The organism is Pseudomonas sp. EggHat1 (genome assembly GCF_014892995.1).
In the GTDB taxonomy this organism is placed as follows: domain Bacteria; phylum Pseudomonadota; class Gammaproteobacteria; order Pseudomonadales; family Pseudomonadaceae; genus Aquipseudomonas; species Aquipseudomonas chaetocerotis.
Genome location: NZ_JACKQK010000004.1, coordinates 281,669 through 336,370, shown reverse-complemented (window position 1 = coordinate 336,370; position 54,702 = coordinate 281,669). Strand labels below are relative to the sequence as shown.

General features: G+C 63.2%; 57 protein-coding genes (2 of these 57 only partly in view). 35 read left to right on the top strand and 22 right to left on the bottom strand.

Annotation, left to right across the window (positions count from 1 at the left end; genetic code table 11):
- From INS93_RS24880 to INS93_RS09905, 3 genes are all read left to right on the top strand, one after another.
- Positions 1 to 218, top strand: the end of a protein-coding gene (locus tag INS93_RS24880; protein ID WP_192981362.1) for an OmpA family protein. It extends 517 nt beyond the left edge of the window; the window shows 218 of its 735 coding nt (coding positions 518–735); the start codon falls outside the window, past its left edge; it ends in the stop codon at positions 216 to 218.
- Between the two features lie 158 nt (positions 219 to 376).
- Positions 377 to 679, top strand: a complete 303-nt coding sequence (locus INS93_RS09910; protein WP_192981359.1) for a DUF1145 domain-containing protein — start codon at positions 377 to 379, stop codon at positions 677 to 679.
- On the top strand, positions 672 to 1,433 hold the full coding sequence (locus INS93_RS09905; protein ID WP_192981356.1) for a collagen-like protein: 762 nt from the start codon (positions 672 to 674) through the stop codon (positions 1,431 to 1,433). The genes INS93_RS09910 and INS93_RS09905 overlap by 8 nt, the downstream gene beginning before the upstream one ends.
- 51 nt (positions 1,434 to 1,484) lie before the next feature.
- Here INS93_RS09905 and INS93_RS09900 read toward each other — a convergent pair whose 3' ends face one another.
- Complete coding sequence (locus INS93_RS09900) at positions 1,485 to 1,949, bottom strand: CopD family protein (protein ID WP_160020533.1); 465 nt, start codon at positions 1,947 to 1,949, stop codon at positions 1,485 to 1,487.
- A gap of 140 nt (positions 1,950 to 2,089) precedes the next feature.
- Here INS93_RS09900 and dinG point away from each other — a divergent pair, with 140 nt between their 5' ends.
- Positions 2,090 to 4,234: an ATP-dependent DNA helicase DinG gene (gene dinG, locus INS93_RS09895; protein ID WP_192981354.1), complete on the top strand. Its 2,145-nt coding sequence runs from the start codon at positions 2,090 to 2,092 to the stop codon at positions 4,232 to 4,234.
- Positions 4,235 to 4,240: 6 nt separating this feature from the next.
- Here the strand turns inward: dinG and mnhG are convergent, their stop codons facing one another.
- The 6 genes from mnhG to mbhE are packed head-to-tail and all read right to left on the bottom strand — an operon-like array spanning position 4,241 to position 10,001.
- Positions 4,241 to 4,582 carry a monovalent cation/H(+) antiporter subunit G gene (mnhG, locus tag INS93_RS09890; protein WP_004423812.1) on the bottom strand — a complete coding sequence of 114 codons (342 nt, stop codon included), beginning with the start codon at positions 4,580 to 4,582 and terminating at the stop codon, positions 4,241 to 4,243.
- Complete coding sequence (locus INS93_RS09885) at positions 4,579 to 4,890, bottom strand: monovalent cation/H+ antiporter complex subunit F (protein ID WP_160020531.1); 312 nt, start codon at positions 4,888 to 4,890, stop codon at positions 4,579 to 4,581. The genes mnhG and INS93_RS09885 overlap by 4 nt, the downstream gene beginning before the upstream one ends.
- Complete coding sequence (locus tag INS93_RS09880) at positions 4,887 to 5,384, bottom strand: Na+/H+ antiporter subunit E (protein ID WP_192981351.1); 498 nt, start codon at positions 5,382 to 5,384, stop codon at positions 4,887 to 4,889. The genes INS93_RS09885 and INS93_RS09880 overlap by 4 nt, the downstream gene beginning before the upstream one ends.
- On the bottom strand, positions 5,384 to 6,880 hold the full coding sequence (locus INS93_RS09875) for a proton-conducting transporter membrane subunit (protein ID WP_192981348.1): 1,497 nt from the start codon (positions 6,878 to 6,880) through the stop codon (positions 5,384 to 5,386). The genes INS93_RS09880 and INS93_RS09875 overlap by 1 nt, the downstream gene beginning before the upstream one ends.
- Positions 6,877 to 7,281 (bottom strand): sodium:proton antiporter, encoded by a 405-nt coding sequence (locus INS93_RS09870; RefSeq protein WP_021488444.1) that lies wholly within the window; start codon positions 7,279 to 7,281, stop codon positions 6,877 to 6,879. The genes INS93_RS09875 and INS93_RS09870 overlap by 4 nt, the downstream gene beginning before the upstream one ends.
- Complete coding sequence (gene mbhE, locus INS93_RS09865) at positions 7,281 to 10,001, bottom strand: hydrogen gas-evolving membrane-bound hydrogenase subunit E (RefSeq protein WP_192981345.1); 2,721 nt, start codon at positions 9,999 to 10,001, stop codon at positions 7,281 to 7,283. Before mbhE ends, INS93_RS09870 begins: the two co-directional genes overlap by 1 nt.
- Before the next feature lie 238 nt (positions 10,002 to 10,239).
- On the opposite strand from mbhE, the gene INS93_RS09860 reads away from it, so the two are divergent.
- The 3 genes from INS93_RS09860 to pdxH all read left to right on the top strand — a co-directional run bounded on the left by INS93_RS09860 (position 10,240) and on the right by pdxH (position 12,994).
- Entirely contained in the window at positions 10,240 to 11,385 is a 1,146-nt protein-coding gene (locus tag INS93_RS09860; protein ID WP_192981342.1) for a serine hydrolase domain-containing protein, read from the top strand.
- A gap of 226 nt (positions 11,386 to 11,611) precedes the next feature.
- A complete protein-coding gene (locus tag INS93_RS09855) occupies positions 11,612 to 12,265 on the top strand; it encodes an OmpA family protein (protein ID WP_192981339.1) in 654 nt (217 codons plus the stop codon).
- Positions 12,266 to 12,346: 81 nt separating this feature from the next.
- Positions 12,347 to 12,994: a pyridoxamine 5'-phosphate oxidase gene (pdxH, locus tag INS93_RS09850; RefSeq protein ID WP_192981336.1), complete on the top strand. Its 648-nt coding sequence runs from the start codon at positions 12,347 to 12,349 to the stop codon at positions 12,992 to 12,994.
- Between the two features lie 55 nt (positions 12,995 to 13,049).
- Here pdxH and INS93_RS09845 read toward each other — a convergent pair whose 3' ends face one another.
- Entirely contained in the window at positions 13,050 to 13,634 is a 585-nt protein-coding gene (locus INS93_RS09845; RefSeq protein ID WP_192981334.1) for a TetR/AcrR family transcriptional regulator, read from the bottom strand.
- A 191-nt stretch (positions 13,635 to 13,825) separates the two neighbouring features.
- Here INS93_RS09845 and INS93_RS09840 point away from each other — a divergent pair, with 191 nt between their 5' ends.
- From INS93_RS09840 to INS93_RS09760, 17 genes are all read left to right on the top strand, one after another.
- A complete protein-coding gene (locus tag INS93_RS09840) occupies positions 13,826 to 15,094 on the top strand; it encodes an NADH:flavin oxidoreductase/NADH oxidase family protein (protein WP_192981331.1) in 1,269 nt (422 codons plus the stop codon).
- A 78-nt stretch (positions 15,095 to 15,172) separates the two neighbouring features.
- A complete protein-coding gene (locus INS93_RS09835) occupies positions 15,173 to 15,988 on the top strand; it encodes an oxidoreductase (RefSeq protein WP_192981329.1) in 816 nt (271 codons plus the stop codon).
- A gap of 72 nt (positions 15,989 to 16,060) precedes the next feature.
- Positions 16,061 to 16,687 (top strand): 2-hydroxychromene-2-carboxylate isomerase, encoded by a 627-nt coding sequence (locus tag INS93_RS09830; protein ID WP_160020521.1) that lies wholly within the window; start codon positions 16,061 to 16,063, stop codon positions 16,685 to 16,687.
- Positions 16,688 to 16,692: 5 nt separating this feature from the next.
- Complete coding sequence (locus INS93_RS09825; RefSeq protein WP_160020520.1) at positions 16,693 to 17,394, top strand: SDR family NAD(P)-dependent oxidoreductase; 702 nt, start codon at positions 16,693 to 16,695, stop codon at positions 17,392 to 17,394.
- Between the two features lie 221 nt (positions 17,395 to 17,615).
- A complete protein-coding gene (locus tag INS93_RS09820) occupies positions 17,616 to 18,134 on the top strand; it encodes a ProQ/FINO family protein (protein WP_192981328.1) in 519 nt (172 codons plus the stop codon).
- A gap of 109 nt (positions 18,135 to 18,243) precedes the next feature.
- Positions 18,244 to 19,374, top strand: a complete 1,131-nt coding sequence (locus INS93_RS09815; RefSeq protein WP_192981326.1) for a sugar diacid recognition domain-containing protein — start codon at positions 18,244 to 18,246, stop codon at positions 19,372 to 19,374.
- A gap of 185 nt (positions 19,375 to 19,559) precedes the next feature.
- Complete coding sequence (locus INS93_RS09810) at positions 19,560 to 20,927, top strand: GntP family permease (RefSeq protein ID WP_192981324.1); 1,368 nt, start codon at positions 19,560 to 19,562, stop codon at positions 20,925 to 20,927.
- Between the two features lie 55 nt (positions 20,928 to 20,982).
- Entirely contained in the window at positions 20,983 to 22,116 is a 1,134-nt protein-coding gene (locus INS93_RS09805; RefSeq protein WP_192981322.1) for a glycerate kinase, read from the top strand.
- Positions 22,117 to 22,230: 114 nt separating this feature from the next.
- On the top strand, positions 22,231 to 22,692 hold the full coding sequence (locus tag INS93_RS09800) for a membrane protein (RefSeq protein ID WP_017677796.1): 462 nt from the start codon (positions 22,231 to 22,233) through the stop codon (positions 22,690 to 22,692).
- Positions 22,693 to 23,051: 359 nt separating this feature from the next.
- Entirely contained in the window at positions 23,052 to 25,844 is a 2,793-nt protein-coding gene (locus tag INS93_RS09795) for a monovalent cation/H+ antiporter subunit A (RefSeq protein ID WP_192981320.1), read from the top strand.
- A gap of 1 nt (position 25,845) precedes the next feature.
- The gene (locus INS93_RS09790) at positions 25,846 to 26,175 is read left to right on the top strand and encodes a Na+/H+ antiporter subunit C (RefSeq protein ID WP_074860431.1); all 330 of its coding nucleotides are present in this window, start codon (positions 25,846 to 25,848) and stop codon (positions 26,173 to 26,175) included.
- Positions 26,172 to 27,683: a monovalent cation/H+ antiporter subunit D gene (locus INS93_RS09785; RefSeq protein ID WP_192981318.1), complete on the top strand. Its 1,512-nt coding sequence runs from the start codon at positions 26,172 to 26,174 to the stop codon at positions 27,681 to 27,683. The genes INS93_RS09790 and INS93_RS09785 overlap by 4 nt, the downstream gene beginning before the upstream one ends.
- The gene (locus INS93_RS09780; RefSeq protein ID WP_160020513.1) at positions 27,680 to 28,177 is read left to right on the top strand and encodes a Na+/H+ antiporter subunit E; all 498 of its coding nucleotides are present in this window, start codon (positions 27,680 to 27,682) and stop codon (positions 28,175 to 28,177) included. The genes INS93_RS09785 and INS93_RS09780 overlap by 4 nt, the downstream gene beginning before the upstream one ends.
- Positions 28,162 to 28,431 carry a K+/H+ antiporter subunit F gene (locus INS93_RS09775; protein ID WP_013714638.1) on the top strand — a complete coding sequence of 90 codons (270 nt, stop codon included), beginning with the start codon at positions 28,162 to 28,164 and terminating at the stop codon, positions 28,429 to 28,431. Before INS93_RS09780 ends, INS93_RS09775 begins: the two co-directional genes overlap by 16 nt.
- Positions 28,432 to 28,443: 12 nt before the next feature.
- On the top strand, positions 28,444 to 28,782 hold the full coding sequence (locus tag INS93_RS09770) for a Na+/H+ antiporter subunit G (protein ID WP_192981316.1): 339 nt from the start codon (positions 28,444 to 28,446) through the stop codon (positions 28,780 to 28,782).
- Between the two features lie 106 nt (positions 28,783 to 28,888).
- Entirely contained in the window at positions 28,889 to 29,401 is a 513-nt protein-coding gene (locus tag INS93_RS09765) for a GNAT family N-acetyltransferase (RefSeq protein WP_192981314.1), read from the top strand.
- Positions 29,398 to 29,799, top strand: a complete 402-nt coding sequence (locus INS93_RS09760) for a hypothetical protein (RefSeq protein WP_192981312.1) — start codon at positions 29,398 to 29,400, stop codon at positions 29,797 to 29,799. The genes INS93_RS09765 and INS93_RS09760 overlap by 4 nt, the downstream gene beginning before the upstream one ends.
- Positions 29,800 to 29,955: 156 nt before the next feature.
- Here INS93_RS09760 and INS93_RS09755 read toward each other — a convergent pair whose 3' ends face one another.
- From INS93_RS09755 to INS93_RS09740, 4 genes are all read right to left on the bottom strand, one after another.
- Positions 29,956 to 31,569 (bottom strand): NAD(P)/FAD-dependent oxidoreductase, encoded by a 1,614-nt coding sequence (locus tag INS93_RS09755; protein WP_192981310.1) that lies wholly within the window; start codon positions 31,567 to 31,569, stop codon positions 29,956 to 29,958.
- A 164-nt stretch (positions 31,570 to 31,733) separates the two neighbouring features.
- Complete coding sequence (locus INS93_RS09750) at positions 31,734 to 32,930, bottom strand: MFS transporter (protein WP_226945410.1); 1,197 nt, start codon at positions 32,928 to 32,930, stop codon at positions 31,734 to 31,736.
- A gap of 32 nt (positions 32,931 to 32,962) precedes the next feature.
- Entirely contained in the window at positions 32,963 to 33,565 is a 603-nt protein-coding gene (locus INS93_RS09745; protein WP_192981460.1) for an NADPH-dependent F420 reductase, read from the bottom strand.
- Between the two features lie 78 nt (positions 33,566 to 33,643).
- Complete coding sequence (locus INS93_RS09740; RefSeq protein ID WP_192981309.1) at positions 33,644 to 34,408, bottom strand: 3-oxoacyl-ACP reductase family protein; 765 nt, start codon at positions 34,406 to 34,408, stop codon at positions 33,644 to 33,646.
- A gap of 116 nt (positions 34,409 to 34,524) precedes the next feature.
- Here INS93_RS09740 and INS93_RS09735 point away from each other — a divergent pair, with 116 nt between their 5' ends.
- Positions 34,525 to 35,454, top strand: coding sequence for a LysR family transcriptional regulator (locus tag INS93_RS09735; protein ID WP_192981307.1), 930 nt, complete (start codon positions 34,525 to 34,527; stop codon positions 35,452 to 35,454).
- Positions 35,455 to 35,513: 59 nt separating this feature from the next.
- Here INS93_RS09735 and INS93_RS09730 read toward each other — a convergent pair whose 3' ends face one another.
- Entirely contained in the window at positions 35,514 to 36,185 is a 672-nt protein-coding gene (locus tag INS93_RS09730; RefSeq protein ID WP_192981306.1) for a COG3650 family protein, read from the bottom strand.
- 351 nt (positions 36,186 to 36,536) lie between these two features.
- Between INS93_RS09730 and INS93_RS09725 the strand changes: the two genes are divergently transcribed.
- Entirely contained in the window at positions 36,537 to 37,418 is an 882-nt protein-coding gene (locus tag INS93_RS09725; protein WP_192981304.1) for a pseudouridine synthase, read from the top strand.
- Positions 37,419 to 37,580: 162 nt separating this feature from the next.
- Here INS93_RS09725 and INS93_RS09720 read toward each other — a convergent pair whose 3' ends face one another.
- The 5 genes from INS93_RS09720 to INS93_RS09700 form a co-directional block, all read right to left on the bottom strand.
- Positions 37,581 to 38,603: an AbrB family transcriptional regulator gene (locus INS93_RS09720; protein WP_192981302.1), complete on the bottom strand. Its 1,023-nt coding sequence runs from the start codon at positions 38,601 to 38,603 to the stop codon at positions 37,581 to 37,583.
- Positions 38,587 to 40,107: a tripartite tricarboxylate transporter permease gene (locus tag INS93_RS09715; RefSeq protein WP_192981301.1), complete on the bottom strand. Its 1,521-nt coding sequence runs from the start codon at positions 40,105 to 40,107 to the stop codon at positions 38,587 to 38,589. The genes INS93_RS09720 and INS93_RS09715 overlap by 17 nt, the downstream gene beginning before the upstream one ends.
- A 1-nt stretch (position 40,108) precedes the next feature.
- On the bottom strand, positions 40,109 to 40,552 hold the full coding sequence (locus tag INS93_RS09710) for a tripartite tricarboxylate transporter TctB family protein (protein ID WP_192981299.1): 444 nt from the start codon (positions 40,550 to 40,552) through the stop codon (positions 40,109 to 40,111).
- Positions 40,553 to 40,643: 91 nt separating this feature from the next.
- On the bottom strand, positions 40,644 to 41,624 hold the full coding sequence (locus tag INS93_RS09705) for a Bug family tripartite tricarboxylate transporter substrate binding protein (protein ID WP_192981297.1): 981 nt from the start codon (positions 41,622 to 41,624) through the stop codon (positions 40,644 to 40,646).
- 29 nt (positions 41,625 to 41,653) lie between these two features.
- Positions 41,654 to 42,919 (bottom strand): OprD family porin, encoded by a 1,266-nt coding sequence (locus INS93_RS09700; protein WP_226945451.1) that lies wholly within the window; start codon positions 42,917 to 42,919, stop codon positions 41,654 to 41,656.
- 268 nt (positions 42,920 to 43,187) lie between these two features.
- On the opposite strand from INS93_RS09700, the gene INS93_RS09695 reads away from it, so the two are divergent.
- The gene (locus tag INS93_RS09695) at positions 43,188 to 43,859 is read left to right on the top strand and encodes a response regulator (RefSeq protein WP_160020500.1); all 672 of its coding nucleotides are present in this window, start codon (positions 43,188 to 43,190) and stop codon (positions 43,857 to 43,859) included.
- On the top strand, positions 43,856 to 45,253 hold the full coding sequence (locus tag INS93_RS09690) for a sensor histidine kinase (protein WP_192981293.1): 1,398 nt from the start codon (positions 43,856 to 43,858) through the stop codon (positions 45,251 to 45,253). Before INS93_RS09695 ends, INS93_RS09690 begins: the two co-directional genes overlap by 4 nt.
- Here the strand turns inward: INS93_RS09690 and INS93_RS09685 are convergent.
- The 3 genes from INS93_RS09685 to INS93_RS09675 form a co-directional block, all read right to left on the bottom strand.
- Positions 45,236 to 45,991 (bottom strand): substrate-binding periplasmic protein, encoded by a 756-nt coding sequence (locus INS93_RS09685; RefSeq protein ID WP_192981292.1) that lies wholly within the window; start codon positions 45,989 to 45,991, stop codon positions 45,236 to 45,238. The genes INS93_RS09690 and INS93_RS09685 overlap by 18 nt on opposite strands.
- A gap of 139 nt (positions 45,992 to 46,130) precedes the next feature.
- Positions 46,131 to 46,967, bottom strand: a complete 837-nt coding sequence (locus INS93_RS09680; protein WP_074675378.1) for an HDOD domain-containing protein — start codon at positions 46,965 to 46,967, stop codon at positions 46,131 to 46,133.
- A 46-nt stretch (positions 46,968 to 47,013) separates the two neighbouring features.
- Complete coding sequence (locus INS93_RS09675; protein WP_192981291.1) at positions 47,014 to 47,955, bottom strand: YgfZ/GcvT domain-containing protein; 942 nt, start codon at positions 47,953 to 47,955, stop codon at positions 47,014 to 47,016.
- 145 nt (positions 47,956 to 48,100) lie between these two features.
- On the opposite strand from INS93_RS09675, the gene INS93_RS09670 reads away from it, so the two are divergent.
- Entirely contained in the window at positions 48,101 to 48,355 is a 255-nt protein-coding gene (locus INS93_RS09670) for a succinate dehydrogenase assembly factor 2 (protein WP_160020496.1), read from the top strand.
- A complete protein-coding gene (locus INS93_RS09665) occupies positions 48,339 to 48,806 on the top strand; it encodes a protein YgfX (RefSeq protein ID WP_192981290.1) in 468 nt (155 codons plus the stop codon). The genes INS93_RS09670 and INS93_RS09665 overlap by 17 nt, the downstream gene beginning before the upstream one ends.
- On the opposite strand, the gene nadB is transcribed toward INS93_RS09665, so the two are convergent.
- Complete coding sequence (gene nadB / locus INS93_RS09660) at positions 48,760 to 50,391, bottom strand: L-aspartate oxidase (RefSeq protein ID WP_192981289.1); 1,632 nt, start codon at positions 50,389 to 50,391, stop codon at positions 48,760 to 48,762. The two genes, INS93_RS09665 and nadB, sit on opposite strands and share 47 nt — an antisense overlap.
- Positions 50,392 to 50,757: 366 nt before the next feature.
- Between nadB and rpoE the strand changes: the two genes are divergently transcribed.
- The 5 genes in view from rpoE to INS93_RS09635 are tightly spaced (at most 35 nt apart) and all read left to right on the top strand, a layout consistent with a single transcriptional unit that may run on beyond the window.
- The gene (rpoE, locus tag INS93_RS09655) at positions 50,758 to 51,339 is read left to right on the top strand and encodes an RNA polymerase sigma factor RpoE (RefSeq protein WP_017677768.1); all 582 of its coding nucleotides are present in this window, start codon (positions 50,758 to 50,760) and stop codon (positions 51,337 to 51,339) included.
- Positions 51,340 to 51,369: 30 nt separating this feature from the next.
- Positions 51,370 to 51,942 carry a sigma-E factor negative regulatory protein gene (locus tag INS93_RS09650; RefSeq protein WP_160020493.1) on the top strand — a complete coding sequence of 191 codons (573 nt, stop codon included), beginning with the start codon at positions 51,370 to 51,372 and terminating at the stop codon, positions 51,940 to 51,942.
- A gap of 15 nt (positions 51,943 to 51,957) precedes the next feature.
- Entirely contained in the window at positions 51,958 to 52,905 is a 948-nt protein-coding gene (locus tag INS93_RS09645; RefSeq protein WP_160020492.1) for a MucB/RseB C-terminal domain-containing protein, read from the top strand.
- Positions 52,902 to 53,357, top strand: a complete 456-nt coding sequence (locus tag INS93_RS09640) for a SoxR reducing system RseC family protein (protein ID WP_192981288.1) — start codon at positions 52,902 to 52,904, stop codon at positions 53,355 to 53,357. The genes INS93_RS09645 and INS93_RS09640 overlap by 4 nt, the downstream gene beginning before the upstream one ends.
- A 35-nt stretch (positions 53,358 to 53,392) precedes the next feature.
- Positions 53,393 to 54,702: the 5' portion of a DegQ family serine endoprotease gene (locus tag INS93_RS09635; protein ID WP_192981287.1), read on the top strand. Its footprint extends 115 nt past the window's final position; the window shows 1,310 of its 1,425 coding nt (coding positions 1–1,310); the start codon lies at positions 53,393 to 53,395; its stop codon lies off the right edge, out of view.

The window sequence follows — 54,702 nt, the reverse complement described above, 5'->3', positions numbered from 1 at the left end:
AGGTCGTCGGACATACCGATAGTGTCGGTTCTGATACCTATAACCAGGCATTGTCCGAACGCCGTGCACGCAGTGTTGCCGACTTCCTCGTCGCCCAAGGTGTGCCAGCCGGCAAGCTCAGCACGGAAGGCCGTGGTGAGAGCCAGCCGGTGGCGGACAATGGCAGCGATGCTGGCCGCGCACAGAACCGCCGCGTCGAGTTGTACGTTTCCCGTTGAAGCGAAGGGGCGCCCCACAGGTCATCGCAGACCTGGGGGCGTCGCTTCTGCGGCGGGCGACAGGTGAAGTCATGGAAAATAATCCCGCGCTCTGGTGGTCAGCGCCGCGACCGGTTAACGTGCTGCGCTATTAGAAAAACCAGAGCAAGAGGGCGGGGATGAAAGCATTATTGTGGGTGGGCAAGGCGCTGGCCTTGGCCTTCTGGTTGGTATTCGGGGCGGCGCTTGCCAAGCGTTTTGGTGCACCGTTCGAGCAACTCGTCTATCTGCTCGGGGCCTTTCTTGCGCTGCTGCATGGGGCGCAGTTGTGGCTGTTCTCTGGTCTTCTGTCCGGTCGCGCCAGCCCGTGGCTGGATCGTGTACAGATCCTGCTATTCGGCATTTTTCACCTCTACCCGCTGACGGCCGAGCGGGCGGGCGAGAGCCTGGTTGCAGCGCATGAGGAGGCTGCTCATGCGTAGTCTCGCTTTGTTGTTCTGCCTGTTCGCAGGTACGTCGTTGGCCGCTACGCAGGTCAAGGTGTCGCCCAATACCTTGATGCGTCTGCCGGTCGCCAGTAGCAGTCTGCAGCTCGAGCGGCTGGAGGTGGCGGACCAGGCGACTCTGATGATCCCGGCCACGGTGACCGAGTTGCGTATTGGCGAGTTGCTGATGGGCCGCGACGCGCGTATTGGCGTAGCGCCCAGCGATCAGCCGCTGCGTCTGCTAGTCGAGGATGCTGATATCGGTCCGGGCGCCTGGATCAGCGCCAAAGGTGCGGCCGGTACTTACACTCGGCCGGCTACTGCTGGGCGGGAAATCAATCTCAAGCTGCACAAGCTGACATTCGAATCGCTGACCCTCGATGTACGGGGTGGGCAAGGCAGGCCGGGTTATGCCGGGCTCGATGGTGCGCATGGCAAGCCAGGTGGTTGCACCTGGGGCCAGGCCAGTGCCGGCCATGATGGCCAGGACGGTACCGATGGCCATGAAGGCGCAGCAGGTGGCAAGGTGGTCCTTGAAGTGCCGCACCATGTCGAGGTCGAACGCATGCAGGTGTTGCTCGACGGCGGCGCGGGTGGTGCAGCCGGCTCGGCGGGGCGCCCCGGCCGTGGCGGTGCCGCCAAGGGCTGCTTGCTCTACGGCGTGGAGGGTGCGGCCGATGGCAAACCCGGTCAGCCCGGGCGCGAAGGTGCAGCGGGTCGCAGCGGTGCCGTGCAGGTGTTTCGTTTCTAGATAACCGTCGCTGCCTTCGTTTTCATGTGCAAACCAAGGCAGCCGCATCAATCAGAATGACGGACGCATGGCGGCCAGTGTCATCAGTGCCAGGCCGATCAGCAGGTTGCTGCCCACGACCTTGCGAATCCGCCCCAGCACTTCGCCGCCTGCAGGCCAGTTCTCGGCCTCCACGGCGCGCCGTAGTTGCGGCAACTGCAGTGCCTGAATACGCAGGAACAGGGCGAGCATCACCAGATACAGCCCCATCATGATGTGCACGTAGCGCGGCGCGGCGTCGAAACCGCTGTAGCTCATGTGCAGCATGCCCAGCCCGCTCAGTGGCAGGGCCGCTACCGCCAGCCAGACCCAGACGAAAAATCGCCTGAACACACTCAGCCACAAGCGCAGGCGCGCTGGCGGTTCCAGTATTTCGACCGCTGCCGGGCGCAGGATCATCCAGGCGAAGAACATGCCGCCAACCCAGACGACGGCGGCCAACAGGTGAAGTGCGTAGAGCGGTGCGTAGGGGGTCATGCGGTATCTCCGGAGGGGTCGTCTGGCAGCTCGGTTCATTCGATAGACACGCGAGTCAGCGCCAGATCGACAGGCGCGCTATGATAGCGGCCGCTCCGCGAATACTGAAAATTTATCCAGCCTTTTTCGTTTCAGAATCCATGCTCAGTACCGAACTCAAGTCCCAGATCCAGGGCGCCTATTCGCGCTTTCTCGAAGCCAAGTCGCTCAAGCCGCGCTATGGCCAGCGGCTGATGATCGCCGAGATCGCCAAGGTGCTCGGCACCATCAAGACCGATGACGAAGGCAAGCGTCTGGGCGAGCCGGCCGTGGTAGCGGTCGAGGCGGGCACCGGTACCGGCAAGACCGTGGCCTACAGTTTGGCCACCATTCCCACGGCCAAGGCCGCCGGCAAGCGTCTGGTGATCGCCACTGCCACCGTGGCGCTGCAGGAACAGATCGTGCACAAGGATCTGCCGGATCTGTTGCGCAACAGCGGCCTGAATTTCAGCTTCGCCCTGGCCAAGGGGCGTGGGCGCTACCTGTGCCTGTCCAAACTCGATCACCTGCTGCAGGACGGCGCCGCGCAGAGCGCCACCGCGCAGTTGTTCGAGGAGGAAGGCTTTCGTATCGATGTGGATGAACAGGGGCAGAAGCTGTTCACCGCGATGATCGAGAAACTCGCCGGCAACAAATGGGATGGCGACCGCGACAGCTGGCCGGAGGAGCTGGAGGACGTACGCTGGGCGCAGCTGACCACCGATCATAGCCAGTGCACCAATCGCCACTGCCCGAACTTCCAGCAGTGCGCCTTCTACAAGGCGCGCGAAGGCATGGGTAAGGTCGATGTGATCGTCACCAACCACGACATGGTGCTGGCTGACCTGGCACTCGGCGGCGGCGCGGTGCTGCCCGACCCGCGCGAAACCATCTATGTGTTCGACGAAGGCCATCACCTGCCGGACAAGGCCATCGGCCACTTCGCCCATTTCACCCGCCTGCGCTCGACCGCCGACTGGCTGACCCAGATCGACAAGAATCTGACCAAGCTGCTGGCGCAGAACCCGCTGCCAGGCGATCTCGGGCGGCTGATCGAGCAGGTGCCGGAACTGGCCCGCGAGCTGAAAACCCAGCAACAGTTCATGTTCGCCGCCTGCGAGCAGATCGCCGACTTCAAGGCCGGTGAAGACATGGAAGGCCGCGAGCGTCCGCGTCACCGCTTCGTCGGTGGTGTGGTACCGGAGCACCTGACCGAGCTGGGTCTGGAGTTGAAGAAGGGTTTTTCCAAGCTCAACGATCTGTTCACCGGCGTTACCGAGCTGCTCAAGGAAGCGATGGATGGCGAGGGCGCGGTGGGCATCGCCAGCCACCAGGCCGAGGAGTGGTACCCGCTGTTCGGTAGCCTGATGGCGCGCGCCAAGGGCAACTGGGAGCTGTGGCTGGCCTTCACCGCCGAAGACCCTGAGGAAAGCCCGCCCATGGCGCGCTGGTTGACCCTGGCCGAGAGCGGTGCGCTGTTCGACATCGAGGTCAACGCCAGCCCGATCCTGGCGGCCGAGACCTTGCGCCGCAACCTGTGGAACGTCGCCCACGGCGCCCTGGTGACTTCCGCCACGCTGACTGCGCTGGGTACCTTCGACCGCTATCGCATGCGTGCCGGGCTGCCCAAGGTGGCGGTCGCCGCCATCGTGCCGAGCCCCTTCCACCATGCCGACGCAGGCCTGCTGCGCGTGCCTGATCTCAAGGCTGATCCGCGTGAGGCAGCGGTGCATACGGCGGCCATCATTCGTGAGTTGCCGGGCCTGGTGGCAGGCAGTCGCGGTACGCTGGTGCTGTTCTCGTCGCGCAAGCAGATGCAGGACGTGTTCGACGGCCTCGATCGCGACTGGCGCAAGCGCGTGTTCATTCAGGGCAACCTGTCCAAGCAGGAGACCCTGAACAAGCACAAGGCGCGCGTCGATTCAGGTGAGGAAAGCGTGCTGTTCGGCCTGGCCAGTTTTGCCGAGGGCGTTGATCTCCCCGGCGCTTATTGCGAACACGTGGTGATCGCCAAGATTCCCTTCGCCGTGCCGGACGACCCGGTGGAGGCGGCGCTGGCCGAATGGATCGAGGCACGCGGTGGCAATCCGTTCATGGAGATCGCCGTGCCGGACGCTTCGCTACGTCTTGTGCAAGCCTGTGGTCGCCTGCTGCGCACCGAGGCCGATCGCGGCACCATCACGCTGCTGGATCGGCGTGTGGTCACCCAGCGCTATGGCAAGGCGATTCTCAACGCGTTGCCTCCATTCCGTCGGCAGATCGACTGATCGAGCCTATTCGCCACCCCTGTTGCGTTGCTCCAGCTCATCGCCCAACCGCCCCAGCGTCGGCCGAATGCCGGCGCGGTGAGCGGCGCGGGCGATGGCGTGAGCGGCCAGCGGGGCGCTGGCCAGCAGAATCAGCAGGCCGATAAAGGCCTCCAGCGCCAGTTCGCCACTGCTGGCCAAGGCCACTGCGCCAAGTAGCAATACGGCGCCGAGCACGCCGGCCTTGCTTGCCGCGTGCATGCGGCTGTAGCTATCGGGTAGGCGCAGTACGCCAATTGCGCCGAGCAGAGAGATCACCGCACCGCTCAATACCAGCAGCGAAGCGAGCCAGGCTTGTACTTCGTTCATGGGCGCTCCTCGCTTTTTTCCGGCATCTGGCTATGGGCGTCATCGAACAGGAAGGCAAAGGCCGCCGTGCCGAGAAACGACACCAGTGCCAGCAGCACGGCGACGTCGACGAACAGTGCTTCGCCGCGCATCAGGCACAGCAGCGCCATGGCAGCGACCGCCAGCAGGGTGAGGGCGTCGATGGCCACCGCGCGATCCGGGCGACTCGGCCCACGTAACAGGCGATACAGCGTGATCAAACCGCTCAGTGCGAGCAAGGCAGCAGCCAAGGGCAATACCCAGGCTGCTCCGGCCAGGTGCAGGGTCATGGCGTTGCTCCTTCGGCTTTGCCGGCGTCGAGCCAGGCCAGCAGACGGCGTTCCAGCTCGATGAGGATGTCGGTCACGTCCTCACGGCGACGGACATCGAGGGTATGGATATAGAGCAGGCCTTGCTCCTCGTCATAGTCCAGGGCCAGGGTGCCGGGGGTCAGGGTCAGCAGCGTGCCGAGCAGGGTGACCTTGTCCGCTTCCCGGCGGGTCACCGGGTAGGCCAGCACTGCCGGTTCCACCTCGACCCGGCGCGCCAGTATCAGCGTGGCGACCTGGTAGGTTGCAAGAAACACCTGGGCGATGAACCACAGGCAGAAACTGACGCCATGCTCCAGGCTGCGTGCGTAACGGCCCAGACGCTGGACTGCCAACCCCAGCAGGCGAGCGCTCAGGTAGAGCAGGGCGAAGGCCAGCAGAGCGCCGCCCAGATGACCGGCACCGAGGCTCCAGGCCAGGCCAGCGCTGGCCAGCAAATGGATGAGAAACAGCATCAGATACCTCCTGCGCCGGTAAAGGGTTGCAGATAGGCCTGCGGGTCGGCGAGCTGCGCTGCTGCAGCCACGGCGTAGTCGATCAGCGGGCCGGCGCCCAGGCCGATCAGCACGGTCAGCAGCGCCAGGGCACTCATCCCCAGCCAGGCCGCGCGTATGCCGGTAACCGCTTGCAGCGCCTCTTCACCTTCTGGATGAGGCTTGAGAAAGGCTTCGTTCCAGATCTTGTTCATCGACAGCAGAGTGAACACGCCGGTCAGCAGGGCGATGCCCGCCGCCCACCAGGCAGCGGCATCCAGGCTGGCCTTGACCAGCAGGAATTTGGCCCAGAAACCGGACAGCGGCGGAATGCCCGCCAGCGACAGCGCGGGAATGGCGAACAGCAGTGCCAGCCAGGGCATGCGCTTGTAAAGCCCGCCCATGTCGGCCAGGCGCTCGGAGCCGCAGATGCGTGCCGCCAGGCCGCCGATGAAGAACAGGTTGGCCTTCACCACGATATGGTGGATCAGGTAGAACACCGCGCCGGCCAGCGCCAGCGGGGTGGCCAGGGCCAGGCCGAGGATCATGTAGCCGACCTGGCTGACAATGTGGAACGACAGGATGCGCCGTACCTCGGTCTGCGCCGCCGCACCCAGCACGCCCACCAGCATGGTGGCACAGGCGACCCACAGCAGCAGTTGATGCGGCAGGCCGTACTCCGGCCAGAGCAGGGTCACCATGCGGATCAGCGCGTACACGCCGACCTTGGTCAAGAGCCCTGCAAACATCGCCGAAACCGCTGTCAGGGCAACGTGGTAGGTGGCCGGCAGCCAGCCGAATACAGGGAACAGCGCGGCTTTTATGGCGAATGACAGCAGCATCAGCAGCAGCGCCGGCGTCACGCCCGGTGGCGCCTCACCGCTGCGCATGATCACCGCCAGTTCACCCATGTTCAGCGTGCCGCTGGCGCCGTAGACCAGGCCGGCGGAGAGCAGGAAGATCAACGTGGCGAACAGGTTGAGGGCCACGTAGGTCATGCTGCCGGCCAGCCGGCGGCTGCCGCCGCCGAGCGCCATCAGGGCGAAGGAGGCGATCAGCAGCACCTCGAACCAGACGTACAGGTTGAAGATGTCGGCGGTGATGAAGGCGCCGCAGATGCCCGTCAGCAGGCCCTGGATGAACAGGTGGAAGTCGCGGCCGATCGTGCTGTCGTTGTCCTTGGCCACGCCATAGAGCAGGGTGACCAGCGCGACCAGGGCACTGATGGCGATCATCACCGCCGACAGTCGATCAATCACCAGGCTGATGCCGAACGGCGCCTGCCAGTTGCCCACCTGACCGCTGAGCACGACGCCCTGCGCGGCCTGCCAGACCAACACCAGGCCGACAGTCAGCAGCAGGGCTGTGCCACTAAGACTGAGCACGCGCACGGCCAGCAGGTGGCGGCGCAGGATGATCGCCAGCAGCAGACTGCACAGGGGCACGAGGATCGGCGCAACGAGTAACGCGTGATTCATCGGCGAGCCTCCGCACCATTGGCGTCGTGTTCATGCTCGCTGTCGTGCCAGTCCGGCGCCGGTTGTTCGGTGATCGAACTGACCGAGTCGGTGGTCTTGTCGCCATGCAGTTCGCGGGTGCGCTTGAGCAGCGCCAGGGCAAAGATGAACAGGCTGAAACCGATGACGATCGCGGTCAGCACCAGTGCCTGCGGCAGCGGGTTGGCGGTGCTGGCAGCGTTGCCAGCCTCGACGAATGCCGGGCGCTCGCCGAAGAAACGTCCGGCGGTGAGCACCCCCAGGTTGATAGCGTTACCCAGGACCACTACGCCCAGCACGACGCGCTTGAGGTTGCGGTCCAGAAGCATCCACAGGCCCAGACCCGCCAGGCCTCCGGTCGTGATTGCGGCTAACCATTCCATTACTGGCGAACTCCCGTCAGCTTGTCGATCATGTGCATGGCAGAGCCGAACACGGTGAGGAATACGCCAACATCGAAGAGCAAGGGCGTGCCCAGCGGCAGCCCGCCGGGGAAGGTCCACAGGCCGGTCAGAAATGCGTTGCCCGCGATCAGGCCAAGAATGCCTGCACCCGCCGCGCAGCCCAGGCCGATACCGATCAGTTGCGCAGGCGCAATGGGCAGCACTCGGCGAATCTGCCCGTGGCCGTAGGTCAGCACCAGCAGGATCAGGCCGCAGGCCGCCACCAAGCCGCCAATGAAACCACCACCAGGCAGGTTGTGGCCGCGCCACAGCACTAGTAGCGAGGCGGCCAGCATCAGCCAGGCCAGTGGGCGCAGGCCCTGGCGCAGCAGCGGCGAGGTGAAGGCATCTTCACCGCTATGCTCGTTACCGAAGCGCCGACCGGTGCTCAGCAGGCTGGCCGCCGCCAGGGCAGAGAGAGCGACCACGAGGATCTCGCCCAGGGTATCGAAAGCGCGGAAGTCCACCAGGATGACGTTGACCACGTTATGCCCGTGACCGCCCGGCAGGCTGTTGGCCTGATACCACTGCGCGATTTCGCCCGGCAGTGGCAGGCTTACCGCCAGCAGCAGGGCGCCGGCCACGCTGAGACCGAAAAGGATCGCCACACTGGCGTGCAGGCGGCGCTTCCACGGGGCGCGTGCGCCGCTGGCTGGCACCGTGGGCATCTTGCGAAACACCAGGGCCAGGAAGATCAGGCTGAGGGTTTCCACCATCAGCTGGGTCATCGCCACGTCCGGTGCATTGACCGAGACGAACACCAGCGCCAGGCCCAGGCCGCAGGCACCCAGTGCCGCCAGCAAGGTAAGCCGGCCGGGCAGGAACGCCGCTGCCACGCCGCCAGCCAGTGCCAACAGGCAGCCGGCCAGACCCAGTGGCGAGATCGGGCTGTAGCTGGCCTGCAGCAGTTGCGGCAGAGCAGGCACCAGGCCTACCGCCAACAGGCCGCCGACCGCCAGGGCCAGCAGTACCAGATGCTGACGCAGCGAGCCGTGCTGGAAGCGGGCGGCAAGCAGCCCGGCGAAGTGGAACACGCGTTTGAGCAGACGATCCCAGATCAGGTCGCCACTGACGTTCCAGGCTGCGTTGGCGCGATCGAGCAGCCGCCTGACGCGGTCGCGCATCACGTAGAACAGCACGCCCAGTGATACGGTCAGCAAGCTGGCCAGCAGCGCAGGGGTAATGCCGCCCCACAGGTACAGGTGCACATCCACCGGGCCGCGCGCCACTGCCTGCACCGCGTTATTCACCAGCCAGGTTTCCGGCCAGGCATTCCAGGCGCCGAGCAGGAAACCGCCGATGGCCAGCAGCATCGGTCCCAGCCACATCGGTAAACCAACTTCATGTGGCGTGCGCGGATAGTCGCCGCGCTTGCCGAGGAAGGTCTGCACAAATACCAGGCCGGCAGCAGCGAAGAGCAGGGCGTTGGTGAGAATCATCACCAGCGTCACCGCCCAGCCGATATGACCCATCTCGATCAGGCCGGTGTACTTGAACTCCTTGGCGATGAAGCCGAAGAACGGCGGTAGCCCGGCATTGGAGAATGCTGCCAGGGCCACCGCCGCGCCAGTCATCGGCATGAAGCGGATCAAACCGCCCAGGCGCGCCAGCTCGCGAGTGCCCGTGGCGTGGTCGATGGCGCCGACCGCCATGAACAGCGCACCTTTATAGAGGGAATGCGCCACCAGATAGAGCACGAACGCCTGCAGGCCATAGCTGGTGTTGGTGCCGATCAGCATGGTCAGCTGGCCCAGCACGGTGACCGTGGTGTAGGCCAGCAAGCGCTTGAGATCGGTCTGGCGGAAGGCCAGGAAGGCGCCGAGCACCGCAGTGGCGGCGCCGAAGGTGATCAGCAGGGTGCCCCAGCCGACGGAGCCACCGAGTACCGGGTTGAGACGAGCCAGCAGGTAGATGCCGGCCTTGACCATGGTCGCCGAGTGCAGATAGGCCGACACTGGCGTCGGCGCGTTCATCGCGTTGGGTAGCCACAGATGGAAGGGCACCTGCGCCGATTTGGTGAAGCAGCCCAGCAGAACCAGGGCAATGATCGCCGGCAGCAGCACATGGCCTTCGATCTGCTCGGCGCTGAGGTTGGAGAACTGCCAGTTACCCGTCGCGCCACCGAGCAGGATCAGCCCTGCCAGCAGCGCCAGGCCACCGCCGCCGGTGATCAGCAGCGCCTGCAATGCCGCGCGGCGCGATACTGCTTTGTCGTGTTGAAAACTGATCAGCAGAAAGGAGGCGATACTGGTCAGCTCCCAGAACACGAACATCGCCACCAGGTCGTCGGCCAGCACCAGGCCGAGCATCGCCAGCATGAACACCAGCAGGTAGGCGTGAAAGCGGCCGAGGTGGGCGTGGCTGGACAGATAGCTGCCGGAGTACAGCACGATCAGACTGCCGATGCCGCTGATCAGCAGCGCGAACAGTAGCGAGAGACCGTCCAGGCGCAGGCTCAGGTTGATGCCCAGCGCCGGAATCCAGCTCAGGCTCTGCATCACGCTGTCGCCGCCGGCTATCAGCGGAATCTGTTGCACGAACCAGATGAAGGCCACCAGCGGCGCCAGCATCAGCAGCCAACCCGTGCGAGCGCCCAGCAGACGCGTCAGGCCGGGTGCCATGATGGCAGCCATGGCGAGCAGGGACAGTAGGTAGAGCACTCGTTTCTCCTGTGCCGAGCATCGAATCCAGGGCCGCGCGATGATCACGCCTGCCCCTGGAGCCGGCGTTTGCCGGTCTGACACGGGAGGCAAGGTCATCGCTCATACCAGGCCGCGCTTTTTTCAGCATAGAAAAAACCAATCGAAGATCGCTATTTTATGAAGTTTCAGAACATTGCATGATAGGCGGCTGCCATTGTCGGCAGCATCTGGCCAAGCGGTGACACGGGAGAACAGCGTGCAGATTCAGGGCTATTTCGACTTGCGCTTCGAGACGGTGAGGGACGCATTCGCCGCTTTGTTCGATGACGCGCAGGAGCGGGGCGCGGCCCTGTGCGTGAAGGTCGGCGGGGAAACCGTGCTCGACCTGTGGGCCGGGGTCATGGACAAGGACGGCCAGCAGGCCTGGCACAGCGACACCATCGCCAATCTGTTCTCCTGCACCAAACCCTTCGCTGCCGTCGTCGCTCTGCAACTGGTGGGCGAAGGCAAGCTCGATCTGGATGCCCCGGTTGCGCGCTACTGGCCTGAGTTCGCAGCAGCCGGTAAGCAGCGCATCAGCGTGCGTCATATGCTCTGCCACCAGGCAGGGTTGCCTGCGTTGCGCCAGACACTGCCTGCCGAGGCGCTGTACGACTGGCAAACCATGACCTGCGCGCTGGCAGCTGAAGAACCCTGGTGGCCGCTGGGCGATGGTCATGGCTACGCGCCCATTACCTATGGCTGGCTGATCGGTGAGCTGATTCGTCGTGTCGAAGGCCGTGGTCCGGGCGAGAGCATCGCCGCCCGCATCACCAGGCCACTGGGGCTGGATTTCCATGTCGGCCTGGCTGACAGCGAGTTCGAGCGCGTCGCCCATATCGCTCGCGGCAAGGGCAATCTCGGCGACGCCGCAGCGCAGCGCCTGCTCAAGGTGATGATGAGCGATGCCACTGCCATGAGCACACGCTCGTTCACCAATCCGCCGTCGATCATGACCAGTACCAACAAGCCCGAGTGGCGGCGCATGCAGCAACCAGCCGCCAATGGGCACGGCAACGCGCGCAGCCTGGCGGGCTTCTATGCCGGTCTGCTCGACGGCAGCCTGCTCGATGCCGACCTGCTGGGCGAAATGACCCGTGAGCACAGTGTCGGTGAAGACAAGACCCTGCTGACCCGCACGCGTTTCGGTCTGGGCTGCATGCTCGATCAAGCTGATGTGGCCAACGCCACCTATGGTATGGGGGCAAAAGCCTTCGGTCATCCCGGTGCCGGTGGTTCCAGTGGCTTTGCCGACCCGGAACGGGACCTGGCATTCGGCTTCGTCACCAACAATCTAGGACCGTTCGTCTTGATGGACCCCCGCGCGCAGAAACTTGCGCGCCAGATTGCGGACTGTATCTGATTGAAACGGCTAAACTTGCGCCAACCGTTCAGTACCAACCATAACAGGCCGTTGAAAAACGTAGGCGAGGCAGCCAGTGCAAGGCAAAAACGGGCGAAAAAGCGGAGTTTACGAGCTGTAAATGAGCATTTTGAGCCTGTTTTTAACGCAGCAATGGCAACGCAGGTAGTTTTTCAACAGCCTGATAACGAATCGACCATTAGATCTGTTTGACCTCGGGGGCTACATGCGCGCCAACAAGATTTTTGCCTTTACCTGCTGCCTGCTGATGGCTGGCTGTGCCGGCTCGGAAAAGAAGGAAGCCGCCAAACCGGCGGTTATGCCGCCGCCTCAGGTAACCCGCGCCTGGCTCGACGAATACGAGCCAAAACTGCGTGAAGCGGTCAAGGGTAGTCAGTTCGAGTTCGAGCGTCGTGAGAATCTGTTGGTGGTGACTGCGCCGGTGCAGAGCTCCTTCAATCCTGATCGGCCGCACATGCTGGTGCCAGCCAGCCTGGGGCCGATCACCCGCGTGGCCAAATTGCTGGAAACCGATGAAGACATCGCGGTGGTGGTTCTTGGCCATGCCGATAGCAGCGGCAATGCTGCGCTCAACCGTGACCTGAGCCAGCAGCGCGCGCGCGCCGTGACGTCCATCTTCCGTCTCAGCGGCCTCAAGCAGAATCGCCTGCAGGTCATGGGCCTGGGCTCCGATATGCCGCGTGCTGCCAATGACAGCGCCGCTGGCCGTGCGCTCAACCGCCGTGTGGAAATCCTCCTGACTTCGCGTGACACCATGCAGGGCCTGATCGCCAAGTACAGCCAACCGGCCAAGCCGGAGCTCAAGGATGCGCCCAAGGTAGCTGCCGCAGATCAAGGAAAAGTGAGCAAGTCGGAGTAAGCTTGCGGGCATTTCCACCCTGCGCGGGCAGGCACTAGAAACCAGGCGGATTGGTTTCAGGCTCTGCCCTGAGGAATTGCCATGACCCAAACCTTGGCCGATATGCGCCGTGACTACACCCGCGACGGCCTGAGTGAAACCCAGGCCCCGCTGGAACCCTTTGCCCTGTTTCGCCAGTGGTTCGATGACGCGGTGAAGACCGAGCAACTGCCGGTCGAGCCTAACGCCATGACCCTGGCCACCGTCGATGAAGAGGGCCGCCCGCACTGCCGGGTGCTGCTGCTCAAGGGGCTCGACGAACGCGGCTTCACCTTCTTCAGCAACTACGACAGCGCCAAGGGTCGGCAACTGGCGGCACGCCCGTTCGCCGCGATGACCTTCTTCTGGCCCAGCCTGGAACGTCAGGTGCGTATCGAGGGGCGGGTTGAGCAGGTCACCCCGGCCGAATCCGACGGTTACTTCCAGGTACGCCCGCTGGGCAGCCGCATTGGTGCCTGGGCCTCGCCGCAGAGCAAGGTGATCCGCGACCGCGCCGAGCTGGAGAACCTGCTGGCGGAAACCGAAAAACGCTTCCAGGGCCAGACACCGCACTGCCCACCGCACTGGGGCGGCTACCGCCTGCTACCGGAGCGCATCGAGTTCTGGCAGGGTCGCCCCAGCCGCCTGCACGACCGCCTCAACTACCGCTTCAAGGGCGAGGCCTGGATTCGCGAACGGCTGGCGCCCTGACAGCCAGGCCGGCGTAGCGAGCGCGTCGGTCGGCTGCTTCCACGCTTCTGGAGCGTTACCCAGTCGTCATCTGAGCTTCACGCGATTCAAGAATGGCTGTGCGACAGGTCTGCAGAATTTCATCCGCCAGTGGGGAGTCATCAGGGCAGGCCCGGGACAGAACGAGTGCACCCAACGCATGGGCAACGGTGTCAATTGTCCGAGCCCGAGCGTGCCGCAGTTCCTCTTCATTGCGAGTCCCCCCGGTGGCCAGCAGGTCGGCCAGCATATTTTCGAGCCCCGTGGCGAACGTCGCCTTGATCGCATCAGGCTGTCGCGCCGCATCACCACTCAGAGCCGCCAGGGTGCAACCGCCACTGCGGTCATCGCGATGCTCACGCGAGAGGTAGTGGCTAATGAAATCAGCCATGTCCACGCCGTCCATCAGTGACCTGGTCTTGGCGACCCCGCACGCGGCAGCTTCTGCCATCAGCTCTGCCTTGGAGGCGAAGTGTCGATAGAACCCACCATGGGTGAGGCCGGCAGTCGCCATCAACTCCGCCACACCTATGCCGTCGTAACCGCGCTCACGAAACAATGTGCAGGCGGTTTCGACGATGTGGGCTCGATTTGCCTCGACCTGTGCCTTTGTAACCTTCATGCCCGGCTCCTCTTTCTGCCGACATCGACACGGCAAGAATACATTGATGCTGATCATCATCAAAACATTTGACTATTTTGATTATGGTCATAATCATAAATTCCGTCATCTTCGGAAAGCGCTTCTGGCGCCCTAAAGACCAAGAGACTTGCTGGCGCATTTTGCTCATCTCATTCTCAGGTAGCCTTCACATGTCCCAATCTGCCTCGCTCAGCACAAACTTCCTGGCGCAACAACTGCGCCTGCCCAGCGGCAGCCTGTTGCGCAATCGCCTGGCCAAGGCGTCCATGAGCGAGGCGCTGGGCACCTACGACAACCGTCCGACCCTGGGGCTGGTCACGCTTTACCAGCGTTGGGCCACGTCCGGCATTGGGCTGATCCTGACCGGCAACGTGATGATCGATCGGCGTGCACTGGGTGAGCCGGGTAACGTGGTCATCGAGGACGAGACGGACTTGCCTGTCCTGCAACAATGGGCGCGCGCCGCCACCGAGCAGGGTGCGGCTATCTGGGTGCAGCTCAACCACCCCGGCAAGCAAGCGACCAAAGGCTTGAACACCCGTAATATCGCGCCATCGGCGGTGCCGTTTCGCGAAGACATGGCGGCGTTCTTCGAAACGCCTGAAGAAGCCACCGCCGAAGAAATTCAGGACATCATCGAGCGCTTCGGCCGCAGTGCCGCCATCTGCAAGAAAGCGGGTTTCAGCGGTATCGAAATCCATGGCGCGCATGGCTACCTGATCAACCAGTTTCTCTCGCCACACCACAATCAACGCACAGATCAATGGGGAGGCTCGCCGGAGAACCGCCGCCGCTTCCTGCTGGCCGTCTACGCCGAGATCCGTCGCCAGGTGGGCGCCGACTTCCCGGTGGCGATCAAGCTCAATTCCGCAGACTTCCAGCGCGGTGGCTTTACCGAAGAAGAGTCGCTGGCAACGATTCACGCGCTTGTCGATGCGGGCATCGATCTGATCGAGATATCGGGTGGCACCTACGAGGCCCCAGCCATGAGCGGCGCACTCCAGGAGCAGAAGAAGGCCTCCAGCATGGCGCGCGAAGCCTACTTCCTCGAGTTCGCCGAGAAAGTACGCGCTGCGGTGCAAGTCCCGTTGATGCTGACCGGTGGGTTTCGCAGTGCCGCTGGCATGAATGCCGCGCTGGCTTGCGGTGCAGTGGATGTCATTGGCCTGGCACGGCTGCTGGCGATTGACCCTGACGCGCCGGCTGCACTGCTGCAGGGAAAGGACAGCGCACACCAGGTGCACACCATCAAGACAGGCATCAAGCCGGTCGATCGCATGGGGCTGATGGAGATTCTCTGGTACTCCCTGCAACTCAAGCGAATCGCCAAGGGTGGCGAACCGCGTGCCAACGAGAGTGGCCTGCTGGCGCTCGTGAAGTCGCTGGCCATGAGCAGCTGGGGCACCTATCGCACCCGACGCTTGCGTGCGCGTACTTAAGACAATCACTCAGCGAAAACCTTGATTGCAACAGCTCGCCGAGCGGTTGCCGCACTAGCTCACGCATAAGGTACTGCCATGACTTCCAAAACCCCCATCGCACTGGTCACCGGCGCTTCATCCGGCATTGGCGAAGCCACGGCCAAACGGCTGGCGCAGGCTGGCTACAAGGTTTATGGCACCAGCAGGCGCGCAACCCAGGCCGCGCAAAGTGCCGTCACGATGCTAGCTCTCGATGTCACCGATGATGCGTCCGTATCGGCGGCGGTCAGCGAGCTGATCCGGCTTGAAGGGCGTATCGATCTGCTGGTGAACAATGCCGGTTTCGGCATTGCCCCGGCCGGCGCAGAAGAAAGCTCGATCGAGCAGGCTAAAGCGCTCTTCGATACGAATTTCTTCGGCATTGTGCGCATGACCCGCGCTGTTGTCCCGCACATGCGTCGCCAAGGCAGTGGCCGGATCATCAATATCGGCTCGATTCTGGGCGTCGTGCCCATGCCTTACATTGCGCTGTATGTCGCCAGCAAGCACGCCGTAGAAGGCTATTCGGAAGCCCTTGATCACGAACTGCGCACGCGCGGCATTCGCGTTGCAGTCATCGAGCCGGCCTTTACCAAGACCGCATTCGAGGCGAATACCATCGAGCCCGATGCCACGCTCGACGAGTACCACAGCGTACGTGCAAGCCTTGCCAAGGTGTTCAGCCAATCGATGGCAAGTGCCGATGATCCAGATGTCGTGGCCAAGGTCGTGGTCAAGGCAGCTAGCGCCGCGCGCCCCAAGCTGCGTTACCCCGCGGGTGTCGCCGCTGGCCGCCTGAGCCTGCTGCGCGCCTTCGCGCCTGCGGGGATTCTCGATGCCGGCATCCGTAAAAGCCTGCAGCTCAATGACTAAACCGCTGCAGACACTGGATAGCCACAAACATTCCCGGCGGGCGCGTTCGACTGCTCCCCGGACCCGGCGCGGATGAAAAGACTCGCGCTTTCATACTGCACCCACAGGAGCTCGCACATGACGCAAACCGTTGAGTTTTTCTTTGATTTCGTCAGCCCCTACAGCTATCTGGCGTATAGCCAGCTGGACAGCCTGCCAGCGGACATCAGCCTGCGCCCCATGCATGTTCTGAGCGTTATGAAGGCCGTTGGCAATACGCCAACCACCGTCACCTGCTCCGCGAAAGGTCGTTACGCCGCTGCTGATCTCGCGCGTTGGGCGCGCCGCTATGGCGTGGTGGTCAAGCGTCCGGATATGCGCGCCATGAACAACGCTGCCTGCGCGCGGGCCGTGCTTGCTGCGCCGTCCAGTGAGCTCGCATGGCAGATCACCACTGCGTTGTTCAATGCCTGCTGGCGGGATGGTCAGACCCTGACCACGACTGCTGAAGTGCTCAGCGTGCTCGCAGCGGCAGGCATCGAAACGGCGGGCCTGGCCGGTCTGATCGATGCACCGGAAACCCTTGAACAGTTGGAAAAAAACAACCAGGAAGCGGCCGAGCGCGGCGTCTTTGGGGCGCCGAGCTTTCTGCTCGGCGAGAGTTTGTTCTTTGGCAATGATCGACTCGATTTTGTTCGCGAACAGTTGGCAGGAGCTTAACCATCATGACTACAGCTACTCAGCAACCTCTGGCGCTGATTACCGGCGTTGGCCCGGGCGTCGGTTCATCCCTGGTTCGTCGTTTTGCCGAGAGCGGCTATCGCGTTGCGATGATCGCCCGCGATACCGCTCGATTGGCCGAACTTCAGGCCGAAGTGCCCGGCGCCTTTGCCATGCCCTGCGATGTCACCGACGTAACGGCGCTCAAGCAGGTGATCGAGCAGATTGGCGTGCCGCAAGTTGTGGTACACAACGCGGTGGGCGGCTCCTTTGCCCCCTTCCTGGAGACCGATCCGCAAACTCTGCGCCGCAATTTTGAAGTCAACACCATGGCGCTGCTGAACCTCGCGCAAATGGTGGCCCCGGGGATGATCGAGGCAGGCGAGGGCGCCATCGTCGTCACCGGTAATACCTCGGCGCTGCGTGGTTCACCCAACTTTGCCGGGTTCGCGCCAACCAAGGCCGCGCAACGCATTCTCGCCGAGTCGCTGGCCAGGGACCTGGGGCCCAAAGGGGTCCATGTGGCGTATCTGGTCATCGATGCCGTAATCGATGTGCCCTGGGCCCGAGAAATGTACAGCAACGCGCCGGATGATTTTTTCATCCAACCCAAGAGCATCGCCGCTGAAGTCTTTCACTTGGCACATCAGCCCAAAGATGCCTGGACCTTTATCTCCGAAGTGCGCCCCTATCGCGAGAAATGGTAGTAGCGCAGGAACGGCATGAATCGGCCGGGGGCGTGCCCTTGATAGCGGTTGCCTTTGGCCTGTTGCTGCAAAGTCATGTAGCGAAAGCGGCCCTCCACAAGTCTCTCAAACGCCTGCCCATCACCTACCATCGAGCATGCCAGCTGCCAATAAGGCTGTACGAAACGAGCACATGAGATACCCTTGCGCGACGAACCAACCAGGACGCTGCGAACCGAACGATGGGTTTTGAACAATTAGCCGAGCTACGTGACCGCCTGCGCGCCGAGAAGCAGCAGGTACAGCAGGTAAAAACCGAAAGCGCGAAGCCGCAAAAGCGTAAGGCGCCGCCCAAAGCCAAGCCGCGCGAGCAGGATCCTACCGTCGAGGCGATCTGGCGGTTGCAGAAGCACTTCCCCTTGGCCTTCCCGGTCAATCCGGCGCCCAAGGTGCCGTTGAAGGAAGGCATTCTCAAGGATGCCGAGCAGCATCTGCAGTTGCTCGGTATCACCAGTGAGCAGCTCAAGGCGGGTATTGCCGCCTGGTGCCGTGGCGGTCGCTACTGGGCTGCGATGACGGAAAATGCACCGCGTCTGGATCTGCAAGGCCAGCCCGTTGGCGTGGTGACGGCGGCGCAGGCGCTGCATGCCAGGCAGCAGGCCAGGCGGCACCGTGCCGAGGCTCGGCGCAATCAGGCCAAGGCAAAAGCGCCAGCGGACGACAAGGTCGCCGAGAGCGTTGAGCAGCCAAGCGCGGAGTAAGCCCACTGGCAGCCTGATGGTTTTCAGGCTCGCTGGCGTCTCGATGGCCGCATCGTGAAGCGCCGCTGATCGGCCTACAATGGCGGCCTCACTCGCGAGGCCGCTTCCGATGCTCGAACTCGACTCCACCCTGGCGCAGCATATCGTCGACCGCGCCATGGCCATCCTGCCGCACAACATCAACGTGATGGATGCGCAGGGCATGATCATCGGCAGCGGCGACCCCAGCCGCCTGCACACCCGTCATGAAGGTGCGCAACTGGTGCTGGCCAACCGGCGCGTGGTGGAGATCGACGCTCAGGCAGCGGCGTGCCTGCGTGGCGTCAAACCCGGTGTCAATCTGCCGTTGCTGCATGCCGAGCGCCTGATTGGCGTGCTCGGTATCACGGGTGATCCCGAGGTCGTGCGGCCTTATGCCGAACTGGTGCGCATGGCTGCGGAGATGCTGGTCGAGCATCGCGTTCTGCAATCCGAACGGCACTGGCAGCGGCATCAGCAGGAAGCCTGGTTGCGACAGCTGCTCGACCCCATGCTGCGCCTGTCCAGTCTCGAGGTCGATGCCGAACGCCTGGGGCTGCAACTGACCTGGCCGCGACAAATGTGCCTGCTGCAACTCGATGGTGAGGGCGATCCGCTGCCGCGCCAGGCGCGTCTGCTCGCCGCTCTGGGGGGCAAGAGTGAACATCTGGTAGCGCCGCTCGGGCGTCACGAACTGCTCTGGTGCCGACCTTACAGCACCACGCGCGATGATCGTGCCTGGCTCCTGCAGGCTGACGAACGCGAGTGGGGCGTGAGCTCGCTTGCGCTCAGCGATCCCCTGCATGATCTGACCGAGCTGCGCCAGGCCAGCCTGGCTCTGCGCGATCTTCAGGCCTACGGCCAGGCGCGTTTCCCCGGTCGTCGCCTGCTGCGTCTGGACGAGTTGCGCCTGCCGACGTTGCTCTATGCCCAGCGCCACAGCTGGTTGCTGCAGGGCTGGCTGGCACCCTTGCGTCAGGTGCTGACGCAGGACTCACAAGGCACGCTGAGGGCCACGCTGGAAGCCTGGTGCGCGCATGACGGCCAGGTGCAAGCCTGTGCGCAGGCGTTGGGCATTCATCGCAATACGTTGCGCTATCGCCTGGAGCGCATCGCCGAACTCAGTGGCCTTGACCTCAATCGGCTGGATCAGCGCCTGCAGCTATCCTTGGGGCTGGGCTTGCTGGAACCCACCGGGACGGCTCAGTTGAACGCTCGGTAATCTGCTCCCGTTGGTGGAGGCGGGCCGATGGCTTTGTGCGATTGCACAGCCTCCTGGGCTTGGCTTTGGCTGTTTTAGTGCTAGCGCACAGGGCGAGGCTGGGGTTGGCTGAGCCACAATGTGGCGCCTCTCGGCATTCCCATCCGGGCCCTGCGCCCGCCATAACAACAATGAGGAGACTGGTCATGGGCCTGGTCCTGATTCTGGTGGCACTGATCGCGTTCATCGTGCTGTCCACTACCCGTTTGAAATTGCACCCCTTCCTGGCATTGTTGGCCGCTGCGCTGATCGCCGGTTTCGCCTACCAGCTGCCCGGCGGCGAAATCATCAAGACCATGACGGCCGGCTTCGGCGGCATCCTCGGTTACATCGGTATCGTCATCGTCCTCGGCACCATTATCGGCGTGATCCTCGAGCGCAGCGGTGCTGCCATCACCATGGCCGAGACGGTGATTCGTCTGCTGGGCCAGCGTTTCCCCACCCTGACCATGTCGATCATCGGCTATCTGGTATCGATTCCGGTGTTCTGTGACTCCGGCTACGTCATTCTCAACTCGCTGAAGAATGCCCTGGCCGCCCGCATGAAGGTGTCCGTGGTGGCCATGAGCGTGGCTCTGGCCACCGGCCTGTACGCCACTCACACCTTCGTGCCACCAACTCCCGGTCCGATTGCTGCGGCCGGCAACCTGGGCCTGGAAACCTCGCTGGGTCTGGTGATCCTGGTCGGTTTGCTGGTCGCTGCGGTCACCGCCGTGGCCGGTATGCTGTGGGCCAACCGTTTCCTCAAGCAGAACGACCACGAATTGCTGGAAGAAGCGCCGAGTGAACTGCTCGCCGATAACGTCGATTTCGATGCGCTGCGTGCCCGCTATGGCAAGCTGCCCAGCGCCTGGCAGGCATTCTCGCCAATCTTCGTGCCCATCATCCTGATCTGCCTGGGCTCGCTCGCTGCTTTCCCGAGCAAGCCCTTCGGCACTGGCGCATTCTTCGACGTGCTGAGCTTCCTCGGTCAGCCGGTTGCCGCGCTGCTGGTAGGCCTGGTGCTGGCGTGCTCGCTGCTCAAGGGCGAAGGCAAGCGCCAGCAGTTCCATGACTATGTCGCTCATGGCCTGAAAGAGGCGGCGCCGATTCTGCTGATCACCGGTGCTGGTGGCGCCTTTGGTGCCATTCTCAAGGCCACCGCGCTGACCGGCTACCTGGGCGACACCCTGTCGGCGCTGGGTATTGGCCTGTTCATGCCGTTCCTGGTGGCTGCCGCGCTGAAGAGCGCCCAGGGTTCCTCCACCGTTGCCCTGGTCACCACCTCGGCGATGGTTGCGCCACTGCTGGGCAATCTGGGGCTCGACAGCGAGATGGGGCGCGTGCTGACTGTAATGGCTATCGGCGCCGGTGCAATGACCGTTTCTCACGCCAACGACAGCTTCTTCTGGGTCGTGACCCAGTTCAGCCGCATGAAAGTGGCGACCGCTTATCGCGCCCAGACCATGGCGACCCTGATTCAGGGTATCGCCGGTATGGCCGCTGTCTGGTTGCTGAGCCTGGTTTTGCTGTAATCCCGCTTTGCCGGCAGGCGGCTACGGTCGCCTGCCTCCTTTCGAGGTACCTATCATGAAAATCGTCATTGCTCCTGACTCCTTCAAGGAGAGCCTCAGCGCGCCCGACGTGGCCGCTGCCATCGCCCGCGGTTGGCAGCAGGTGTTTCCCGAGGCCGAGTGTTTGCTGCGGCCCATGGCCGATGGTGGCGAGGGTACGGTCGATGCGTTGCTGGCCGCCGTGGGTGGCGAGCGCCGTGAATGCGACGTGCGCGGCCCCATGGGTGAGCCGGTCAAGGCGCATTGGGGCTGGCTGGGGCAGGGTACGGCGGTCATCGAGATGGCGGCTGCCAGCGGTCTGCACTGGGTGCCGCGTGAACAGCGCGACGCCCGTCTGGCCAGCAGCTTCGGCACTGGTGAGCTGATCCGTGAGGCGCTGGACGCCGGTGCTACGCGAATCATCCTGGGGCTGGGCGGCAGTGCCACCAATGACGCCGGTGTTGGTCTTTTACAGGCACTGGGCATGCGTTTTCTCGATGCCCAGGGGGGTGAGCTGGCGCCGGGCGGTGCAGCTTTGGCCGGTCTCGACAAGCTCGATCTGAACGGGCTCGATGCACGTTTGCTCAAGGTGCAGATCGAGGTCGCCGCCGATGTCGACAATCCCTTGTGCGGGCCACGCGGCGCATCCGCGGTGTTCGGTCCGCAGAAAGGGGCGACGCCCGAGCATGTCACCGAGCTGGACACGGCACTCGGCCACTTCGCCCGTATCGCAGCGACGACGCTGGGCGAGGATCACGCCGAGTTTCCCGGTGTGGGCGCGGCGGGGGGGCTCGGTTTCGCTGCGCGTGCGTTTCTCAAGGCAAGTTTCCGCCCCGGTATCGCGCTGGTGGCCGAACTGTCCGGCCTTGCCGCAGCAGTGGAGAACGCAGATCTGGTGATTACCGGGGAAGGGCGCATGGATGCCCAGACCCTGCACGGCAAGACACCGGTCGGTGTAGCGCGCGTGGCGCGTGCGGCCGGGGTGCCGGTCATTGCCTTGTCCGGTAGTCTGGGTGACAACTATCAGGCGCTGTACGACGCGGGTATCGAAGCTGCATTCAGCCTGGCGCCGGGCCCGTTGTCCCTGGAGCAGGCGATGGCCGGCGCGGCAGCTGAGTTGCAGGCGCGCACCACGGATATCGCCCGGCTCTGGCGCCTCGCTCGGTCCTGATGGGGCGAACCTGGCTGAACTTGGTCTGTCTGAAATAACTATTGTTAAGGCTCTGCCGTGACAGATACGCTCGCCCGGCGTCTAATGGATCGAGATACCTCTGGAGGAATTGCTATGCGTAAACCCACTCTGCTCATTACCTCGCTGGCCGCGATGCTGGCCCTCGGGGGCTGTCAGTCCAGCCTGACTGGCGATACCTACAGCCGCGATGAGGCCCGAGCGGTGCAGACGGTACGCATGGGCACCATCGAATCGCTGCGCCCGGTCAAGATCGAAGGGACCAAGACACCGATCGGTGCGGGTGCCGGTGCTGTGGTTGGCGGTATCGGTGGCAGTGGCCTCGGTGGCGGGCGCGGCAGTGCAGTGCTGGCTGTGGTCGGTGCTGTTGCCGGCGGTCTGTTGGGCGCCGCGGCTGAAGAAGGCCTGACCCGTACTCAAGGTGTTGAGATCACCGTGCGTGAGGACGACGGCACCATGCGCGCCTACGTCCAGGAAGTCGAACCGAACCAGGTGTTCCGTGTCGGCGAGCGCGTGCGCATCATGACGGTCAACGGTACCAGCCGCGTTACTCACTGATCGTTACAAGCCAGCCGGAGCAGCGTTGGTTGCTCCGGCTTTTTGTTGTCTGTCATCCCCGGCCGACAACTCGTCGGGCTCGCGCAAAAAAGTGCTCCCGGCAATTTTTTGTGGCCTCGCTATAGTGGTGGTCGGCTGTCAGCAGCACTTCCAGCAGCCTGCATGTTACCAAGTGTGTTTAACGATAATTCAATGCATGACGTTGTGTTGATAGTTATGGATAATCGGCCGTTATGCTTGTGCCGACAACGACTTAGCTGAAGCGTTGTGGTGCATGAACTATCACCGTCAGGGACTTGTGACTCCAATTCTCGTCGTTGGGTCAGCTGGTCTGGCGTGCCTGCTTAAGGGGTTTTCCGATGGCGCTTGCGCTGATTGTCGCCTTGCCATTTCTTGGGTTGTTTCTGCCGGTGCTTGCCGATCGGCTCGGACGCTCGGCCTGTGCTGCGGCTGCGGCTATAGCGCCCATCGTGGCGCTGGTGCTGCTGTTCAGCTACCAGCCTGCGGTGTTCGCAGGCGAGGTGTTGCGGGTCAAGCTGGAGTGGCTGCCGCACCTGGGGCTGAATCTCAGTCTGCGCCTCGATGGTCTGGGTTTTCTGTTTGCCCTGCTGATTCTCGGCATCGGCCTGTTGGTCATCCTCTACGCGCGCTATTACCTGGCCAAGACCGAGCCGATGGGGCGTTTCTTCGCCTTCCTGCTGCTGTTCATGGGCGCCATGCTCGGCGTGGTGCTGTCGGAAAACCTGCTGCTGATGCTGATGTTCTGGGAGCTGACCAGCCTGTCGTCGTTCCTGCTGATCGGCTTCTGGGGTTCGCGCTCCGATGCCCGCAAGGGCGCGCGCATGGCGCTGGCAATCACCGGTGGCGGTGGCCTGGCGCTGCTCGCCGGTATCCTGCTGATCGGCCATATCGCCGGTAGCTTCGAGCTCTCTCAAGTGCTGGCGGCCGGCTACGCGATCCGTGCGCACGAGCTTTATCCGCTGGCGCTGGTACTGGTGCTGCTGGGTGTATTCACCAAATCGGCGCAATTCCCTTTCCATTTCTGGTTACCGCACGCGATGGCGGCGCCGACGCCGGTATCGGCCTATCTGCACTCGGCGACCATGGTCAAGGCCGGGGTCTTCCTGCTGGCGCGTCTGTACCCGGCGCTGGCCGGTTCCGAGTGGTGGTTCTACATGGTCAGCCTGACCGGTCTGGCCACGTTGCTGGTGGGTGCCGGCATGGCGCTGTTCCAGCATGACCTGAAGGGCCTGCTGGCGTATTCGACCATCAGTCACCTGGGCCTGATCACCCTGCTGTTCGGCCTGGACACCCAGCTAGCGGCTGTCGCTGCGGTGTTCCACATCATCAACCATGCGACCTTCAAGGCTTCGCTGTTCATGGCAGCGGGCATCATCGACCACGAAACCGGTAGCCGCGACATGCGGCGAATAAACGGTTTGTGGAAGTACATGCCACATACGGCCGTGCTGGCGATGGTGGCGGCCTCGGCCATGGCAGGCGTGCCGTTGCTCAACGGCTTTTTGAGCAAGGAAATGTTCTTCACCGAAACCCTGCACCAGCACCTGCTGGGCGGTTTCAACTGGGTGATTCCGGCTGCTGCGACCCTGGCCGGCGTGTTCTCGGTGGCCTACTCGCTGCGCTTCATTCACGACGTGTTCTTCAACGGGGAGCCGATCGACCTGCCCAAATATCCGCCGCACGAGCCGCCGCGCTACATGAAGGTGCCGGTCGAGGTGCTGGTGTTCCTCTGCCTGCTGGTCGGCATCGTGCCTGCCTATACGGTAGCGCCGTTGTTGGCTGCCGCAGCAGCTTCGACGCTGGGTGGTCAGTTGCCCGAATACAGCCTGGCGGTCTGGCACGGCTTCAACCTGCCGCTCCTGATGAGTTTCGTTGCGCTGTTCGGCGGGATCATCGTCTACGCCTGTCGCAAACCGCTGTTCCGCTGGTATGAAGGTTTGCCGACCCTGGATGCCAAGGACGCCTTCGACCAGGTGGTGCGCTACATGACGCGTACGTCCGTGCGTATCACCGCGTTTCTGGAGTGCGGTTCGCTGCAACGTTACCTGGCCTGGATGCTTGGCAGTGCCCTGATCCTGGTAGTGGTCGCGCTGTCGCCGCTCGAGCAGTTGGCCGGTAGCGTGCCGATGACCCCCATCGATCCGCTGACCGTCACGGGTATGCTGATCCTGATGGTGACTGCGGTGCTCACCGTGGTTTTCCACCGTCGCCGCCTGGTGGCGCTGATGATTCTCAGCGCCGCTGGTCTGATGGTGGCGCTGGCCTTCGCCCGCTTCTCCGCCCCGGATCTGGCGCTGACCCAGCTGTCGGTGGAGGTGGTGACCATCATCCTGCTGATGCTCACCTTGTACTTCATGACCGACCGCACCCCGGCCGAGTCCAGCAGTTTGCGTGGCCTGCGCGATCTGGTCTTGGCGCTGGGCAGCGGCACCATGGTGGCGATGCTGACTTACGCCGTGCTGACCCGCCCTTACCAGAGCATTTCCTCGTTCTTCCTCGAGAACAGTGTCTCCGGGGGCGGCGGTACCAACGTGGTCAACGTGATCCTGGTGGACTTCCGTGGCTTCGATACCCTGGGCGAGATCACCGTGCTGGCGATTGCCGCCATCGGTATCTACGCGCTGCTGCATGGTCTGCACTTGCCGCATCCTGCCCATGACAAGAACGGTCGTCCGTGGTCGACCGATGCCCATCCGATGATCCTCGACAACCTGGCGCGTGCCATGCTGCCGATGGCACTGCTGATTTCGGCGTTCATCTTCCTGCGCGGGCACAACCTGCCGGGCGGCGGCTTCATCGCCGGCCTCATCACGGCGGTGGCGCTGATTCTGCAATACATCTCCCACGGTGTGACCTGGACCCAGGAGCGCCTGAAGTTCAGCTATCACGCCACCGCCGGTTGGGGCGTGCTGATCGCCGGGTTGACGGGGCTGGGCAGCTGGCTCTTCGGCTCGCCGTTCCTGACTTCGGCGTTCGGCCATTTCCATATTCCGCTGATTGGCGAAATCGAGTTGGCCACCGCGATCCTCTTCGATCTTGGTGTGTATCTGGCCGTTGTTGGCGCCACCCTGCTGATTCTTTCCAACATCGGCCATGTCAGTCAGGACGAGTCGTGCAAGGAGGTCATCTGATATGGAGGCTGTATTCGCAATCACCCTCGGGGTGCTGACTGCCAGCGGCGTCTACCTGCTGCTGCGTGCGCGCATCTTTCCGGTGGTGATGGGGCTGACCCTGATCTCCTATGCGGTCAATCTGTTCATCTTCGCCATGGGCCGGCTCGGCACGGGTGTGCCGGCGGTGATCGGCAAGAGCGCCGAGTACGGTGACCCGCTGCCACAGGCACTGGTGTTGACCGCCATCGTCATCGGTTTCGCCATGACCGCGTTCGTCGTGGTGCTGGCCCTGCGTGGCATGGGTGAACTGAAAACCGATCACGTCGATGGCGAGGAGCCGCGCGCATGAGTCACGCCATCATCCTCCCCATTCTGCTGCCGCTGTTCTTCGGCGCGCTGTTGCTGGTCGGCCACGGCTGGTCGCGTGACGTGAAACGGGGTATTTCCCTGGTTGGCTGCCTGGCGTTGCTGCCGATTTGCCTGTATCTGGTGTGGCTGGCCGGAGCGGGACAGTTGCAGGTTTATGCGCTGGGCAACTGGGCTGCGCCATTCGGCATCATGCTGCTGCTCGACCGCTTCAACGCGGCACTGTTGCTGCTCACCTCGCTGCTCGCCTGCTTCGCCCTGGTTTATGCCTGTCGCGGTGACGATGAGCGTGGGCCGAACTTCCATGCGTTGTTCCAGTTTCAGTTGCTGGGCATCAACGGCGCGTTCCTGACCGCCGATCTGTTCAACCTGTTCGTGTTCTTCGAGGTCCTGCTGATCTCCTCTTATGCATTGCTGCTGCATGGCAACCGCGCCAATCAGGTCAAGGCCGGCGTGCATTACGTGGTGCTCAACCTGCTGGGCTCGTCGTTCTTCCTGATCGGCGTGAGTTTGCTGTATGGCCTGACCGGCACCCTGAACATGCCGGACCTGGCTGTGCGCGTGGCCAGCGCCGATGTTGCCGACGCGCCGCTGATCAAGGCTGCTGCCTACCTGCTGCTGATCGTCTTCGGCCTCAAGGCTGCCGTGCTACCGCTGTGCTTCTGGCTGCCGCGCGCCTATGCTGCAGCGCCTGCTTCGGTGGCGGCGTTGTTCGCGATCATGACCAAGGTGGGCTTCTACGCCATCGTCCGTGTGTTCACCCTGGTGTTCGGCGAAGAGGCCGGGCCACTGGCCAATCTCGGCCATGAACTGCTCTGGTGGCTGGCACTGCCGACCATTGCCTTCGGTGTGATTGGCGCCTTGGGTGCGCGGCAGTTGCAGGCGCTGCTGGCCTATCTGGTGCTGGTCTCGGTGGGCACGCTGATGGCCGGCTTCGCCATCGGTAACGTGGCGGCGTTGAGTGCTGCGCTTTATTACATGGTGCACAGCACGTTGATCAGCGCCGCATTGTTCCTGTTGGCGGGGCTGGTGGTCGCACAGCGTGACAGCGCCGGTGGCGATCTGCAGCAGGAGCGTGTGCTGCGTCAGCCGCTGGTGCTGGGTTGCATGTTCTTCTTCGCCTCCATTTCCGTGGCCGGGTTGCCGCCGTTCTCTGGTTTCCTCGGCAAGATGTTGCTGCTGCGGGCGGCGGAGCCAGGATGGCAGGCCTGGAGCCTGTGGCCGGTGGTGCTGATCGGCGGTCTGCTGACCCTGGTGGCGTTGAGCCGCGCCGGTACCAGTCTGTTCTGGCTCGGTCAGCAGGCGGACGCAGTCCCTTCGACCGCTGCTCCGGCTGACCGCGTCAGCCTCCTGGCTGCGCTAGGCCTGTTGCTGGCCAGTCCGCTGCTGTTGATCGGCGCTGCCCCGATACTGGCCTACCTGGAGGCTGCAGCGGCGCAGTTGCTCGATCTGCAACCCTATCTGTCGATCATCGCTGGAGGTGCGGCATGAGGCGTTTCTTCCCCCACCCGCGGATGATGCTGGTACTGACGGTGCTCTGGCTGCTCTTGGTCAACACCTTCAATCTGGGCCATCTCCTGCTCGGGCTGTTTCTGGGGTGGTCGATCGTGCACCTGTGTGGCGATTTCCTGCTGAGCGTGCCGAAGGTGCGCAAGCCCCTGGGGCTGTTGCTGTTCATCGGCAAGGTGTTCTACGACATCGTGGTGGCCAATCTGCAGGTGGTGAAGCTGGTGTTGGGGCCGAAATCGCGGCTTGAACCGGCATTCGTCGAGGTGCCGGTCGAGATCGAGGATGAGTTCGTGCTGTCGACGCTGGCCTGCATCATCTCGCTGACCCCCGGCACGGTTTCTGCCGGCCTCAGCTCAGACCACAAGACACTGCTGCTGCACGGGCTCAACGTGCCGGATCGCGACGAACTGATCGCGGCGGTCAAGAGCCGTTACGAAACGCCGCTGCTGGAGATATTCGAATGCTCGAGAACGTAGTCTTTCTGTGCATGGGCATCCTCACGCTGGCCATGCTGCTCAATGTCGCGCGTCTGGTCGAAGGGCCGAGCGTGGTCGACCGTGTCCTGGCCCTGGATACCCTGTACATCAATGCGTTGGCGCTGATCGTGCTGTTTGGCATCTGGCTGGCATCGGATCTGTTCTTCGAGGCTGCACTGCTGATCGCGGTGATGGGCTTCGTCGGTACGGTTGCAGTGGGTAAGCACCTGCTGCACGGCGACATCATCGATTAAGGGGGAATGACCATGCCGTTCTGGCTGGAGTTGTTGATTTGTGCCTGCCTGATTCTTGGCAGTCTATTCGCCCTGGTGGGTGCCATCGGTCTGTATCGGCTGCCGGACTTCTTCACCCGCCTGCATGGGCCGACCAAGGCCACGACGCTGGGCGTTGGCGGTACGCTGATCGCTTCGATGCTGTTCTTCGCGCACCACACCGGCAACCTCAGCCTGCACGAACTGCTGATCACTCTGTTCCTGTTCCTGACTGCGCCGGTCAGTGCGCATATCCTGTCCAAGGCCGCGATGCAGCAGAAGGTCGAGTTGACCGAGCGCACCCGTGGCCAGCCTTGGGACGATGATCACTGATCCACTGTCAGGCATTTCTTGCATCTGGCTGTCACTGTCGTCAGGCAATTACCCGCTCTAGACTGCGCTCTTGAATCAAACGAGGTCTCGCCTCAGGGGAGTCACGATGAGCGAGCGGGTCATTCGTCAGGCCTGTGTCGAGGATATCGAGGCGCTCTGCGCGCTGATTCTCGAGCATGGGCCCAACCCCTGGAACCATTTGCCCGAAGTCGAGGTTCGCCAGCACCTGCAGGATATTGCAGCCAGCACGACGCTGGCCGTGATGGCCGAGGAGCAGGGGCAACTGCTGGGTTTCGTCAGCTATCGCCTGACCCAGGATTTCGCCGCTCATCAACCTGCGGCGCGTGCCGGGCAGGTGCATGGCTATATCTGCGAAGCGGTGGTGCATCGCGACTGCGTTGGCCGAGGTTTGGGGGCGCGTCTTCTGCGTGAGGCCGTCACCGAGCTGTGGCGGCTGGGCGTCAGCGATATCTATATCGATCGCCACGAAGAGAACGCGGCATCGGCGGGGATGATGCGCAAGGCCGGCTTCACCGAGCTGTTGACCTACGTCGACCCGGCGCGTCGACCAAATGGTTCGCGGCGTTCGACCCTGTGCTGCCAGCGGGTCAGGCAATGATTCGGCGACTGCTCGCCATGGCTGTGCTGGCCGCCGCACAGATGCTGCTGGCGTTGTTGCTTTACCGCAGCGCCATCGAGGCCTATCGGCAGATGTTCGGCGGGATTCGCCGCGATATCAGTTATGGCCTGCAACTACAGCACTCGTTGTATCTCTTCGGCGCTCTGGCTGTGTGCAATGCTGTCTGGTCGTTGAGTTGCCGTAGCCGGCGCAGCGGTCTGATCGGTTTTGGCGTCTGCCTGCTGCTCTGGGCGACATTCTGGGCCAATGCCTTCGCCAGCATGCCGTACCGCAGCCTGCTGGTGGTTGGAGTTGGCACTTTGGCGTTGGCCATGCCACTGCCCCTGCTGATGCGTTTCAGTACAGTTGGGTGGGTTAGGCGCTTGTCGAATAGGTGAATGAGTCCGTACGTCAAGGTGCGCCGTAACCCACCATTGGCGCAGCGCAGGACAATAGCCTGGTGGGTTGCGCGGCGCACTGCGATGGCGGTGATCGGACATTCGCAGGTTTGGCGCCGCTAACCCACCCTGCGGGGTGGGTGATCCGAAGAAGGTTTAGCGATTCAACCCGAGCATGTCCTTGGCCACCGCCTCGGCCACGCGAATGCCGTCGACGCCAGCAGAGAGAATGCCGCCGGCGTAGCCCGCGCCTTCGCCTGCCGGGTACAGGCCTTTGAGATTCAGGCTCTGCAGGTTTTCGTCACGGCTGATGCGCACCGGCGAAGAGGTGCGCGTCTCGATACCGGTGAGTACCGCATCGGCCAGGTCGAAGCCCTTGATCTGCTTGCCGAAGGCCGGCAATGCCTCGCGGATGGCTTCGATGGCGAAGTCCGGCAGCGAGGGCGCCAGGTCGCCCAGTTTCACCCCGGGCTTGTAGGAGGGCTGCACTTCGCCGAGAGCGGTGGACGGCTTGCCCTTGATGAAGTCGCCGACCAGTTGCCCCGGCGCCTCATAGTTGCGCCCGCCGAGCACGTAGGCGTGCGATTCAAGACGCTCCTGCAGTTCCACGCCGGCCAGCGGGCCACCCGGATAGTCCTGCTCGGGAGTGATGCCGACGACGATGCCGGCGTTGGCGTTGCGCTCGTTGCGCGAGTACTGGCTCATGCCGTTGGTGACCACGCGCTCCGGCTCGGAGGTAGCGGCGACCACGGTGCCGCCTGGGCACATGCAGAAGCTGTAGACCGAGCGGCCGTTGCTGGCGTGGTGTACCAGCTTGTAGTCGGCAGCGCCGAGCTTCGGGTGGCCGGCGTACTTGCCCAGGCGTGCGCGGTCGATCAGCGACTGCGGGTGCTCGATACGGAAACCGACCGAGAAGGGCTTGGCCTCCAGGTACACGCCACGGGCATGCAGCATGCGGAAGGTGTCGCGCGAACTGTGGCCGAGAGCCAGCACCACATGGCGGCTGATGATCTGCTCACCACTTTCCAGCACCACACCGGTGAGTTGGTCGTCTTCGATCAGCAGATCGCTGACGCGCTGCTGGAAGCGCACTTCGCCGCCGAGGGCCTTGATTTCCTCGCGCATGGTGGCGACCACGCCGGTCAGGCGGAAGGTGCCGATATGCGGCTTGCTGACGTAGAGGATCTCGTCCGGCGCGCCGGCCTTGACGAACTCCTGCAGCACCTTACGCCCGTGGTGATTCGGGTCCTTGATCTGGCTGTACAGCTTGCCGTCGGAGAAGGTGCCGGCGCCGCCTTCGCCGAATTGCACGTTGGAGGTAGGGTCGAGCACGTTCTTGCGCCACAGGCCCCATGTGTCCTTGGTGCGCTGGCGCACTTCCTTGCCGCGTTCCAGCACGATGGGGCGCAAGCCTGCCTGGGCCAGGATCAGCGCCGCGAAGATGCCGCAGGGGCCGAAACCGACGACGATGGGGCGCTCTTCCAGCGGCGTTTCTGCCTTGCCGACCGGCTTGTAGGTGATGTCTGGTGCCGGGCCGACATGCTTGTCATCGCTCAGGCGAGCGAGCAGGGCGGCTTCGTCTTTCACCTCGCAGTCGAGGGTGTAGATGAAGGGCATGTCGCCGAACTTCTTCCGTGCATCGTAGCTGCGCTTGAACACGCTGAAGGCCAGCAGGTCGGCGTCGTCGATGCCCAGGCGCTGAACGATGGCCGGGCGCAGGGCCTCATCGGCATGGTCGAGGGGCAGTTTCAGTTCGGTCAGGCGAAGCATGGGCAGTGTCCTGTTTGGCCGGTGGTGATCCGGCAAGGTGAAGAAGGTCGGCGATTGTACGGGATTCGCGGTCCGGGTGGAGAGGACGGCATTCTCGAACTACTGACGGCTTTGCTCCGTTGAGCGTAGGTGAACGATGTCTTGAACGCTGCGCGAGTACGTGCTCAGCCGTGCTGACGTTCGATTGCGCGACCCCGAATGAACATCAGGGCAGCGCCCGCGAAGGCTGCTGTCGCGGCATAGACGATCACGGCTTGCGAGTCGAGGCTGTCGATGATCAGCCCTCCTAGAACCGCACCTGCGGCAATGGCGACCTGGAAGGTCGATGACAGCAGGGCGCCAGCGCTTTCCGCGTGATCGGCGGCGGCGCGCGCGTTCCAGATCGAGATCGATACCGGGAAGGCGCCGAACGCGAAGCCCCACAGCGCAATCGCGACGAAGGCAACGTCAGCCTGTGTGCCGAACAGGATCAGCGTGAGTGCAACGGCAGCGATCAGGAACGAGCAACTGCTGACTGCCCAGGCCGGACTGCGCGCGGCGACCGCGCCGCCGGCAAGGTTGCCGAAAAAACCGCTGACACCGAAGGCCAGCAAGGCAAGCGAGACGGTCGCGACATCCAGGCGGGGGACCTCCTCGAGGAAGGGACGAATGAAGGTCAGAGCGGCGAAGTGCCCGGAAATGACCAGAAGCCCAGTGCAGATGCCGACGACGACCGCACGCCGCGTCAGCGCTGCCTTGAAGGAGGCCAGGCCTGGCGCTGCTGTGGCCGGCAGTTTGGGCAGGGTCAGCATCTGAATCACCAGCGCCACCACGCCAATACCGGACGCGGCCAGGAAGGTTGCCTGCCAGCCCCACAGTTCTCCCAGGTAGGCACCCAGCGGGGCAGCGAAGATGGTTGCGAGCGAAATGCCCATCATGATGATCGAAATGGCACGCGGCACCTTGTCCGGAGGCACCAGGCGCAGGGCGAGCGCTGCCATCATGGCCCAGAAGCTGCCGAGGGCGAAGCCCAGCAGTCCACGCGCGATCAGCAGCACCGTGATGTTTGAGGCATAGGCCGAAAGGATGCAGGAGAACACCAGCATGCCCATCAACCCCCAGACGATCTTTTGTCGATCCAGACGGCCCGAGAACAGCACCACCAGCGGTCCGGCGAATGCGGCGACCACGGCGGTGGCGGTGATGGCCTGGCCCACCGCGCCGTTGGATACGCCCAAGTCGGCGGCCATCGGCGTCAGCAGGCTGATCGGCAGGAATTCCGCCGTGACCAGGCCGAAGGCGCCCAGGGCAAGAGAGATGACGGCCCACCACGCAGCAGAGATGGATCTGGTGTCAGCAGTAGATGAATCGGTATGGGGCATGATGGAGTCCTTCATTTTTGTCTTCCGGTAGCTCAGCCGAACTGCACCAGTTCGAGCGAGGGCAACGGCCCACCGGGGAATTGCGTCAGGCGCCCACCTTCGGCCAGCTCGCCAAGGTCGATAGCGGCGAAGCCCAGCTCATCGATCAGTGCGCTGACCTGGTTTTTCGCGCGATTGTCGTCACCCGCCAGGAACAGCACACGCCGGCCGCCGCGCTCGGCGGGATCGGCAATGAGCAGTCTGGGGTTCAGGTGATTGAACGCCTTCACTACATGGGCGCCTGGCACCAGGTCGGCAAACACTTCGCTTGAGGTGCGGCCATGCAGATCGATAGGGTTGAACAGCGGCGCTTCGATCGGGTTATTGCTGTCGATGACGATTCGCCCGGCGAAGTCCGCGAGCCCGGACAGCGCTGCTGGCAGCTTCGACCAGTTCACCGCGACCAACACGATGGGCTGCGCTGCCGCCTGTTCACGGGTGCCGGCACGGATGCTCGGGCCGATGGATTGTACAAGGGCTTGCAGGCTCTCTGGCCCTCGGCTGTTGGAGAGAATTGCCGGAATGTTCCGACGCGCCAGGGCGCGTGCGAAGGCCGCGCCGATATGGCCGGCACCGATGATGCCGATGGAGGGCAATTTGCTCATGCTGGGACTCCTTGAGGCCAGAAGTGTCGGAAAACTGTGGGGCAGGCTGACTGGCCTGCCCCGGCAGACTCAAGAGGTCAATCCGCCGTCAGCGAGGATGTCCGCACCTGTGATGAACGAGGCTTGCGGGCTGGCGATGAATGCCACGAGGCTGGCAATTTCGTGTGGCTCTCCATAGCGACCCACTGCCATGCGGGGGGTCAGGAGCTGGGCAACCTCGCTGTCGGCCGGGTTCATGTCGGTGTTCACCGGGCCTGGGTGGATGCTGTTGACTGTGATTCCGCGTGGCCCCAGATCATGTGCCAGGCTGCGGTTGAAACCGGCGACGGCGCCTTTGGTCAGGCTGTATGCGGCAAGTCCGGGCACACCTGCGTACTTGGTGACCGAGCTGGCTATGTGGATGACGCGACCGCCTGCCTGCATGTGCCGTACCGCTTCCTGGGTGGCGACGAATACACCGGTCACGTTGACCGCGAGCATCTTCTGGTAATCCTCGAAGCTGGTTTCTTCGAACTGGCTGAACACGCCGATACCGGCGTTATTCACCAGAATGTCCAGGCCGCCGAACGCTTCCACCGTCTTCGCGACGGCGGCGCGCACGGCCTCGGGGTCGGCTGCGTTGGCCTGGATCGCCAGCGCTCGACCGCCTGCCGATTCGATCTCGACGGCGACCTCTTCAGCCAGCTTGGGCGAGCCATTGTAGGTGAAGGCAACCTGGGCGCCGTCGGCGGCCAGGCGTTTGGCGATAGCTGCGCCGATAGAGCGAGAGCCGCCTGTGACGAGAGCCGTCTTGCCGGCCAGGGGAAGGGGTTGGGAAGAGGTTAGGTTGCTCATGATTCACTCCGGTTGATTGCCGAGACATTCGGTGGAGTGACTATCGCGGTTTCATTCTTCTTTGATTAGCAGCTAATCATTTGGATTATCTTCAAGTATCTGTTTAAGATCGGTCTATGGAAACATTGGCCAACCTGGAATCATTCGTGCGCAGTGCCGAGAGTGGCAGCTTCTCGGCGGCCGCGCGCCGGCTTTCGCTCACGCCGGCTGCGGTGAGCCGCAACGTCGCCATGCTGGAGCGCAACCTGGGTGTACGGCTGTTCCAGCGCTCGACACGCAAGCTGACGCTGACCGAGGCGGGCGAGGCTTTCCTGGCCGCGGTTGGCGGCAATCTGGAGTCCTTGCAGAACGCCATTGCAGCGGTATCAGCCGATGATGGCCAGCCGGCTGGTGTGCTCAAAATCAGCGTGGCGCCATCCTTCGGGATCGGTTACCTGCTGCCTTTGTTGCCCGAGTTCCTGCAGCGCTATCCCCGCGTTCGCCCTGAGTGGCATTTCGAGAACCGTACGGTCGACCTGATCGCCGAAGGCTACGATGCCGCCATCGGTGGTGGTTTCGAGCTGGCAAGCGGTGTGGTCGCCCGCACATTGGCGCCGCTGCACGTTGTTGCCTTTGCCTCTCCCGCTTACCTGGCTCGGCACACTTTGCCAGCCGACCCATCAGGTCTGATCGAGTTGGACTGCATTGTCATGCGTTCGCTGTCGTCGGGTCGTATCCGTACCTGGAACATGCGCAATGCGCAGGGCGATGAAGTGATCGCGACGATGCGCGAGACCGTAGTGGTCAACGATCCAACTGCTGTGCGAGAGGCTGCGCGGTTGGGCCTGGGGGTGGCGATGCTTGCCGTACCCGATGTACTGTCCGAGCTGGAGTCGGGTGAGCTGGTACGGGTGCTGCCGCGCTGGTGGGCGGATGCCGGCGCGTTGTCGCTGTATTACCCCAGTCGCCAGTTGATGCCCGGCAAGACGCGCAGCTTCATCGACTTCGTGGTCGAGGCCTTCCAGCGTGAAGACTATGCACGGCGTTTTGCCGGGAGTTTGGGCTAGCGCCCCGTTGAGCGATCCATGCCGGTGACACCTGGCGGGGCCACCGGCATTGGCGCGGCTCAGTTGCGCATGGCGCCATAGTGCGCGCAGCCACGCAGCACCTGGCCATCGAGGCGCAGTTCGGCGCTGAGGTGGTTGACTGCGCCGCTCATGCCGTCGACGCAGCGCTGCGGTGCCACCCACAGATCCAGACGCTGGCCGTTGGCTTCACTGCTGAAGTTCAGGCGGCCATCCGGCAACTGTTCTTCCAGGTAAGGCAGGGCCAGCGGCTCCTGCCCGGGGCGGTTGAGCACCAGGCCCTTGCTGCCGACTTCCAGTTGCCAGAACGGTTCGTTGCCGCTGGCGCGCAGGGTCAGACGCTTGAAGTTGAGTTCCTCGCAGCCATGGCCTTCGCTCTGCAGGCGATAGATCTTGCTGACCTCGAAGCGACCATCGTTGCCTTTGCCCTGGCTGCCGCCCAGGCGACCGGCCAGATCGGCGAACAGGCTGGCCTGGCCATCGCTACCGAGCTGCATGGCTTCGCGCTCGATGCCTGTACCGTCGCCATCGATCAGCACGAAGCGGCGCTGCTCCTGGCAGGGGCTGAAGACCAGCTGACCATTTTCAACCTGGACTTGACCCTGTAGGCGGGTAGCCGGGGGTGGGCCTTCCGGTTTGCCGGTGTAGACCTGGCAGGCGGCCAGAAGCGGGAGGAGGGCGGCGCTGGTAAGCAGGGAGCGGGTGATGGACATGAGTCTCTCCAGATACGAGCGGCCACCATAGCTACAGGCGGACTCCTGCTCAAGCCATTAGCGTGAAAGTCGCGCAGCGCGCCCCCCTGTTGTCCTTCTCCCTCTGGGAGGCAGCTCCCGCTCTCGAAAACGCTCCCGGCGTTTTTCCTACCTCCCCATCCATGGGGGTGCCGGAGGGAGTAATGCATTCATCACCTCCCAGTGGATCAAGGTGGTACGAAGTATCGGATGAGGGTGCATGCCACGCAGGCTTTCATCGTTCGGCTGCCGTCGCGGTATGCCCTTGCTTTGACTGAGTACTGCGAGTGCGGCCTAATGCGCCGGTCCAGAACTGACCGAGCACCTTCTGCAATGCCCAGCCCCGTCATGCGCCCCAGCACGCTTCATTTGCCCCAGGGCGACTGGGCGACAGTGCTCGATTGCCTGTGCGATCACTTTCCCGCTATCGACCGCTCCGTCTGGTTGCAGCGCATGGCGCGCGGTCGGGTGCTGGATGCGGCTGGCACGCCCATCGACGCCACGCATCCCTATCGGGCCGGGCTCAAGGTGCGTTACTTCCGTGAAGTGCCGAACGAGACGCCAATTCCAGTCGTCGAACAGGTGTTGTGGCAGGACGAGCACCTGCTGGTCGCCGACAAACCTCACTTTCTGCCGGTGATGCCGGCCGGTGAGTACGTCGAGCAGACGCTGCTGGCGCGCCTGATCGAGCGCTCCGGCAATCCCGAACTGGTGCCGATTCACCGCATTGACCGATTGACCGCCGGCCTGGTGCTGTTCTCGGTCGCCCCAAATAGTCGCGGTCTGTACCAGGCGCTGTTTCGCCAGCGTGCGGTGGAGAAACGCTACGAGGCCATTGCTCCCGCGCTGCCGCAGCTGCAGTTTCCCCATGTGCATCGCTCGCGCATGGTGGAAGGCGAGCCGTTCTTTCGCATGCAGGAAGTGGCGGGCGAGGCCAACAGCGAGACGCGCATCGAGGTGCTGGAGCGTCGTGGCGAGTTGTGGCGCTATGGGCTTTCGCCGGTGACGGGCAGGAAGCATCAGTTGCGCGTGCATCTGGCCGGGCTTGGCGCGCCTATCGTCGGCGACGATTTCTATCCCGAGCTGCACGAGAGTCGCAACCAGCCGGACGATTACGCCAAGCCACTCAAGCTGCTGGCGCGCGGCCTGCGTTTCGTCGATCCGCTCAGCGGCCAGCTGCGCGAGTTCGAGAGCGGATTGCAGTTGCAGTGGTAGCTTCAGGTCGTGGGAGGGGCTTCAGCCGCGAGCTTTTCGCCGCTACGACTGCATGGATGCAGTCGCGTAGGGCGTACTCGCGAAGCAGTACGCCGCAGTGGCTCGCAGTCCAACCGGCGGACGGTTGGCTGGCGCTCCGAGCGGTCGGCGTTCCGATCCGCCCTACGCGTGGCGCTTGCACCAGAGCTTGAATAAGGGCTCTGCCAGGAACATCACCAGAAACAGCCGTAGCACCTGCAATGCAGTGACCAGCGCAACCGATAGCTGCAAGGCTTCGGCGGTCAGGCACAGCTCGGTAATGCCGCCTGGCATCATGCCCAGCATCAGCGACAGGTGGTCTTCGCCGGCCAGCCAGCCAAGGGCTTCGCCGAGCACGGCAGCGGCGAGCATCGCCAGCAGGGTGAAGGCCAGCACACGGGCGAGAAAACCCGGCGCGCTGCGGAAGAAGGCACGGTCGAAGTGACAGCCCAGGGCGCAACCAATCAGCCACTGGCCGAGCTGGCCGAGGCCTTGCGGCAGGCCCAGATGCAGATCGAAACTGGCGCTGGCAACGGCGCAGGCGGTCAGTGGGCCGAGCATCCAGGGATTGGGTTGTTTCAGGCGGCCCCAGAGCATCGCCAGCACCGCGCCAGCTGCCAGCAGGCCGATCAGCCAGGTCCAGTCCACCGGCGCGCGAGTCGGGGCGCTGACGGCGGGCAGGCCCCAGGTGAACAGCGCCGGAATCAGCAGCACCACCAGTAGCAGACGCAGGCTGTGCGCCGCCGCCACGCGCGCGGGTTGGGCATCGTGACGCAGGGCCAGGTTGACCATCTCGCTGGCGCCGCCAGGCATGCTGGCGAAGAAAGCGGTAGCGCGGTCGACGCCGGCACGGCGCAGGATAGCGATGCCGATCAGACTCAGAAGCAGCGTGCCGAGGGCGCCCATCACGATCACGGGCAAGTGGCTGAGCACCTGTTCCAGCACGTCGCTGGTGAAGTGCAGGCCGATGCCGCTGGCCACCAGCCATTGGCCGGCCTTGCGCCCGCCCGGCAGTTCACTGAAGGCGCGATTGCTCAGGCAGCGCACGACGATTACCGCCAGCAAGGAGCCGACCATCCACGGCAAAGGCCAGCCGGCGAGGCTGGCCAGGTAACCGCCGACCGCTCCGGCCAGCGGTGTTACCCAGAGGTCACGCGGCAGAGGCATCAGCCTGAGCCTTGATCTGCTTGCGTCGACGCATCCAGCGGATGCCCGGCAGGGCCAGCATCAGTACGACAAGTGCCCACAGTACCAGGGTGATCGGGCTGCCCCAGAGGATGCCCAGGTCGCCAGCGGAGATCGACAGGGCGCGACGCAGGTTGTCCTCCATCATTTCGCCCAGCACGAAGCCGAGGATCACCGCCGAGAGCGGGAAGTCCAACTTGCGCAGGATGTAGCCGAACACACCCAGACCGATCATCAGCACCAGGTCGAAGGTGGTGCTGTGCACCGCATAGACACCGACCATGCTGATCACGGTGATGGCGGGTACCAGCACCCAGTTCGGCACGCTGAGCATGCGCGAGAACAGGCCGACCAGCGGGATGTTCATCACCAGCAGGATGACGTTACCGATGAACAGCGAGGCGATCAGGCCCCAGACCACGTCTGGCTGCTGCTCGAACAGCAACGGGCCAGGGGTGATGTTGTACAGCGTCAGTGCGCCGATCATCACCGCGGTAGTGCCCGAACCGGGTACGCCGAGGGTCAGCATCGGGATCAGCGAGCCGCAGGCCGAGGCGTTGTTGGCCGACTCGGGAGCGGCCAGGCCGCGCAAGTCGCCCTCGCCGAACTTACCGCTTTCACCGGCCAGGCGCTTTTCGGTCATGTAGGTCATGGCGCTGGCGATGGTCGCACCGGCGCCAGGCAGTACGCCAATGACGAAACCGGCGACCGAGCTGCGAATCATGGTCCAGAAGGTGAAGCAGTATTCCTTGAAGTTGAACAGCACACGACCGCTGGCCTTCACCGCCTTCTGGCCGTTGTGGGTGTTTTCCAGCATCAGCAGAATCTCGCTGACACTGAAGAAGCCGATGACCACGATGACGAACTGGATGCCGTCGGACAGACTGACGCTGTCGAAGGTGAAGCGGTAGACCCCTGTGGTGGAGTCCACCCCGACCGTGGCCAGGGCCAGGCCGATCAGCGCCGAGAGCAGGGTCTTGACCGGCTTGTCGCCGACCATGCCGCCGAGGCAGGCAATCGCGAAGATCATCAGCACGAAGTACTCGGCAGGACCGAATGCCACCGCCCATTTCGCCAGGATCGGCGCGAACAGCACCACGCCGCAGGTGGCGATCATGCTGCCGGTGAAGGAGCTGACTGCAGACAGCGACAAGGCGATACCCGCCTTGCCCTGACGTGCCAGTGGGTAGCCGTCGAGAGTGGTCATCACGGCGGCTGCGTCGCCGGGAACGTTGAGCAGGATGGCGGAAATACGTCCGCCGTACTCGCAGCCCAGGTACACGGCGGCGAGCAGAATCAGTGCGGTTTCCGGCGGCAGGCCAAGGGCGAAGGCCAGCGGCAGCAGCAGGGCGACGCCGTTGATCGGGCCCAGGCCTGGTAACAGGCCGACGATGGTGCCAACGAAGGCACCGAACAGTGCAACCAGCAGGTTGGTCGGCCGCGTGGCGACGTCAAAGCCCTGCATCAGAAAATGTAAAGTTTCCATCTCAGCTCTCCACCAACGCTTCGAACACGCCCAGTGGCAGCGGAACGTCTAGCGCGTAATCGAACAAGGCATACAGCAGCACGCCCATCAGGACGCCGCTAATCAGGCACGGCAGCGCACGACCCGTGAACAGCAAGCCCAGGACGAAGGTGGCCAGTGCGGTGCTGAGGACGAAGCCCAGGGGCTCGAAGAGCAGGGCGTAGGCCAGCAGCGTGAGGATGCACAGGCCGCTGCGCAGCAGTGCCTGGCGGGTGAGTTTCTCGGTGTCCGCGCCTGGCTTGAACACCAACCAGGCAGCACCAGCGCCCATCAGAGCCAGCAGTAACAACGGATAGGCACGAGGACCAACCGGGTCATAGGCAAAGGGAGCCTGGAAGCCCCAGGCGATGACGGCGAGGCAGGCGCACAACAGCAGCCAGATCGCAGCGAACAGGCGAACGTACATAGCAATGGTCTCTTGCGTAGGGACAGGATCGAACTGCAGTGCAGTTCAATTGCGGGCTCGGCATCGGGCGACGCCGAACCCGCTGATGCACTTATTCCTGCATCAGGCCGAATTCACCGGCCAGGGTCTTGTACTCAGCGACCTGCTTGAACACCAGGGCCTTGAGTTCATCACCGGTGACTGCCAGCGGCAGCAGGTCACGTTGTTCACGCAGCTTGGCGAAGTCTTCGCTGGCCAGCAGGGTGTCGAACTGCTGTTTCCACCAGTCGAACTGCTCGTCGCTGACTTCCGGGCCCATGTAGAAGCCACGGATCACCGGCCAGGTGATGTCGTAGCCCTGCTCCTTGGCAGTCGGGATTTCGGCCAGCTTGCCCGGCAGGCGTTCATCGGAGAGCACCGCGAGAATGCGCACTTTTTTCGCTTCCAGCTGCGGGGTGACTTCACCGAGGCCGCTACTGGTGACCTGCACGTGGCCGCCAAGCATCGCGGTGAGGGTCTCACCGCCGCCTTCGAAGGCGACATAACGCAGGTTTTTCGGGTCGATCCCGGCCAGGCGGGCGATCAGCGCGGTCTGCATCCAGTCCTGCCCACCGATGGTGGCGCCGGCGCCGAAGACGATGCTGGATGGATCTTTTTTCAGAGCCTGGACCAGGTCATCGAGGTTCTTATAGGGAGAGTCGTCGCGTACGGTGATTGCGCCGTAGTCGGTACCGACGGCGGCCAGCCAGCGTACGGCGTTCTCGTCATAACGACCGAACTTGCCCTGGGCCAGGTTCAGCAGCGAACCGCTGGAAAATGCGGTGATGGTGCCTGGGTCCTTGGCACGCTGGGCGACCACGGCGTTATAGGCCACGGCGCCGACGCCGCCCGGCATGTAGGTGACGCGCATCGGTGCCTTGAGCAGACCTTCATCCTTGAGGCCGCTCTGGGCCAGCTTGCAGGTCAGGTCGAAACCACCACCGGGCTTGGCCGGGGCGATGCATTCGGGGCGCTTGGGTTCGGCAGCCAGCAACTGACTGGCAAAGGCCAGGCAGGCAGTCGCCAGTGCGGCGCGGGTCAGGACAGATTTCATGAGTGATTCCTCGCGAGTCTTGTTGTTGTTTACCAGATCGGCAGGGTGTAGCCGACGATGACACGGTTCTCGTCCGCGTCGCGGGCGAAGTCGGAGCGGAAACTGGCGTTGCGCACACGTACGTAGAGGTCCTTGAGTGGGCCGGTCTGCACCACGTACTTGAACTCGATGTCGCGTTCCCATTCGCCGCCACGGTCATCTGAGCCGGCCACACGGGCGTCATCGCCACGGATGTAGCGGGTCATGAAGGTCAGGCCGGGCACGCCGATGCTGGCGAAGTTGTAATCGTAGCGGGCCTGCCAGGAGCGCTCGTCGGCGTTGGCGAAATCGTTGATCTGCACGAAGTTGACCAAAAACGGATCGCTGCCATCGATGTAGGCAAAGCCGGTGTCGCCGCTCATGTCCTGGAAGCCCAGGCCGAACTTGTGGCTACCCAGACCGTAGCTGACCATGGCGTTGAAGGCCTGGTTGTCGACCTTGCCGGCGTTGGCCGCGCCGCTGTCACGACTGACGATATAGCGTACGTCGCTGCTCAGGGTGCCGGCACCGACCTTGTGGCTGCTCAGCAGGCCGAAGAAATGCTGGCGATAGATGTCATCCAGATCGGCAAAGTAGTAACGGCCGGTGAAACCGGGAGCGAACTTGTAGTCGACGCCGGCCAGGTCGAGGTGGTCGGCTTCGACGCCGGAGGCGAAGCGGCGGTTCTTGGCGTTGAGCAGCATCTCTTCGGAGTTGGTCGAAGCGCGGTCGATGACCTTGTCCAGGCGGCCACCGGTGAAGGTCAGGCCTTCCAGTTCGGAGGAGGTCAGCAGGCCGCCTTCGAATACCTGCGGCAGCAGGCGGCTGTCACTGGCCTTGACCACCGGCAGTTCCGGCACGTGCGAGCCGTAGCGCAGTTCGGTGGCAGAGACCTTGACCTTGCCCGTCAGGCCCAGGCGGCTGAATTCGTCGGCAGAGCGGCCATCGTCGTGGACGGGGAGCAGATCGGTGCCGGTGCGACCGCGACCGGAGTCGAGCTTGAGGCCGAGCAGACCCATGGCGTCGACACCGAAACCGACGGTTCCCTCGGTGAAACCGGACTGCAGATCGAGGCGAAAGCCCTGGCCCCACTCTTCACGTTTGTTCTGGCCTTCGAACTGGCGGAAGTCGCGGTTCAGGTAGATGTTGGTAGCGGTGAGGCTGGCGCTGCTGTCTTCGATGAAGGCGGCGTTGGCGAGGGGGGCAGCGCCGGTGGCGGCGATGGCCAGGCAGAGCAGGCGGACAGGCGGCAGGGCCTGGCGTGAGGCTGCGAGCATCATGTGGTCTCCGTTTTTGTTCTTGTCGCGACCTGGCACCACTGCCAGGTCACTTGAGCAGGTGGATCGAGCCACCTTGAAGCGATGCTATGAGGGCAAGCTTTCACTAGGCTTTCATGAACGAAAGATTTTCGTCGCGCTCTGTTGTTGCGTTGTGGCAGGTCACGCCAGGCAGCAAACAGATGCTGCTTTGGCATTTGAGCAATTCACAGCAGCCGTGACGGCGCTAAACTGCGCGCCTTTAACGATGCTGCAGTCGGAGGTGGCGGTGCGGATTCTGCTGGTCGAAGACCATCCGCAATTGGCGGAAAGCGTGGCCCAGGCGCTCAACGGTGCAGGCTGGACTGTGGACGTGCTGCACGATGGCGTCGCGGCTGACCTTGCGCTGTGCAGCGAAGAGTACGCCCTGGCGATTCTCGACATCGGGTTGCCTCGTCTGGACGGCTTTGCCGTGTTGGCGCGCCTGCGTGACCGCGGCCAGACGTTGCCGGTGCTGATGCTGACCGCACGTGGCGAGGTCAAGGATCGTGTACATGGTCTCAATCTGGGTGCCGATGACTACCTGGCCAAACCTTTCGAACTGACCGAGCTCGAAGCCCGGGTCAAGGCACTGCTGCGGCGCAGCATGCTCGGCGGCGAGCAGTTGCAGCGCTGTGGCGACCTGGTCTACGACCTCGGTGCGCGTCGTTTCAGCCTCAATGGCGAGGCGCTCAGCCTGACAGCTCGGGAACAGGCGGTGCTGGAGGCGATGATCGCCAGGCCGGGCAGGGTGATGAGCAAGGAGCAACTGGCGGCGCAGGTGTTCGGTCTGGACGAGGACGCCAGCCCGGATGCCATCGAAATCTACATTCACCGCCTGCGCAAGAAGCTCGAGGGCAGCGCCGTACGCATCGTCACCTTCCGTGGCCTTGGCTACTTGCTGGAAGCGGTCGAGGCATGAGTCGTGGCGTCAGTCTGCGCGGGCGTCTGCTGCGGCGCCTGGCGCTGCTGCTGTCGCTGATCCTGCTGCTGAGCAGCTTCAGTGCCTACTGGAGTGCGCGCCGTGCAGCCGACACCGCCTATGACCGCACGTTGCTGGCTTCGGCGCGGGCGGTGGCCGATGGTCTGTACGCGGAGGACGGTCGGCTGCGCGCCAATATTCCCTACGTCGCGCTGGACACCTTCGCCTACGACAGCGCCGGGCGCATCTACTATCAGGTGCTTGATCTGCAGGGTAATCAGGTCTCGGGTTATGAGGACCTGCCACCCGCGCCGCCGGGTACGCCGCGTACTGACGATTATCCGGCGCTGGCGCACTTCTACGACGCCGAGTACCGCAGGCAGGGCGTGCGTGTTGTCAGCCTGCTGCAGCCGGTCAGCGAACCGCAGCTCAATGGCATCGCTGAGATCCGTGTGGCAGAGACCCAGGGCGCGCGCGAGCGCATGGCCCGTGAGCTGCTGATCGGCACCTTGTGGCGCATGGGGTTGCTCTCAGTCAGTGCGCTGCTGCTGGTGTGGTTGGCCGTGAACCTGGCCTTGCGACCACTGGAGGCGCTGCGCCGGGAAGTGGCCGAAAGGGCCAGCGACGACCTGCAGCCACTGCCGGACAGCGGTCTGCCGCGCGAGGTGCTACCGCTGGTGGAGGCGTTGAACCAGTTCAACGAGCGGTTGCGCGGTCTGTTCGAACGGCAGTCGCAGTTCATAGCCGATGCCGCCCATGAGTTGCGCACGCCGCTGGCAGCGCTGAAAGCGCGGATCACCCTGGGCTTGCGTGCCGAACAGCCCGAGGAATGGCGCAGCACTCTTGAACAGGTGGCGCAGCAAGGTGATCGCCTGACTTCGCTGGCCAATCAACTGCTGTCCCTGGCGCGTATCGAGAGTGGTGCGCGAGCCATTACCGAAGGCGGCGCCCAACGTATCGACCTCAGCCAACTGGCGCGTGAACTGGGTCTGGCCATGGCGCCACTGGCTCACGCCCGTGGTGTCGCACTGGCGCTGGAGGCCGATCAGCCGGTGTGGATCGATGGCGAGCCCACGTTGCTCAACGAGTTGCTGAACAACCTGCTGGATAACGCGTTGGCGCATACGCCAGCCGGTGGCAACCTGATCATCCGTGTACTGGCGCCGGTGGTGCTGGAGGTCGAGGATGACGGTCCGGGCATTCCCGAGGCCGAGCATGAGAAAGTCTTCGAGCGTTTCTACCGGCGCAGCAGCCTGGGTAATGGTGCAGGCCTGGGACTGGCCATCGTTGGCGAAATCTGCCGCGCCCATCAGGCTCGAATCAGCCTGCATCAGGCGCACCCGCATGGCCTGCGCGTGCGTGTCGAATTTCCGCTGTCAGTGGCTGAGGCTTAGCGGCTGCTGAATCTCAAGCAGGTACTGGGAAATCTTGCCGCTGTCGCGCAATTGATTCAGGCCACGATTGAAGCGCTGCATCAGCTCGGCATTGCCCGGTACCTCTCGCGACAGCAGCAGATGCAGGCTGTCGCTGCGCAGGGGCTTGCGATGAAAGCTCAGGCGCTGGCGTTCGGCGGCGCTGAATTTCTGATAGAGCAGGTCGAAGCCCACCACCTTGTCCACAGGAAACAGATCGACCCTTCCGGCCAGCAACTGACGCAAGCCCTGTTCATCACCGGTCAGGCGCGCCACCTCGAGTTCACCGGCGGCTTCGGCGCGTTCAAAGGCTTCGCCGTAGTCATAGCCACGAGTGCCGGCAATGCGCAGGCCGCGCAGATCCTCGACATCGTTCCAGTCAAACGCATGGTTCTTGCGATGAAACAGGTAGTAGCCACTTTCGACCACCGGCTCGCTGATGTGAAAGCGCTGTTCACGTTCGGGGTTGGCAAGCCAGACGGCGCTGCCGTCGCGCCGGCCCTGTTCGGCCATTTTCAGCGAGCGTGCCCAGGGGTGAAATTCCCACTGCACTTCGACGCCCTGCAGCGCGAACGCCTCGGCGACGATGCGTGAGGCCACGCCATGGTAGGGCAGGGTTTCACCGAGATAGGGCGGCCATTCGCCGTTGGTCAGACGTACCTGTTCGGCAGCCTGGGCGCTGCCGAGCAACAGGACGAGCAGGACGAATACGTAACGCATGGCTCTACTTCCTCGAGCGAGTCGTTCGAGTGTAGAGGCATTTTGTGATCTACATCCTTGTAGATCACCCTTCGGGCCGTCGCGCAGCGACGTCAAAAATTGCTCCCGACAATTTTTTGCCGTCCGTGGCGAGATGCTTTTATTGCAGCATGCTCATGGCCGCTTCCATGGCGGCGGAGAGGTCTTCGTCGGCCTGCATGTCGACCTGCGGGTCAAGGCCGAGCTTGGCGAACGCCGGCACCTTGCTCCAGTCCAGCTGGGTGTAGGGGTGCTCGCTGCCCAGGTAGCTCTGCAGCGTGGCGACCTGGACGATATCGACGTAATCGACCTTGGCCGAGTCGCGCGTGAAGTCCAGGTACTGGCTCGGCACGATGGCGATAGGCTCGGGGAACTCCCAGGTGCGTAGGATCTTGTCGCCGATGATCGGGTGAATCTGCTCGATCACGTGGTTGAGGCTGATGGAGTCGGCCAGCAGTTCGTTGTGCTCTTCGGCGTAGGTGAGGATCGGCAGCACACCGATCTGGTGCACCAGGCCAGCTAGCGTGGCCTGGTCCGGCATCAGGCGGGTGTAGTGACGGCACAGCACGTGACAGATACCAGCGATCTCGGTGCTTTTGTTCCATACCTCGCGCATCTTGCGATCGACCACGTCGCTGGTGGCCTGGAACATCTGCTCCATGGCCAGGCCTGTGGCCAGGTTGCAGGTGTAGTTGATGCCCAGGCGGCTGACGGCCATCTGCAGGTCGGTGATTTCCTTGTTGCTGCGCAGCAGCGGGCTGTTGACCACCTTGATGATGCGCGCGGTGAGGGCAGCGTCGTTGCCGATTACCTTGCTGATCTGCGGGATGCCGATATCCGGGTCTTCCGCTGCTTCACGCACACGCAATGCCACCTCGGGCAGTGTAGGCAGCACCAGCTCATCGTTCTCGATGGCGTGGATCAGTTCCTGTTGGACTTTTTCGGCAAGCTTGCTCATGAAATGGCTCTCTTAGGCAATCCGATACGGTGCCGGGGAAGTTTAGTCAGCGCTGGATTTCCAGATTGGCGTCCAGCTGATAAGGCAGATCGAGCAGGGTCAGTGTCGGGCCTTCACTGCTGCCGAGATGAATGCGGCCGTCGTTCACGGCGTCTTCCTGCAACACGGCGAGCAGCTCGATGGCGTCGCCGGCTTGGGCCGCCAGCACCACTTCGCCAACGCTGGAGCCATGCACCGGTGAGAACAATTCGACGCCGACGACCGGTAGCTCTGCAGCGACCAGCCGCAGGCGCTGCAGGCGGCGCTTGAGCTTGCCCAGGTACTGCATGCGCGCGACGATTTCCTGGCCGGTGTAGCAGCCTTTCTTGAAGCTCACACCGCCCAGGGCTTGCAGGTTGATCATCTGCGGGATGAACAGCTCACGTGTGGCGCCGAACACCTGGCCCACGCCCGCCCGTACCTGGGCCAGTAACCAGTCGTTCAGTGGCGCCTGCGGCAGCTGGGCGGCCAAGCGGGCTTGCAGCTTTTGCGCGTCCTCTGCTGGCGCCCAGAGTTCGGCGCGGCCATCGCTCAGGCGTACGGCGAGCAGTTGGCCGGCGCTGGCCAGGGAATCACTGGCGGTGCCCAACTGCAGATCGAGCTCGCTCAGCACTGCATCGGCGCCCGCCAGACCAAAGCGGACCCAGGCGGCGCTTTCGTCGCTGAGCCTGGATTTGGAGAACACTGCATATTTCTGCAGATCGGCCTGCTGCGACTCGATCAGCTCGCGCGCCATGGCCAGCAGGTAGCCGTCTTCCACCGGGACGATGCGAAAGCTCGACAGCATGCGGCCCTTGGGCGTGCAGCGAGCGCCAAGGCTGGACTGGCTGGCACTGAGGTAATTGAGATTGCAGGTCACTTGGCCCTGCAGGAACTTGGCTGCGTCCGCGCCGCGTACTGCGAGCAGGCCTTCGTGATCGAGGAGTGTGAAGTAAGCGCTATCGGCCATGGTGCAAATCGAATCACTGAATAAAGGTCAGGGCCCTCATCATAGTGGGCGGGGAGGGGCCTTGTCAGCGCAATTGCGCAGCGTCTCGGTGAACAGCGAGGCAATTCATCGTTATACTGCCGCCCTCGTTCGAGGAGTCCGTTGCATGGTTGAGCAAAGTGAACTGAATCGCCTGTTCTGGCATAGCCGCCGGGGTATGTTGGAACTGGACGTGCTGCTGGTGCCTTTCGTCAGGGAGGTGTACCCGAGCCTGGATGCCGAGAACCAGGCGCGCTACCGCAAGCTGCTGGAGTGCGAGGATCAGGACATGTTCGGCTGGTTCATGCAGCGCGGCGAACCCGATGATGCCGACCTGCGCCACATCGTGCGAATGATCCTGGACCGTGTCCAACCCAAGTGATGTCTTCGAGTGCCGTTGGCGGCCATCGCGCTGGCTGCTGAGGCTCTATCTGTCGGTCCTGGCGCTGGCCTTGCTGGCGCCGTGGCTGGCCGACATTCCCATCTGGTCAAAGCTGCTGTCACTCGCGGTGTGCCTGGCACATGCGGCCTGGGTGCTGCCGCGACATGTCCTGTTGACTGCGCCGCAGGCCATCACCGGGTTGCGCCGTGATGGATTCGGCTGGCATCTATACAGTGCTGCAGCTGGCTGGCAGGCGGTGCAGCTGCGCCGTGACAGTCTGGCGTTACCCCTGGCGGTAGTGCTGCGCTATCGCCTGCCAGGCCAGCGTTTCAGTCGCGGGCTGTGCATTGCCCGCGATATGCTGGCGCCCGAGCAGCATCGGCGCCTGCGTTTGCGCCTGAAGTTCAGCCGGCGGCGCTGGGCTGAGCCTGGGACGGCGGCGTCAGAATAGTATCGCGGGCTTCTGCCAACTGCTCGGGATAGTCGAGGGTGTAATGCAGCCCGCGGCTTTCATGGCGCTGCATGGCCGAGCTGATCATCAGCTCGGCGACCAGTGCGAGGTTGCGCAGCTCGATCAGGTCGCGACTGACCTTGTAGTTCGAATAGAACTCGTCGATCTCGTCCAGCAGCAGGCGCACGCGGTGCTGTGCACGCTGCAGGCGTTTGTTGGTGCGTACGATGCCGACGTAGTCCCACATGAAGCGGCGCAGCTCATCCCAGTTGTGGGCGATGATCACGTCCTCGTCTGAGTCGGTCACCTGGCTGGCGTCCCAGCCCGGCAGGTTGGCGGGCATGTCGATGGCGTCCAGCTGCCCGGTGATATCGGCGCAGGCCGAACGCGCATAGACGAAGCATTCGAGCAGCGAATTGCTGGCCATGCGGTTGGCGCCGTGCAGGCCGGTGAAGCTGGTTTCGCCGATGGCATAGAGGCCAGGAACGTCAGTGCGACCATGCTGATCGACCACCACGCCGCCGCAGGTGTAATGCGCCGCCGGTACGACCGGAATGGCCTGCTTGGTGATGTCGATGCCAAAGCCCAGGCAGCGTTCGTAGACGGTGGGGAAGTGACTCTTGATGAACTCGGCCGGCTTGTGACTGATGTCCAGGTATACACAGTCGACACCCAGGCGCTTCATTTCATGGTCGATGGCGCGGGCAACGATATCGCGCGGCGCCAGCTCGGCGCGCTCATCGAAACGCTGCATGAAGCGTTCGCCATTGGGCAGCTTGAGCAGGCCGCCTTCGCCGCGAACGGCTTCGGTGATCAGGAAGCTCTTGGCCTGCGGGTGATACAGGCAGGTAGGGTGGAACTGGTTGAACTCCAGATTGCCGACGCGACAGCCAGCACGCCAGGCCATGGCGATGCCGTCGCCACAGGCACCATCCGGGTTGCTGGTATAGAGGTAGACCTTGGCCGCGCCGCCGGTGGCGAGAATCACGAAGCGCGCGCTGAAGGTATCCACTTCACCGCGATCACGATCCAGTACGTAAGCGCCCAGGCAGCGCTCGCCAACCAGGCCGAGCTTGCGTTCGGTGATCAGGTCGACGGCGACGCGCTGCTCCAGCAGTTCGATGTTCGGGCGTTGCCGGGCCTGTTCCAGCAGGGTGTTGAAAATTGCAGCGCCAGTTGCGTCGGCAGCGTGGATGATGCGTCGATGGCTGTGGCCGCCCTCGCGGGTCAGGTGGAACTCGAAGCCGCCATCCTCTCGCGCGGTTTCATCGTCCCGGGTGAAGGGGACGCCCTGGTCGATCAGCCACTGGATGGCCTCGCGGCTGTGTTCTACGGTGAAGCGCACGGCGTCTTCGCTGCACAGGCCTGCACCGGCATTGAGGGTGTCGGCGACGTGGGATTCGACCGTGTCGGTATCGTCCAGAACGGCTGCCACGCCACCTTGCGCCCAGTAGGTCGAGCCATTGGCCAGCTTGCCTTTGCTCAATACTGCGATGCGCAGATGGGAAGGCAGGGTGAGGGCGAGTGTCAGGCCAGCGGCGCCGCTGCCGATGACCAGAACATCGTGCTGCAAGTGTAGGCTCATGTCCGAGTTCCGCGTGAAAGCGAGCCCTAGTATATAGAGAGGGGCATCGGCACAATAGGTGGCTTATGACCGACCACGGTGCTCGGGAACTTTCTTAGTCATTAAGGTTCCATAGAGGGTCGCCCATATAAGGGAGAGCGCTTGCGCGTGCCTGCATCTGAAGTCAGCGGAGGATGTGGAAATGAGCGGCGATAAGATTATTTGCGCGAGCGGAAAGGTTTCGCTCGCGCCATTCCAGGCAGAGGGAAGAAAACTCTGCGGGAAGCTTGCTTGGAGGGGAGAACTTTTGCGTAAGACCCGAGTCTATCTTGGCAAGCTGATTCGCTTACGGGCGCAAACCTCCTTCGAGCGTTACGAGGAGAGTGCATGCTAACCCAGGAAGATGATCAGCAGCTGGTCGAGCGAGTGCAGCGTGGTGACAAGCGTGCCTTCGATCTGTTGGTGTTGAAGTATCAGCACAAGATCCTCGGTCTGATCGTGCGATTCGTGCACGACACCCACGAGGCTCAGGATGTCGCTCAGGAGGCTTTCGTAAAAGCCTATCGAGCGCTTGGAAACTTTCGCGGTGACAGCGCGTTCTATACATGGCTGTACCGCATCGCCATCAACACGGCGAAGAATTATCTGGTGTCCCGCGGTCGGCGGCCGCCGGATAGTGATGTCAGTAGCGATGACGCGGAGTTCTATGACGGCGACCACGGCCTCAAGGACATCGAGTCACCGGAACGGGCATTGCTGCGCGACGAGATCGAAGCCACCGTGCATCGAACCATCGCCCAGTTGCCGGATGATTTGCGCACGGCCCTGACCCTGCGTGAGTTCGAAGGCTTGAGTTACGAGGACATTGCCGGCGTCATGCAGTGTCCGGTAGGTACGGTGCGTTCGCGGATCTTCCGTGCGCGTGAGGCAATTGATAAGTCCCTGCAGCCTCTGTTGCAGGAAACCTAAGGCAGCGGCGACAGCCAAGAGAGGAACACCATGAGTCGTGAAACCCTGCAGGAATCGCTGTCCGCGGTGATGGATAACGAAGCGGACGAACTGGAACTGCGGCGTGTGCTCACAGCCAGCGAGAATGGCGAGCTGCGCGGCACCTGGTCGCGTTACCAGATCGCCCGTGCAGCCATGCATCGTGAGCTGTTGGTGCCGCAACTGGACATTGCATCTGCGGTTTCCGCGGCGCTGGCCGACGAAGCTGCCCCGGCACGCAAGACGCCGATCTGGCGTAGTGTCGGGCGTGTAGCCGTGGCGGCTTCGGTGACCGTTGCAGTGCTGGCGGGTGTGCGCTTCTACAATCAGGATGACCTGAGTGGCGCTCAACTGGCCCAGCAGGAAGCTTCTCCGGTACTCTCGGTGCCGCAGGTGCAAGGTCCTGCGCTGCTCGCTGGCTACAACAGCAGCGAGGAAACCGGTGAGCCAGCCGAGGTGGGTACCGCCAGCTGGCATGAGCAGCGCTTGCCGAGCTACTTGCGTCAACATGCGCAAGAAGCCGTGATGGGTACCGGTGAAACCGCTCTGCCTTATGCTCGTGCTGCAAGTCTGGAAAACCGCTAAGCGCTAAGGAGTCACATGCGCGCGATTCCCCTCTATCTTCTCGGTGGTCTGCTGGCGTTGCCGGTTCAGGCCACCGAGGTGCAAGACTTGCTCGGGCGCCTCGCTGCGGCAGAGCGCCAGCAAAGCTTCCAGGGCACGTTCATCTATGAGCGCAATGGGAGTTTTTCCACTCATGCCGTGTGGCATCGGGTAGAGGAGGGGGGCGAAGTCCGCGAGCGCCTTCTGCAGCTCGATGGGCCTGCCCAGGAGGTGCTGAAAGTCGATGGTCAGGCTCAGTGCGTCAGTGGCTCGTTGGCCGACCAGGTCAGTGAGGGGCAGGCCTGGCCTGCTCGGCAGTTGGATGCCGAACAACTGAACAGTTGGTATGACATCCGTGTGGCTGGTCATTCGCGCATCGCCAATCGTCCGGCCGTCGTGCTGGTGTTGGCGCCCAAGGACCAGCATCGCTACGGCTTCGAATTGCATCTGGATCGTGAGACCGGTCTGCCGTTGAAATCCTTGTTGTTGAACGAGCGCGGCCAGCTTCTGGAGCGTTTCCAGTTCGCTCAGCTGGATACGTCGGTACCTACTGAAAATGCCATGCAGCCGAGTTCGAGCTGCAGGCCGGTTCGTTTCCGCGCTGCCGACAGCATGGCCGAAGGTAGCTGGCGATCCGACTGGTTGCCGCCGGGCTTTACCCTGACCACTGCGCAGGTGCGCCGCGAGCCCACCGCCGATGACTCCGTCACCTACCTGATGTACGGCGATGGGCTGGCGCGATTCTCGGTTTTTCTCGAACCGCTGAAAGGTCGCGCCGTCGAGGACGCGCGCAGTCAGCTGGGCCCGACCGTCGCCGTTTCGCGGCGGATGAGTACCGATGCAGGTGACGTGATGGTGACCGTGGTCGGTGAGATTCCTCTGGGAACTGCCGAACGCATCGCCCTGTCCATGCGCGCCGGAGTGCCTGAACAGGCTAGCCAATGATCGAGGAGCAGGGGCGTGTAGTGGCGCTCGAGCCCGGCGCTGTCTGGGTCGAGACACTGCGCAAGAGCACCTGCTCCAGTTGTTCGTTCAATGCCGCCTGTGGTCAGGGCTTGATGGAACGTCTCGGTGTAGGCCGGCAGCGCGGCTATGTGCGTGCGCTCAGTCAAAAGCAACTGGCGATTGGCGATAGCGTGATCATCGGTGTGCGTGAGGATCTGCTGGTGCGCAGTTCTCTGCTGGTTTATCTGCTTCCACTCCTGGGGCTGTTCGCCGCTGCGCTGCTGGCGGATGGTCTGGGTCTTTCCGAGCCTCTGGTGATCCTGGCTGGCCTCAGTGGCCTGTTCGCCAGTTGGCTGATAGTTCGTTGGCGCGCCGCTCGCGTCGCCGAGAACCCCTCTTTGCAGCCCGTTGTCCTACGTACGCTGCTGGTCACTGTGCCAGCGGCCGATTAAGAGTGTCCGAGTTTTACATGGGGAGTCGTAGTTCGATGAGAAAACTCAAGTCCATTGCGCCGTTGTTGGCGGTTGCCTTGCTCTGGGGGCAAAGTCTGTTGGCTCAGGCCAGCCTGCCTGATTTCACCGATCTGGTAGAGGAGGCCTCGCCTGCGGTGGTCAATATCAGTACCCGCCAGAAGATGCCCGAACGCGCCGTTGCCGGGCAGCCGGGCTTGCCTGATCTGGAAGGTCTGCCGCCGATGTTCCGTGAGTTCTTCGAGCGCAGCATCCCGCAGGTTCCGCGTAACCCGGGTGGTCGCCAGCGCGAAGCGCAGTCGCTGGGCTCCGGGTTCATCATCTCGCCGGACGGCTACATCATGACCAACAATCATGTGGTCGCCGATGCCGACGAGATCATCGTGCGTCTGTCCGATCGCAGCGAGCTGGAAGCCAAACTGATTGGTGCCGATCCGCGCAGCGACGTCGCGCTGCTCAAGGTCGAGGGCAAGGACCTGCCTGTGGTGCGTCTGGGTAAGGCTGATGATCTGAAGGTTGGCGAGTGGGTGCTGGCTATCGGTTCGCCGTTCGGCTTCGATCACTCGGTGACGGCAGGGATCGTCAGCGCCAAGGGGCGCAACCTGCCAAGCGACAGCTACGTGCCGTTCATCCAGACCGATGTGGCAATCAACCCGGGTAACTCCGGCGGCCCGTTGTTCAACCTGCAGGGTGAGGTAGTGGGCATCAACTCACAGATCTTCACCCGTTCCGGCGGTTTCATGGGACTGTCCTTTGCCATCCCGATGGAAGTGGCCATGCAGGTGGCCGATCAACTCAAGGCTGATGGCAAGGTGACCCGCGGCTGGCTTGGCGTGGTGATTCAGGAAGTGAACAAGGATCTGGCCGAGTCCTTCGGTCTGGACAAGCCGGCTGGCGCGCTGGTCGCGCAGGTGCTGGAAGATGGTCCGGCGGACAAGGGCGGCCTGCAGGTGGGGGACGTGATCCTCAGCCTCAATGGCAAGCCGATCATCATGTCGGCTGATCTGCCGCACCTGGTCGGCGGCCTGAAGCCGGGTGAGAAAGCCGAGATGGATGTCGTGCGTGATGGCTCGCGCAAGAAGCTCAACGTCACCGTCGGCACGTTGCCGGAGGAGGGCCAGGAACTGGCGTCGTCCGGTTCGGCGCAGGGTGGTGAGCGCAGCAACAACCGCCTGGGCGTCACGGTGGTGGAGCTGACCGCCGAGCAGAAGAAAGGCCTCGACCTCAAGGGTGGGGTCGTGGTCAAGGAAGTGCTCAATGGTCCTGCGGCCATGATTGGTCTGCGGCCCGGTGACGTGATCACGCACCTGAACAATCAGGCCACTGA

Excerpts from the sequence above, each read along its gene's own strand:
- INS93_RS09785 (WP_192981318.1), top strand. The coding sequence starts at position 26,172 with ATGAGTCACGCCATCATCCTCCCCATTCTGCTGCCGCTGTTCTTCGGC.
- INS93_RS09760 (WP_192981312.1), top strand. The coding sequence starts at position 29,398 with ATGATTCGGCGACTGCTCGCCATGGCTGTGCTGGCCGCCGCACAGATG.
- INS93_RS09735 (WP_192981307.1), top strand. The coding sequence starts at position 34,525 with ATGGAAACATTGGCCAACCTGGAATCATTCGTGCGCAGTGCCGAGAGT.
- INS93_RS09715 (WP_192981301.1), bottom strand. The coding sequence starts at position 40,107 with ATGGAAACTTTACATTTTCTGATGCAGGGCTTTGACGTCGCCACGCGG.
- INS93_RS09650 (WP_160020493.1), top strand. The coding sequence starts at position 51,370 with ATGAGTCGTGAAACCCTGCAGGAATCGCTGTCCGCGGTGATGGATAAC.
- INS93_RS09795 (WP_192981320.1), top strand. The coding sequence starts at position 23,052 with ATGGCGCTTGCGCTGATTGTCGCCTTGCCATTTCTTGGGTTGTTTCTG.
- INS93_RS09720 (WP_192981302.1), bottom strand. The coding sequence starts at position 38,603 with ATGCCTCTGCCGCGTGACCTCTGGGTAACACCGCTGGCCGGAGCGGTC.
- INS93_RS09840 (WP_192981331.1), top strand. The coding sequence starts at position 13,826 with ATGTCCCAATCTGCCTCGCTCAGCACAAACTTCCTGGCGCAACAACTG.
- INS93_RS09825 (WP_160020520.1), top strand. The coding sequence starts at position 16,693 with ATGACTACAGCTACTCAGCAACCTCTGGCGCTGATTACCGGCGTTGGC.
- INS93_RS09905 (WP_192981356.1), top strand. The coding sequence starts at position 672 with ATGCGTAGTCTCGCTTTGTTGTTCTGCCTGTTCGCAGGTACGTCGTTG.
- dinG (WP_192981354.1), top strand. The coding sequence starts at position 2,090 with ATGCTCAGTACCGAACTCAAGTCCCAGATCCAGGGCGCCTATTCGCGC.
- INS93_RS09855 (WP_192981339.1), top strand. The coding sequence starts at position 11,612 with ATGCGCGCCAACAAGATTTTTGCCTTTACCTGCTGCCTGCTGATGGCT.
- INS93_RS09770 (WP_192981316.1), top strand. The coding sequence starts at position 28,444 with ATGCCGTTCTGGCTGGAGTTGTTGATTTGTGCCTGCCTGATTCTTGGC.
- rpoE (WP_017677768.1), top strand. The coding sequence starts at position 50,758 with ATGCTAACCCAGGAAGATGATCAGCAGCTGGTCGAGCGAGTGCAGCGT.
- INS93_RS09830 (WP_160020521.1), top strand. The coding sequence starts at position 16,061 with ATGAAAAGACTCGCGCTTTCATACTGCACCCACAGGAGCTCGCACATG.
- INS93_RS09640 (WP_192981288.1), top strand. The coding sequence starts at position 52,902 with ATGATCGAGGAGCAGGGGCGTGTAGTGGCGCTCGAGCCCGGCGCTGTC.
- INS93_RS09700 (WP_226945451.1), bottom strand. The coding sequence starts at position 42,919 with ATGCTCGCAGCCTCACGCCAGGCCCTGCCGCCTGTCCGCCTGCTCTGC.
- INS93_RS09790 (WP_074860431.1), top strand. The coding sequence starts at position 25,846 with ATGGAGGCTGTATTCGCAATCACCCTCGGGGTGCTGACTGCCAGCGGC.
- INS93_RS09685 (WP_192981292.1), bottom strand. The coding sequence starts at position 45,991 with ATGCGTTACGTATTCGTCCTGCTCGTCCTGTTGCTCGGCAGCGCCCAG.
- INS93_RS09800 (WP_017677796.1), top strand. The coding sequence starts at position 22,231 with ATGCGTAAACCCACTCTGCTCATTACCTCGCTGGCCGCGATGCTGGCC.
- INS93_RS09810 (WP_192981324.1), top strand. The coding sequence starts at position 19,560 with ATGGGCCTGGTCCTGATTCTGGTGGCACTGATCGCGTTCATCGTGCTG.
- INS93_RS09845 (WP_192981334.1), bottom strand. The coding sequence starts at position 13,634 with ATGAAGGTTACAAAGGCACAGGTCGAGGCAAATCGAGCCCACATCGTC.
- INS93_RS09690 (WP_192981293.1), top strand. The coding sequence starts at position 43,856 with ATGAGTCGTGGCGTCAGTCTGCGCGGGCGTCTGCTGCGGCGCCTGGCG.
- mnhG (WP_004423812.1), bottom strand. The coding sequence starts at position 4,582 with ATGAACGAAGTACAAGCCTGGCTCGCTTCGCTGCTGGTATTGAGCGGT.
- INS93_RS09880 (WP_192981351.1), bottom strand. The coding sequence starts at position 5,384 with ATGCTGTTTCTCATCCATTTGCTGGCCAGCGCTGGCCTGGCCTGGAGC.
- INS93_RS09710 (WP_192981299.1), bottom strand. The coding sequence starts at position 40,552 with ATGTACGTTCGCCTGTTCGCTGCGATCTGGCTGCTGTTGTGCGCCTGC.
- INS93_RS09835 (WP_192981329.1), top strand. The coding sequence starts at position 15,173 with ATGACTTCCAAAACCCCCATCGCACTGGTCACCGGCGCTTCATCCGGC.
- INS93_RS09870 (WP_021488444.1), bottom strand. The coding sequence starts at position 7,281 with ATGGAATGGTTAGCCGCAATCACGACCGGAGGCCTGGCGGGTCTGGGC.
- INS93_RS09885 (WP_160020531.1), bottom strand. The coding sequence starts at position 4,890 with ATGACCCTGCACCTGGCCGGAGCAGCCTGGGTATTGCCCTTGGCTGCT.
- INS93_RS09750 (WP_226945410.1), bottom strand. The coding sequence starts at position 32,930 with ATGCCCCATACCGATTCATCTACTGCTGACACCAGATCCATCTCTGCT.
- pdxH (WP_192981336.1), top strand. The coding sequence starts at position 12,347 with ATGACCCAAACCTTGGCCGATATGCGCCGTGACTACACCCGCGACGGC.
- INS93_RS09775 (WP_013714638.1), top strand. The coding sequence starts at position 28,162 with ATGCTCGAGAACGTAGTCTTTCTGTGCATGGGCATCCTCACGCTGGCC.
- INS93_RS09725 (WP_192981304.1), top strand. The coding sequence starts at position 36,537 with ATGCCCAGCCCCGTCATGCGCCCCAGCACGCTTCATTTGCCCCAGGGC.
- INS93_RS09755 (WP_192981310.1), bottom strand. The coding sequence starts at position 31,569 with ATGCTTCGCCTGACCGAACTGAAACTGCCCCTCGACCATGCCGATGAG.
- INS93_RS09910 (WP_192981359.1), top strand. The coding sequence starts at position 377 with ATGAAAGCATTATTGTGGGTGGGCAAGGCGCTGGCCTTGGCCTTCTGG.
- INS93_RS09765 (WP_192981314.1), top strand. The coding sequence starts at position 28,889 with ATGAGCGAGCGGGTCATTCGTCAGGCCTGTGTCGAGGATATCGAGGCG.
- INS93_RS09805 (WP_192981322.1), top strand. The coding sequence starts at position 20,983 with ATGAAAATCGTCATTGCTCCTGACTCCTTCAAGGAGAGCCTCAGCGCG.
- INS93_RS09730 (WP_192981306.1), bottom strand. The coding sequence starts at position 36,185 with ATGTCCATCACCCGCTCCCTGCTTACCAGCGCCGCCCTCCTCCCGCTT.
- INS93_RS09900 (WP_160020533.1), bottom strand. The coding sequence starts at position 1,949 with ATGACCCCCTACGCACCGCTCTACGCACTTCACCTGTTGGCCGCCGTC.
- INS93_RS09705 (WP_192981297.1), bottom strand. The coding sequence starts at position 41,624 with ATGAAATCTGTCCTGACCCGCGCCGCACTGGCGACTGCCTGCCTGGCC.
- INS93_RS09875 (WP_192981348.1), bottom strand. The coding sequence starts at position 6,880 with ATGAATCACGCGTTACTCGTTGCGCCGATCCTCGTGCCCCTGTGCAGT.
- INS93_RS09815 (WP_192981326.1), top strand. The coding sequence starts at position 18,244 with ATGCTCGAACTCGACTCCACCCTGGCGCAGCATATCGTCGACCGCGCC.
- nadB (WP_192981289.1), bottom strand. The coding sequence starts at position 50,391 with ATGAGCCTACACTTGCAGCACGATGTTCTGGTCATCGGCAGCGGCGCC.
- INS93_RS09680 (WP_074675378.1), bottom strand. The coding sequence starts at position 46,967 with ATGAGCAAGCTTGCCGAAAAAGTCCAACAGGAACTGATCCACGCCATC.
- INS93_RS09820 (WP_192981328.1), top strand. The coding sequence starts at position 17,616 with ATGGGTTTTGAACAATTAGCCGAGCTACGTGACCGCCTGCGCGCCGAG.
- INS93_RS09675 (WP_192981291.1), bottom strand. The coding sequence starts at position 47,955 with ATGGCCGATAGCGCTTACTTCACACTCCTCGATCACGAAGGCCTGCTC.
- INS93_RS09740 (WP_192981309.1), bottom strand. The coding sequence starts at position 34,408 with ATGAGCAACCTAACCTCTTCCCAACCCCTTCCCCTGGCCGGCAAGACG.
- INS93_RS09780 (WP_160020513.1), top strand. The coding sequence starts at position 27,680 with ATGAGGCGTTTCTTCCCCCACCCGCGGATGATGCTGGTACTGACGGTG.
- INS93_RS09645 (WP_160020492.1), top strand. The coding sequence starts at position 51,958 with ATGCGCGCGATTCCCCTCTATCTTCTCGGTGGTCTGCTGGCGTTGCCG.
- INS93_RS09670 (WP_160020496.1), top strand. The coding sequence starts at position 48,101 with ATGGTTGAGCAAAGTGAACTGAATCGCCTGTTCTGGCATAGCCGCCGG.